Annotated in this window: 53 protein-coding genes, 1 pseudogene and 1 riboswitch (2 of these 55 running past the window's edge); of the genes and pseudogenes, 26 read left to right on the forward strand and 28 right to left on the reverse strand. The window is 69.8% G+C overall.

Going from position 1 to position 55970, the window contains the following annotated elements; all coding sequences use genetic code 11:
* Positions 1 to 911, forward strand: partial view of a CCA tRNA nucleotidyltransferase gene (locus tag DT019_RS22415; RefSeq protein WP_114038670.1) — the 3' portion only. Its footprint begins 532 nt before the window's first position; only the last 911 of its 1443 coding nucleotides appear in the window; the start codon falls outside the window, past its left edge; its stop codon occupies positions 909 to 911.
* A gap of 100 nt (positions 912 to 1011) precedes the next feature.
* On the opposite strand, the gene DT019_RS22420 is transcribed toward DT019_RS22415, so the two are convergent.
* From DT019_RS22420 to DT019_RS22430, 3 genes are all read right to left on the reverse strand, one after another.
* Complete coding sequence (locus tag DT019_RS22420) at positions 1012 to 2280, reverse strand: MFS transporter (protein ID WP_114038786.1); 1269 nt, start codon at positions 2278 to 2280, stop codon at positions 1012 to 1014.
* Positions 2281 to 2362: 82 nt separating this feature from the next.
* Entirely contained in the window at positions 2363 to 3445 is a 1083-nt protein-coding gene (locus tag DT019_RS22425; protein ID WP_114038671.1) for an inositol-3-phosphate synthase, read from the reverse strand.
* Positions 3446 to 3495: 50 nt separating this feature from the next.
* Positions 3496 to 4179, reverse strand: coding sequence for a PadR family transcriptional regulator (locus tag DT019_RS22430; protein ID WP_114038672.1), 684 nt, complete (start codon positions 4177 to 4179; stop codon positions 3496 to 3498).
* 375 nt (positions 4180 to 4554) lie between these two features.
* Here DT019_RS22430 and DT019_RS22435 point away from each other — a divergent pair, with 375 nt between their 5' ends.
* Complete coding sequence (locus DT019_RS22435; protein WP_114038673.1) at positions 4555 to 7236, forward strand: transglycosylase domain-containing protein; 2682 nt, start codon at positions 4555 to 4557, stop codon at positions 7234 to 7236.
* A 137-nt stretch (positions 7237 to 7373) separates the two neighbouring features.
* Positions 7374 to 8882 (forward strand): glycosyltransferase family 87 protein, encoded by a 1509-nt coding sequence (locus tag DT019_RS22440; protein ID WP_114038674.1) that lies wholly within the window; start codon positions 7374 to 7376, stop codon positions 8880 to 8882.
* A 91-nt stretch (positions 8883 to 8973) separates the two neighbouring features.
* On the opposite strand, the gene DT019_RS22445 is transcribed toward DT019_RS22440, so the two are convergent.
* From DT019_RS22445 to DT019_RS22455, 3 genes are all read right to left on the reverse strand, one after another.
* Positions 8974 to 10005, reverse strand: a complete 1032-nt coding sequence (locus tag DT019_RS22445) for an alanine racemase (protein ID WP_114038675.1) — start codon at positions 10003 to 10005, stop codon at positions 8974 to 8976.
* 66 nt (positions 10006 to 10071) lie between these two features.
* Entirely contained in the window at positions 10072 to 11190 is a 1119-nt protein-coding gene (locus tag DT019_RS22450) for a lipid II:glycine glycyltransferase FemX (RefSeq protein WP_114038676.1), read from the reverse strand.
* Between the two features lie 146 nt (positions 11191 to 11336).
* A complete protein-coding gene (locus DT019_RS22455) occupies positions 11337 to 11651 on the reverse strand; it encodes a hypothetical protein (RefSeq protein WP_114038677.1) in 315 nt (104 codons plus the stop codon).
* Positions 11652 to 11916: 265 nt separating this feature from the next.
* On the opposite strand from DT019_RS22455, the gene rpsF reads away from it, so the two are divergent.
* The 4 genes from rpsF to rplI all read left to right on the forward strand — a co-directional run bounded on the left by rpsF (position 11917) and on the right by rplI (position 13612).
* Positions 11917 to 12207: a 30S ribosomal protein S6 gene (gene rpsF, locus DT019_RS22460; protein ID WP_053724701.1), complete on the forward strand. Its 291-nt coding sequence runs from the start codon at positions 11917 to 11919 to the stop codon at positions 12205 to 12207.
* A 74-nt stretch (positions 12208 to 12281) separates the two neighbouring features.
* Positions 12282 to 12866: a single-stranded DNA-binding protein gene (locus DT019_RS22465; protein WP_114038678.1), complete on the forward strand. Its 585-nt coding sequence runs from the start codon at positions 12282 to 12284 to the stop codon at positions 12864 to 12866.
* A gap of 44 nt (positions 12867 to 12910) precedes the next feature.
* The gene (gene rpsR, locus DT019_RS22470; protein ID WP_005315025.1) at positions 12911 to 13147 is read left to right on the forward strand and encodes a 30S ribosomal protein S18; all 237 of its coding nucleotides are present in this window, start codon (positions 12911 to 12913) and stop codon (positions 13145 to 13147) included.
* Between the two features lie 18 nt (positions 13148 to 13165).
* Complete coding sequence (rplI, locus tag DT019_RS22475) at positions 13166 to 13612, forward strand: 50S ribosomal protein L9 (protein WP_114038679.1); 447 nt, start codon at positions 13166 to 13168, stop codon at positions 13610 to 13612.
* Positions 13613 to 13759: 147 nt separating this feature from the next.
* Here rplI and DT019_RS22480 read toward each other — a convergent pair whose 3' ends face one another.
* A complete protein-coding gene (locus DT019_RS22480; protein WP_114038680.1) occupies positions 13760 to 15109 on the reverse strand; it encodes an MATE family efflux transporter in 1350 nt (449 codons plus the stop codon).
* Between the two features lie 423 nt (positions 15110 to 15532).
* On the opposite strand from DT019_RS22480, the gene dnaB reads away from it, so the two are divergent.
* From dnaB to DT019_RS22495, 4 genes are all read left to right on the forward strand, one after another.
* Positions 15533 to 17026: a replicative DNA helicase gene (gene dnaB, locus DT019_RS22485; RefSeq protein WP_114038681.1), complete on the forward strand. Its 1494-nt coding sequence runs from the start codon at positions 15533 to 15535 to the stop codon at positions 17024 to 17026.
* A gap of 147 nt (positions 17027 to 17173) precedes the next feature.
* Entirely contained in the window at positions 17174 to 17386 is a 213-nt protein-coding gene (locus tag DT019_RS40910; RefSeq protein WP_317617791.1) for a hypothetical protein, read from the forward strand.
* On the forward strand, positions 17355 to 17816 hold the full coding sequence (locus DT019_RS22490; protein ID WP_317617792.1) for a class I SAM-dependent methyltransferase: 462 nt from the start codon (positions 17355 to 17357) through the stop codon (positions 17814 to 17816). Before DT019_RS40910 ends, DT019_RS22490 begins: the two co-directional genes overlap by 32 nt.
* A gap of 99 nt (positions 17817 to 17915) precedes the next feature.
* Positions 17916 to 19319, forward strand: coding sequence for a serine hydrolase domain-containing protein (locus DT019_RS22495; RefSeq protein WP_114038682.1), 1404 nt, complete (start codon positions 17916 to 17918; stop codon positions 19317 to 19319).
* A gap of 117 nt (positions 19320 to 19436) precedes the next feature.
* Here DT019_RS22495 and DT019_RS22500 read toward each other — a convergent pair whose 3' ends face one another.
* Positions 19437 to 19889 (reverse strand): GNAT family N-acetyltransferase, encoded by a 453-nt coding sequence (locus DT019_RS22500; RefSeq protein WP_114038683.1) that lies wholly within the window; start codon positions 19887 to 19889, stop codon positions 19437 to 19439.
* A gap of 24 nt (positions 19890 to 19913) precedes the next feature.
* Positions 19914 to 20372, reverse strand: a complete 459-nt coding sequence (locus DT019_RS22505; protein ID WP_114038684.1) for a MarR family winged helix-turn-helix transcriptional regulator — start codon at positions 20370 to 20372, stop codon at positions 19914 to 19916.
* Positions 20373 to 20508: 136 nt separating this feature from the next.
* On the opposite strand from DT019_RS22505, the gene DT019_RS22510 reads away from it, so the two are divergent.
* A complete protein-coding gene (locus tag DT019_RS22510) occupies positions 20509 to 21720 on the forward strand; it encodes an MFS transporter (RefSeq protein WP_114038685.1) in 1212 nt (403 codons plus the stop codon).
* Between the two features lie 35 nt (positions 21721 to 21755).
* Positions 21756 to 22187 carry a GlcG/HbpS family heme-binding protein gene (locus DT019_RS22515; protein ID WP_114038686.1) on the forward strand — a complete coding sequence of 144 codons (432 nt, stop codon included), beginning with the start codon at positions 21756 to 21758 and terminating at the stop codon, positions 22185 to 22187.
* Between the two features lie 84 nt (positions 22188 to 22271).
* Here DT019_RS22515 and DT019_RS22520 read toward each other — a convergent pair whose 3' ends face one another.
* Together DT019_RS22520 and DT019_RS22525 are read right to left on the reverse strand one after the other, a co-directional pair.
* Positions 22272 to 23126 (reverse strand): GNAT family N-acetyltransferase, encoded by an 855-nt coding sequence (locus DT019_RS22520; RefSeq protein WP_114038687.1) that lies wholly within the window; start codon positions 23124 to 23126, stop codon positions 22272 to 22274.
* Between the two features lie 5 nt (positions 23127 to 23131).
* Entirely contained in the window at positions 23132 to 23653 is a 522-nt protein-coding gene (locus tag DT019_RS22525) for a DUF2269 domain-containing protein (RefSeq protein WP_114038688.1), read from the reverse strand.
* A 131-nt stretch (positions 23654 to 23784) separates the two neighbouring features.
* Between DT019_RS22525 and DT019_RS22530 the strand changes: the two are divergent.
* A pseudogene (locus DT019_RS22530) lies at positions 23785 to 24416 on the forward strand (HAD family hydrolase).
* Positions 24417 to 24424: 8 nt separating this feature from the next.
* Here DT019_RS22530 and DT019_RS22535 read toward each other — a convergent pair.
* From DT019_RS22535 to DT019_RS22555, 5 genes are all read right to left on the reverse strand, one after another.
* The gene (locus tag DT019_RS22535) at positions 24425 to 24907 is read right to left on the reverse strand and encodes an NUDIX domain-containing protein (RefSeq protein WP_114038690.1); all 483 of its coding nucleotides are present in this window, start codon (positions 24905 to 24907) and stop codon (positions 24425 to 24427) included.
* 58 nt (positions 24908 to 24965) lie between these two features.
* Entirely contained in the window at positions 24966 to 25862 is an 897-nt protein-coding gene (locus DT019_RS22540) for a LysR family transcriptional regulator (RefSeq protein WP_114038691.1), read from the reverse strand.
* A 217-nt stretch (positions 25863 to 26079) separates the two neighbouring features.
* Positions 26080 to 27276, reverse strand: a complete 1197-nt coding sequence (locus tag DT019_RS22545; RefSeq protein WP_411292723.1) for a cystathionine gamma-lyase — start codon at positions 27274 to 27276, stop codon at positions 26080 to 26082.
* Positions 27201 to 27638 carry a low molecular weight protein-tyrosine-phosphatase gene (locus DT019_RS22550; protein ID WP_114038787.1) on the reverse strand — a complete coding sequence of 146 codons (438 nt, stop codon included), beginning with the start codon at positions 27636 to 27638 and terminating at the stop codon, positions 27201 to 27203. Before DT019_RS22550 ends, DT019_RS22545 begins: the two co-directional genes overlap by 76 nt.
* Before the next feature lie 60 nt (positions 27639 to 27698).
* Positions 27699 to 28079: a phage holin family protein gene (locus DT019_RS22555; protein ID WP_114038693.1), complete on the reverse strand. Its 381-nt coding sequence runs from the start codon at positions 28077 to 28079 to the stop codon at positions 27699 to 27701.
* A 50-nt stretch (positions 28080 to 28129) separates the two neighbouring features.
* Between DT019_RS22555 and DT019_RS22560 the strand changes: the two genes are divergently transcribed.
* The 4 genes from DT019_RS22560 (at position 28130) to DT019_RS22575 (ending at position 30448) form a co-directional block, all read left to right on the forward strand.
* Entirely contained in the window at positions 28130 to 28447 is a 318-nt protein-coding gene (locus tag DT019_RS22560) for a cupin domain-containing protein (protein ID WP_114038694.1), read from the forward strand.
* A 162-nt stretch (positions 28448 to 28609) separates the two neighbouring features.
* Positions 28610 to 28831 (forward strand): DUF5326 family protein, encoded by a 222-nt coding sequence (locus DT019_RS22565; RefSeq protein ID WP_114038695.1) that lies wholly within the window; start codon positions 28610 to 28612, stop codon positions 28829 to 28831.
* Between the two features lie 310 nt (positions 28832 to 29141).
* On the forward strand, positions 29142 to 29912 hold the full coding sequence (locus tag DT019_RS22570; RefSeq protein ID WP_114038696.1) for an IclR family transcriptional regulator: 771 nt from the start codon (positions 29142 to 29144) through the stop codon (positions 29910 to 29912).
* Between the two features lie 101 nt (positions 29913 to 30013).
* The gene (locus DT019_RS22575) at positions 30014 to 30448 is read left to right on the forward strand and encodes an SsgA family sporulation/cell division regulator (protein WP_114038697.1); all 435 of its coding nucleotides are present in this window, start codon (positions 30014 to 30016) and stop codon (positions 30446 to 30448) included.
* A 5-nt stretch (positions 30449 to 30453) separates the two neighbouring features.
* Here the strand turns inward: DT019_RS22575 and DT019_RS22580 are convergent, their stop codons facing one another.
* Positions 30454 to 31800, reverse strand: a complete 1347-nt coding sequence (locus tag DT019_RS22580; protein WP_114038698.1) for a YibE/F family protein — start codon at positions 31798 to 31800, stop codon at positions 30454 to 30456.
* 71 nt (positions 31801 to 31871) lie between these two features.
* Positions 31872 to 32006: riboswitch (TPP riboswitch) on the forward strand.
* Between DT019_RS22580 and thiC the strand changes: the two genes are divergently transcribed.
* Positions 31999 to 33777, forward strand: coding sequence for a phosphomethylpyrimidine synthase ThiC (gene thiC / locus DT019_RS22585; RefSeq protein WP_114038699.1), 1779 nt, complete (start codon positions 31999 to 32001; stop codon positions 33775 to 33777). Its footprint overlaps the riboswitch before it by 8 nt.
* A gap of 68 nt (positions 33778 to 33845) precedes the next feature.
* Here the strand turns inward: thiC and DT019_RS22590 are convergent, their stop codons facing one another.
* From DT019_RS22590 to DT019_RS22600, 3 genes are all read right to left on the reverse strand, one after another.
* Complete coding sequence (locus DT019_RS22590; protein ID WP_114038700.1) at positions 33846 to 34691, reverse strand: hypothetical protein; 846 nt, start codon at positions 34689 to 34691, stop codon at positions 33846 to 33848.
* Between the two features lie 172 nt (positions 34692 to 34863).
* Positions 34864 to 36021, reverse strand: a complete 1158-nt coding sequence (locus DT019_RS22595; protein WP_114038788.1) for a metallophosphoesterase — start codon at positions 36019 to 36021, stop codon at positions 34864 to 34866.
* A gap of 256 nt (positions 36022 to 36277) precedes the next feature.
* Entirely contained in the window at positions 36278 to 37408 is a 1131-nt protein-coding gene (locus DT019_RS22600; protein WP_114038701.1) for a LacI family DNA-binding transcriptional regulator, read from the reverse strand.
* Positions 37409 to 37816: 408 nt separating this feature from the next.
* Here DT019_RS22600 and hisC point away from each other — a divergent pair, with 408 nt between their 5' ends.
* Positions 37817 to 38896: a histidinol-phosphate transaminase gene (gene hisC, locus DT019_RS22605; RefSeq protein WP_114038702.1), complete on the forward strand. Its 1080-nt coding sequence runs from the start codon at positions 37817 to 37819 to the stop codon at positions 38894 to 38896.
* A 30-nt stretch (positions 38897 to 38926) separates the two neighbouring features.
* Here hisC and DT019_RS22610 read toward each other — a convergent pair whose 3' ends face one another.
* The gene (locus DT019_RS22610) at positions 38927 to 39307 is read right to left on the reverse strand and encodes a cyclophilin-like fold protein (protein ID WP_114038703.1); all 381 of its coding nucleotides are present in this window, start codon (positions 39305 to 39307) and stop codon (positions 38927 to 38929) included.
* Between the two features lie 253 nt (positions 39308 to 39560).
* On the opposite strand from DT019_RS22610, the gene DT019_RS22615 reads away from it, so the two are divergent.
* From DT019_RS22615 to DT019_RS22630, 4 genes are all read left to right on the forward strand, one after another.
* Complete coding sequence (locus tag DT019_RS22615; RefSeq protein ID WP_114038704.1) at positions 39561 to 41069, forward strand: cytochrome ubiquinol oxidase subunit I; 1509 nt, start codon at positions 39561 to 39563, stop codon at positions 41067 to 41069.
* 17 nt (positions 41070 to 41086) lie between these two features.
* Positions 41087 to 42088 (forward strand): cytochrome d ubiquinol oxidase subunit II, encoded by a 1002-nt coding sequence (gene cydB / locus DT019_RS22620; protein ID WP_114038705.1) that lies wholly within the window; start codon positions 41087 to 41089, stop codon positions 42086 to 42088.
* A gap of 93 nt (positions 42089 to 42181) precedes the next feature.
* On the forward strand, positions 42182 to 45697 hold the full coding sequence (cydD, locus tag DT019_RS22625) for a thiol reductant ABC exporter subunit CydD (RefSeq protein ID WP_114038706.1): 3516 nt from the start codon (positions 42182 to 42184) through the stop codon (positions 45695 to 45697).
* Between the two features lie 19 nt (positions 45698 to 45716).
* Positions 45717 to 47474, forward strand: coding sequence for a GAF domain-containing protein (locus DT019_RS22630; protein WP_114038707.1), 1758 nt, complete (start codon positions 45717 to 45719; stop codon positions 47472 to 47474).
* Between the two features lie 171 nt (positions 47475 to 47645).
* Here the strand turns inward: DT019_RS22630 and DT019_RS22635 are convergent, their stop codons facing one another.
* Positions 47646 to 48515, reverse strand: coding sequence for a Cof-type HAD-IIB family hydrolase (locus DT019_RS22635; RefSeq protein WP_223279712.1), 870 nt, complete (start codon positions 48513 to 48515; stop codon positions 47646 to 47648).
* A gap of 207 nt (positions 48516 to 48722) precedes the next feature.
* Between DT019_RS22635 and DT019_RS22640 the strand changes: the two genes are divergently transcribed.
* The gene (locus DT019_RS22640) at positions 48723 to 49619 is read left to right on the forward strand and encodes an LLM class flavin-dependent oxidoreductase (RefSeq protein WP_114038709.1); all 897 of its coding nucleotides are present in this window, start codon (positions 48723 to 48725) and stop codon (positions 49617 to 49619) included.
* A 2-nt stretch (positions 49620 to 49621) separates the two neighbouring features.
* Here DT019_RS22640 and DT019_RS22645 read toward each other — a convergent pair whose 3' ends face one another.
* From DT019_RS22645 to DT019_RS22670, 6 genes are all read right to left on the reverse strand, one after another.
* Positions 49622 to 50080 (reverse strand): hypothetical protein, encoded by a 459-nt coding sequence (locus DT019_RS22645; protein WP_114038789.1) that lies wholly within the window; start codon positions 50078 to 50080, stop codon positions 49622 to 49624.
* A 25-nt stretch (positions 50081 to 50105) separates the two neighbouring features.
* Positions 50106 to 50696: an RNA 2'-phosphotransferase gene (locus DT019_RS22650; RefSeq protein WP_114038710.1), complete on the reverse strand. Its 591-nt coding sequence runs from the start codon at positions 50694 to 50696 to the stop codon at positions 50106 to 50108.
* Between the two features lie 307 nt (positions 50697 to 51003).
* Positions 51004 to 51960, reverse strand: coding sequence for a MerR family transcriptional regulator (locus DT019_RS22655; RefSeq protein WP_223279713.1), 957 nt, complete (start codon positions 51958 to 51960; stop codon positions 51004 to 51006).
* 11 nt (positions 51961 to 51971) lie between these two features.
* Positions 51972 to 52904, reverse strand: coding sequence for a metal-dependent hydrolase (locus DT019_RS22660; protein WP_189389828.1), 933 nt, complete (start codon positions 52902 to 52904; stop codon positions 51972 to 51974).
* Complete coding sequence (locus DT019_RS22665) at positions 52901 to 54661, reverse strand: SDR family oxidoreductase (RefSeq protein ID WP_114038790.1); 1761 nt, start codon at positions 54659 to 54661, stop codon at positions 52901 to 52903. The genes DT019_RS22660 and DT019_RS22665 overlap by 4 nt, the downstream gene beginning before the upstream one ends.
* A gap of 11 nt (positions 54662 to 54672) precedes the next feature.
* The gene (locus tag DT019_RS22670; RefSeq protein WP_114038712.1) at positions 54673 to 55521 is read right to left on the reverse strand and encodes a M24 family metallopeptidase; all 849 of its coding nucleotides are present in this window, start codon (positions 55519 to 55521) and stop codon (positions 54673 to 54675) included.
* 256 nt (positions 55522 to 55777) lie between these two features.
* On the opposite strand from DT019_RS22670, the gene DT019_RS22675 reads away from it, so the two are divergent.
* On the forward strand, positions 55778 to 55970 hold the beginning of the coding sequence (locus DT019_RS22675; protein WP_114038713.1) for an ABC transporter ATP-binding protein. 827 nt of this gene lie beyond the right edge of the window; 193 of the gene's 1020 nt are visible here — the first part of the coding sequence; it begins with the start codon at positions 55778 to 55780; the stop codon falls past the right edge of the window.

Here is a 55970-nt window from a genome sequence, read left to right on the forward strand (position 1 = left end):
CCGACGACCCGCTGCGGATGATGCGTGCCGCGCGCTTCGCCGCCCAGCTGGACTTCGAGGTGGCTCCCGAGGTCGTCACCGCCATGACGGACATGTCGGGTCGTATCGAGATCGTCTCCGCCGAGCGGGTGCGGGACGAGCTGAACAAGCTGCTGCTCTCCGCACACCCGAGGAAGGGGCTGCGGCTCCTCGTCGACACCGGGCTCGCCGACCATGTACTGCCGGAACTGCCGGCCCTGCGTCTGGAGAGTGACGAACACCACCGGCACAAGGACGTCTACGAGCACTCGCTGACCGTTCTGGACCAGGCGATCGACCTGGAGCAGGACGGGCCGGACCTGGTGCTGCGGATCGCGGCGCTGCTGCATGACATCGGCAAGCCGAGGACGCGGCGATTCGAGTCGGACGGACGGGTCTCCTTCCACCACCACGAGGTGGTCGGCGCCAAGATGACCAAGAAGCGCATGACCGCGCTGAAGTACTCGAACGAGATGGTCAAGGACGTCTCGAAGCTCGTGGAACTGCATCTGCGCTTCCACGGCTACGGGACCGGGGAGTGGACGGACTCGGCCGTGCGCCGCTATGTCCGTGACGCGGGCCCGCTCCTCGACCGGCTGCACAAGCTGACCCGCTCGGACTGCACCACGCGCAACAAGCGCAAGGCGAGCGCGCTGTCACGGGCCTACGACGGTCTGGAGGAGCGGATCGCGGAGCTCCAGCAGCAGGAGGAACTGGACTCGATCCGGCCCGACCTGGACGGCAACCAGATCATGGAGATCCTGGGCATCGGCCCGGGTCCGGCCATCGGGCAGGCGTACAAGCACCTGCTGGAACTGCGTCTGGAGAACGGGCCCATGGAGCATGACGCGGCGGTCGCGGCGCTGAAGGAATGGTGGGCGACGCAGGGCTGAGGGTCGTGTTTCACGTGAAACACGACCGGTGACGGCATGCGGCGGGGGCGGTGTTTCACGTGAAACACCGCCCCCGCCCCTGTGACCGCGGGGCGGGCGCTCAGGCGCGGGGTGCCCGGATGATGAAGGCTGCCACCGCTGCGTAGATGAGCGACACCGTGATGACGAGGGAGGCCGAGCGGCCGTCCGGGGGGAGCATCAGCGCGGCCACCGCGGCGGCGCCGACGAAGGCCATGTTGAAGAGCACGTCGTAGAGGGAGAAGATCCGGCCGCGGAAGGAGTCGTCCACCGTGGACTGGATCACCGTGTCCGTGGTGATCTTCGCGCCCTGGGTGACGAGACCGAGGACGAAGGCGGCGACCAGCATCGGCGCGGGAGCGAAAGGCAGGCCCAGGGCCGGTTCGAGCACCGCGGCGGTGGCCGAGCACGCCACGATCCAGCGGTACTGGCCGAGCCGGTCCACCGCCCACGGGGTCATCACGGCCGCGGCGAAGAAGCCCGCCCCCGAGACGCCCACGGCGAGTCCGAGCAGCGCGAGGCCGCCGGTCCCGTCGTCGTGCCCCGACCCGTCGGACCAGGCGTAGCGGCAGAGCATCAGCAGCATCACGGTCAGCGCCCCGTAGCAGAACCGCATCAGCGTCATCGCGGTGAGCACGCGAGCGGCCGACCTGCGCTCGTTCAGGTGCCGTACGCCGTCGGCCAGCCCGCGTGCCGTGGAGCGGATCACCGCGGCCAGGCCGGGCTGGACCGCCGTGGGGTCGGGCCCGAGCAGGCCGGGCGGCAGACGCAGGGAGGCCAGCGACGCGCAGAGATAGAGGACGGCGCCCAGAATGACCGTCGCGGCATCCGCGTCGATCACGAGGCGCAACACGAAGGCCAGCCCGCCTCCTGCGGTTGCGGCCAGCGTTCCGGCGGTCGGCGAGAGCGAGTTGGCCATGACGAGCCGATCGGCGTCGACGACCCGGGGCAGGGAGGCGGAGAGCCCGGCCAGGACGAACCGGTTGACGGCCGTGACGGAGAGGGCGGAGGCGTAGAAGAGCCAGTCGGGGGCGGTGCCGAGGACGAGCAGTGCCGTGCAGCCGGCGAGCGCGGACCGCAGAAGGTTCCCGTAGAGGAACACCTGCCGCCGTCGCCAGCGGTCGAGCAGGACGCCCGCGAACGGGCCGACGAGCGAGTAGGGCAGGAGCAGGACCGCCATGGCGGAGGCGATGGCGCCGGGCGAGGCCTGTTTCTCGGGGGAGAAGACGACGTACGTGGCCAGGGCGACCTGGTAGACGCCGTCCGCGGCCTGGGACAGCAGTCGTACGGCCAGCAGGTGCCGGAAGTGCTTCAGGCGCAGGAGCACGCGTAGATCACGTACGACAGGCATGTGGGCAAGCGTCACATACCCGAAGGGTCCCCGGGCGCACATGGCGCACGGGGACCCTCGGCATTCCTCAGGGGTGCGAGCTCTAGCGCTCGACCTCGCCCTTGATGAACTTCTCGACGTTGGCGAAGGCCTCGTCGTCGAAGTACTGGACCGGCGGGGACTTCATGAAGTAGCTCGACGCCGACAGGATCGGGCCACCGATGCCGCGGTCCTTGGCGATCTTCGCGGCGCGCAGGGCGTCGATGATGACACCCGCGGAGTTCGGGGAGTCCCAGACCTCGAGCTTGTACTCGAGGTTCAGCGGAACGTCACCGAAGGCGCGGCCCTCAAGGCGCACGTACGCCCACTTGCGGTCGTCCAGCCAGGCCACGTAGTCCGACGGACCGATGTGGACGTTCTTCTCGCCCAGGTCGCGGTCGGGGATCTGCGAGGTGACGGCCTGCGTCTTCGAGATCTTCTTGGACTCGAGGCGGTCACGCTCGAGCATGTTCTTGAAGTCCATGTTGCCGCCGACGTTGAGCTGCATGGTGCGCTCAAGACGGACACCGCGGTCCTCGAACAGCTTCGCCATCACACGGTGCGTGATGGTGGCGCCGACCTGCGACTTGATGTCGTCGCCGACGATCGGGACGCCCGCCTCGGTGAACTTGTCCGCCCACTCCTTGGTGCCGGCGATGAAGACCGGGAGGGCGTTGACGAACGCGACCTTGGCGTCGATGGCGCACTGCGCATAGAACTTCGCGGCGTCCTCGGAACCCACCGGCAGGTAGCAGACCAGAACGTCGACCTGCTTGTCCTTGAGGACCTGGACGACGTCGACCGGAGCCTCGGCGGACTCCTCGATGGTCATGCGGTAGTACTTGCCGAGACCGTCCAGGGTGTGGCCGCGCTGGACCGTGACGCCCTTGTTGGGGACGTCGCAGATCTTGATGGTGTTGTTCTCGCTGGCGCCGATGGCGTCCGAGAGGTCGAGGCCGACCTTCTTGGCGTCGACGTCGAACGCGGCGACGAACTCCACGTCACCGACGTGGTAGTCGCCGAACTGAACGTGCATCAGACCCGGGACCTTGGTGGCCGGGTCGGCGTCCTTGTAGTACTCGACGCCCTGCACCAGCGAGGCGGCGCAGTTGCCCACGCCGACGATGGCTACGCGAACCGAACCCATTCCGGTTGCTCCCTGTTCGATCTCTTCGAAGGCCTGCGTGCGCAGAGCCTTCAGTTGGCGGTGTCCTCGGACGGATCCGGCCGGGTGCTGTCCCGGTGCCGGGGCAGGCCGCCCGTCTCTCCTGATGTGTTGTCCTGCTGAGCCGAGCCGGTGGCGGGGCCGGACCGCTGGTCCCGTCCCGCCCGCTCGCTCTCGATGAGCTCGTTCAGCCAGCGCACCTCGCGCTCCACGGACTCCATGCCGTGGCGCTGCAGCTCAAGCGTGTAGTCGTCCAGGCGCTCGCGCGTACGGGCCAGGGAAGCGCGCATCTTCTCGAGGCGCTCCTCCAGCCGACTGCGACGACCTTCCAGCACGCGCATCCGCACCTCGCGCTCCGTCTGGCCGAAAAAGGCGAAACGGGCGGCGAAGTGCTCGTCTTCCCAGGTGTCGGGGCCGGTGTGGGAGAGCAGCTCCTCGAAGTGCTCCTTACCTTCCGCCGTCAACCGATAGACGATCTTGGCGCGGCGCCCTGCGAGTGAAGCGGCGAGCGCGTCCTCGGGAGCGCTGCCCGGCTCCTCGATCAACCAGCCGTTGGCGACCAGCGTCTTGAGGCAGGGGTAGAGGGTCCCGTAACTGAAGGCCCGGAAGATCCCCAGCGAGGTGTTGAGCCGCTTGCGCAGCTCGTAACCGTGCATCGGGGCCTCGCGGAGCAGCCCGAGTACGGCGAATTCGAGGATGCCGGAGCGCCTGCTCATCCTTCGCCTCCTCGGTCCTCGGGAACCTTTATGCCGTGCTGATGTATCGACTCGATACATCAGCACGATAGGGCCGAGTCGTAGCTGCGACAAGAGGGGCCATGGTGAACGGCGTCACATCCTCAATTCATAGGCAGCAACTTGCCTGGTTTGGGGTGAACTTCGACCCTAGGGCGGTTTTGAGCGTGCGTAGTCTGTGCGCCATGCAGATCACTGTGTGCCGAGTGACGTCAGGGGGCGTCGGCGCGTCCAGCGCCATCGGTGCACGGGCTGCGGTGCGGCTCGGCCCTTCGTGGGGCCGGCGCGCACACCGGGGGGACAGGAACTCAGCTGCCGTTTCCAGGCGCTCTCGCCTGCCCGAGGAGTAGTCGTTCGATGAGCGAGCACCGTCGCAAACCGCCGCAGCCCCAGGGCGGTGGACGTGCCGCGGCCCGGCGCGCCGCGCAGCAGTCCTCCGGTCGTAGAGCGGCCCGGCCGACGGCCGGGTCCCAGGACGCTCCGGCCGCCTCCCCGTCCGGCTCACACGGATCGCCGTCGGCCCCCCACCCCGAGGAGCCCAGCTACGGCGGGCGCGCCGAGGCCCGCCGGGCCCAGCGCGGGGGCGGCCGCAGGCGCGCCCCTGAGCCTGCGGGGCCTCCGGGCGGGCCGGGGCGCCGGGCGGGCAGAGGTGGCGCGGCCGGTGGTCGGCCCCCCAAGAAGCGGTTCATCGACTATCCGCGCTTCGGCAAACACGGCTGGCGTCGCTGGGTGCCGTCCTGGAAGCTCGTGAGCGCGTGCTGCCTGAGCTGCTTCGGCCTGCTGGTCGCCGTGATCGGCGTGGCGTACTACATGGTGGGCGTCCCAGACGTGGCCCGGGCGGCGACGGCCCAGAACAACGTCTACTACTGGGCCGACGGCTCGCAGATGGTCGCCACCGGCGGGGAGGTCAACCGCCAGATCATCCCGTACGAGCAGATCCCGAAGGCCATGCAGTACGCGGTCATCTCGGCCGAGAACAAGACCTTCGAGACCGACAGCGGAGTCGACCCCCAGGGCATCGCCCGCGCCCTGTTGAACATGGCCAAGGGCGGTCAGACCCAGGGCGGCTCGACCATCACCCAGCAGTACGTGAAGAACGCCCGCCTCGACGACCAGTCGCAGACGATCACCCGTAAGTTCAAAGAGCTCTTCATCTCCATCAAGGTCGGCGCGACCAAGCAGAAGAGCGAAATCATGGCCGGGTACCTGAACACCGCGTACTACGGACGCGGCGCCTACGGCCTGCAGGCCGCGGCCCGCACGTACTACGGCAAGGACGCCAAGGACCTCGACCCCAGCCAGTGCGCCTTCCTCGCCTCGCTCCTCAAGGGCGCCACCTATTTCGACCCGGCCGGTGCCCCGGAGATCGACCCGGCGGCCACCGCGCAGCAGAACACCAAGAACGCCATGGAGCGCTGGGCCTGGATCCTCGACCAGGAGGTCAAGGACAAGCACATGGACGCGTCCGAGCGCGCGAAGTACAAGATGTTCCCGATGCCCGACAAGCCGAAGAAGAACGCGAATCTCGGCGGGCAGATCGGCTACCTCGTGTCCCTCGCTCAGGCGTACGCGAAGAACACCAACCCGGACATCGACCTGGCCAAGGGCGGCTATCAGATCTACACGACCTTCGACAAGAAGAAGGTCCAGGCGATGGAGGGCGTGGTCAAGCAGGTCCGGGACAAGAACATCGATCCGAAGAAGCGCCCCCAGGTGGACACCTTCGTCCAGTTCGGCGCCGCTTCGGTGGATGTGAAGACCGGGGCCATCGTGGCCATCTACGGCGGCGAGGACGCGACCAAGCACTTCACCAACAACGCCGACGAGACCGGTGCCCAGGTCGGCTCGACCTTCAAGCCGTTCGTCCTCGCGGCCGGTATGGAGTACGGAAAGCGCGACCCGAACAAGCCCGCCTCCCAGGCCGACTCCGATCGGACGCCCGTCTCGCCGGACAGCATCTACAGCGGCAAGAACAAGCTGAAGATCAAGAACTATGACGGCACCATCTGGAAGAACCAGGACGGCAACGAGTGGCTGCAGACCAACGACGGTGACGAGTCGTACAACCCGCCGAGCTACGCCATCGACCTCCGCTACGCGATGCAGGAGTCGGTGAATACGCCATACGTACAGCTCGGCATGGACGTGGGCACCGACAAGGTGAAGCAGGTCGCCATGGCGGCGGGGCTGCGCGACAGCAAGACCAGCATGGCCTCCTCCAGCGTGCCGTCGTTCTCCATCGGCACCTCCTCGCCCAGCGCGATCCGGATGGCCGGCGCGTACGCCACCTTCGCCGCCAGCGGCACGCAGCGTGACCCGTTCTCCGTGGCGTCGGTGAAGAAGGACGGGAAGGTGATCTACCAGCACGAGGACCAGACGAAGAGCGCCTTCCCGGCTGCCGTCGCCAACAACGTCACCGACGTCCTGAAGAACGTCGTCGAAAAGGGCACCGGAACGAACGCCAAGCTCAGCGGCCGCCAAGTGGCAGGCAAGACCGGTACCACCGACGGCAACCGGTCGGCGTGGTTCGTCGGCTACACGCCGCAGTACTCGACCGCCGTCAGCATGTACCGCCTCGACGACAACGAGACGAGCAAGAAGCGCGAGTTCCTGGAGATGTTCGGAACAGGCGGCCAGGAGAAGATCCATGGTGCGTCGTTCCCGTCGACCATCTGGCACGACTACATGCAGCAGGCGCTCGGCGACTCTCCCGCCGAATCCTTCCCGGCCCCCGAGAAGATCGGCGACAAGGTCTACGGCGGCGGCATGTCCCCCAGCCCCACCGCGGTTCCGTCTGCGCCTTCCTCCCCCTCGTCGAGCCCGTCCAGCAAGCCCTCCAGCACCCCGACGACGTCCCCGTCTCCGTCGCCCAGCAACTCCTGCAGCAAGTGGGACTGGACCTGCAACAACTCGGGTGGGACCAACCAGGGCCCGACGAACGGCGGAGTGGACGGCGGCACCACCACCAGCCCGTCACCCACCAGATCGAAGCCCGGCAACGGCCCCGGTGGCGGCTGGTTCGGACCGACCGGCGGCTAGGGCGGCCGGTTGAGGAGTGAGGGGCGGTGTTTCACGTGAAACACCGCCCCTTCCGTTTCACGTGAAACGGAGGCCTCGTTTCACGTGAAACACGACCGCTCCCCGTATCCACAGCGGTGTACGGCAGGATGTCGGACATGACGAGCGAGACGAGCCCCCGTGTGTACGAGGACCGGCGCGGAGACTCCGCGGAACCCGTCGTGCGCCCCACGGAGCAGGACGAGGTCGCCGCGGCGGGCAGCCAGCTGATCGGCGGGCCGCTCGGCCGCTGGGCAAGGCCCGGCCACCACTGGCTCACGCCGATCAGAATCGTGGTGCTCGTCGCCATCGGGATGTTCGCCCTGGGGATGGCCCAGAAGCTGCCGTGCTACGACTGGGCCTGGTTCCGGGGCGCCAATTCGCAGTACACACACGCCTGTTACTCGGACATCCCGCACCTGTACTCGCTGCGCGGCTTCGCCGACAACCTCGTGCCGTACTTCGACCGCCTCAACGGCGACATGAACTACCTCGAATACCCGGTACTGACCGGCCTGTTCATGGAGGTCGCCTCCTGGCTGACGCCGGGCAGCGGCGACATGCAGCACCGGGAGCAGATGTACTGGATGGTCAACGCGGGCATGCTGATGGCCTGCACGGCCGTCATCGCCGTCTGCGTCGCGCGCACCCACCGCCGTCGCCCCTGGGACGCCCTCCTGGTCGCGCTCGCCCCCGCCTTCGCCCTCACGGCCACCATCAACTGGGATCTGTTCGCCGTCGCCCTCACCGCCGCCGCGATGCTGATGTGGTCGCGTGGCCGGACGCTCGCGTTCGGCATCCTGATCGGTCTCGCGACCGCCGCGAAGCTGTACCCCGTCCTGCTGCTGGGGCCGCTGCTCGTGCTGTGCTGGCGGGCCGGAAAATGGCGGGAGTTCGGGGCCGCGGCGCTGGGCGCCGCCGGAGCCTGGCTGGTGGTGAACCTGCCGGTGATGATGCTCGCGCCCGAGGGGTGGAAGAAGTTCTACACCTTCAGCCAGGAACGGTCCGTCGACTTCGGCTCGTTCTGGCTGATCATCTCGCAGCGCACGGGCAAGGGCCTGAACACGGACATGGTGAACACGCTGGCCGCGCTCCTCATGGTGCTGGCCTGCGCGGGCATCGCGGTGCTCACGCTCACCGCGCCGCGCCGTCCGCGCTTCGCGCAGCTGGCCTTCCTGGTGGTCGCCGCGTTCATCATCACCAACAAGGTCTACTCTCCGCAGTACGTCCTCTGGCTGATCCCGCTGGCCGCCCTCGCCCGGCCGCGCTGGCGGGACTTCCTGATCTGGCAGGCCGGCGAGGTCGTGTACTTCCTCGGTATCTGGTTGTACCTCGCCTACACGATGAGCGGCGACAAGCACCAGGGTCTGCCGACCGAGGGCTACCAACTGGCCATCGCCGGACACCTGTTGACCACGCTGTATCTGTGCGCCGTCGTGGTGCGCGACATCCTCATGCCGGAGCGGGACGTCGTACGGCGGGACGGCTCGGACGATCCGTCGGGCGGGGTCCTGGACCGGGCCGAGGACGTGTTCGTGCTGGGCCAGGCGGCACATCCCCCGCGCCACGCGGCGACGCTCGAAGAGGGGCCGCGGGTGGAGTGGGGCGCCAGGTCCCCCGCCTCCTAGCGGACTCGTGGAAAGGCTCGGGCCCCTGGCCGACGGCGGCTGTCGTCGGCCAGGGGCCCGATGTTCTGCTTGCCTCGCGGGGCGGTCCTGCCTAGCGATCGACCAGGCGGTCGAACTGCGTGGTGGTGTGGCGCAGGTGGGCCACCAGCTCGTCGCCCACACGCGGTTCCTGCGAGTCCGACGGCACGAACAGGATCGACACCTGCATGTGCGGAGGCTCCGCGAACCAGCGCTGCTTGCCCGCCCAGACGAACGGCGAAAGATTGCGGTTGACGGTGGCGAGTCCGGCACGGGCGACGCCCTTGGCCCGCGGCATCACGCCGTGCAGGGCCTTCGGGGCCTCCAGGCCCACGCCGTGCGAGGTACCGCCGGCGACCACGACCAGCCAGCCGTCGGAGGCGACCTTCTGCTGGCGGTAACCGAACCGGTCGCCCTTGGCGACCCGGGTGACGTCCAGGACGGCGCCCCGGTACTCGGTCGCCTCGTGATCGCCGAGCCACAGCCGCGTACCGATGCGGGCGCGGAAGCGGGTCTGCGGGAACTGCTGCTGCAGCCGGGCCTGCTCCTCGGCACGCAGGTGGCTGACGAACATCGTGTGCAGCGGCAGCCGGGCCGCGCGCAGCCGGTCCATCCACGCGATGACCTCCTCGACGGCGTCCGAGCCGTCGGTGCGGTCGAGCGGAAGGTGCAGCGCAAAGCCTTCGAGCCGTACGTCCTCGATGGCGGAGCGCAGCATGCCGAGCTCCTCCTCCTTGACGCCGTGGCGCTTCATCGAGCTCATGCACTCGATGACCACGCGGGCGCCCACCAGGGCGTGCACGCCGTCGACCGAGGAGACCGAGCGGATCACGCGGTCGGGCAGCGGCACCGGCTCCTCACCGCGCCGGAACGGGGTGAGGACGAGCAGGTCGCCGCTGAACCAGTCCTTGATGCGGGCGGCTTCGTAGGTCGTGCCGACCGCCAGGATGTCCGAGCCGAAGCGGGACACCTCGTCCGCGAGCCGCTCGTGGCCGAAGCCGTAGCCATTGCCCTTGCAGACCGGGACGATGCCCGGGAACTGGTCGATCACGGACTTCTGGTGCGCCCGCCAGCGAGCGGAGTCGACATAGAGGGTGAGCGCCATGGCCGTCCGGACCTTTCTGATGGCTGCGATGAGTCGGAGGTACGAGGAACGAGGTTACGCAACCGCTCAGCGGCGCGACATATACATGTCCAGCGCCTTGTGGAGCAGCTTGTTCAGCGGGAAGTCCCATTCGCCGAGGTACTCGGCCGCCTCGCCGCCGGTGCCCACCTTGAACTGGATGAGGCCGAAGAGGTGGTCGGTCTCGTCCAGGGAGTCCGAGATGCCGCGCAGGTCGTAGACCGTCGCCCCCATCGCGTAGGCGTCGCGGAGCATGCGCCACTGCATCGCGTTGGAGGGCCGCACCTCGCGGCCGATGTTGTCGGAGGCACCGTAGGAGTACCAGACGTGCCCGCCGACGACGAGCATCGTCGCCGCCGAGAGGTTGACCCCGTTGTGGCGCGCGAAGTAGAGCCGCATCCGGTTGGGGTCCTCGGAGTTGAGGACCGTCCACATGCGCTGGAAGTACGAGAGCGGGCGCGGGCGGAAGTGGTCGCGCACCGCGGTGATCTCGTACAGGCGCTGCCACTCGGCGAGGTCCTCGTAGCCGCCCTGGACCACCTCCACGCCGGCCTTCTCGGCCTTCTTGATGTTGCGGCGCCACAGCTGGTTGAAGCCCTTGAGGACGTCGTCCAGGGAGCGGTTGGCCAGCGGCACCTGGAAGACGTAGCGCGGCTGGACGTCGCCGAACCCGGCGCCGCCGTCCTCGCCCTGCTGCCAGCCCATCTTGCGCAGCCGGTCGGCGACTTCGAAGGCACGCGGCTCGATGTGCGTGGCCTCGACGTCGCGCAGGCGCTTCACGTCCGGGTCCTGGATGCCGGACTTGATGGCGGTCGAGTCCCAGCGGCGGATGACGACCGGCGGGCCCATCTTCACCGAGAACGCACCCTGCTGCTTGAGGTGCGCGAGCATCGGCTTCAGCCACTCGTCCAGGTTGGGCGCGTACCAGTTGATGACCGGTCCCTCGGGCAGGTACGCCAAGTAGCGCTTGACCTTGGGGAGCTGGCGGTAGAGGACCAGACCGGCGCCGACGAGCTCGCCGTTCTTGTCGAACCAGCCGAGGCTCTCCGAACGCCATTCCGTCTTGACGTCAGCCCACGCCGGGACCTGGCAGTGGCTCGCCGCGGGCAGGCTCTGGATGTACGCCAGATGCTGCTCACGGCTGATGGTCCTCAGGGTCAGGCTCATGCGGGGCGCTCCTCGGCAGGTGTGTCCCCATGGGTACAGGGGCTCCGGCTCTCGTGCCGAAGCCTACTGGGCCGCGGGAGCGCCCCGGTTGGCCCGTACGGCACAGCGCCGTAGGGGATTCCGGGATGGCGGGGGCGGGGCGGCCGTCAGCCGCCGACGACCCCGCCGAAGAGCCCGCCGTGGGCCATGCCGAGGAAGAACCCGACACCGGAGGCGCCGAGCCCGAGGATCAGCAGGAACCGTTCGCGCGTCGTGGCCGAGATGAGCTGGCCGTACGCGCCCGTGATGATCCCGGCCAGCCCGGCCCACGAGCTGACCAGGTGGAGGTTGTAGAACCACGCGGTGGTGAAGGCCAGCACGCCCAGGACGACCGTGACGGCCGCGAATGTGTCCTGGAGCGGATGGGGCTTGCCGTCGGTGGCGAAGAGGGAGACGGCGTTCGGTCGCACTGCTTGTGCCATGAAGCACCTCCTGGCGAAGGGCGGCGAAGGGTGACGCCGCACACACCCGATCTGTACAGATTGCGTCCCCTGCCCACTGGATTTCAACCGGAAGCGGGTCAACAGGTACTCTGGTCGGTCTGCACCGGTGTCAGCCGTGCCCGCGTACCGTCCCGCTCCTCACGGAGGGGGATTGTCAGTGGGGGCCGATACCGTTGCTTACGCATCACGACCCTCCTGCCACGGAACGACCGTGGCCGCTGAGTCCAAAGGAGGTGGGTTCCACATGCGTCACTACGAGGTGATGGTCATCCTCGACCCCGATCTGGAGGAGCGCGCTGTCTCCCCCCTGATCGAGAACTTCCTCTCCGTCGTCCGCGAGGGCAACGGAAAGGTTGAGAAGGTCGACACCTGGGGCCGTCGTCGTCTCGCCTACGAGATCAAGAAGAAGCCCGAGGGCATCTACACGGTCATCGACCTTCAGGCCGAGCCTGCGGTCGTCAAGGAGCTCGACCGTCAGATGAACCTGAACGAGTCGGTCCTCCGGACCAAGGTCCTCCGTCCCGAGACCCACTGAGCTTCCGCTCAGAGGTAATCGGGTCCGAGTAGCAACACAGCAGCCAGCAGCAATCCCCGCCGAGAGGTTCATCCATGGCAGGCGAGACCGTCATCACGGTCGTCGGCAATCTCGTCGACGACCCCGAGCTGCGCTTCACCCCCTCCGGTGCGGCCGTCGCGAAGTTCCGTGTCGCGTCCACTCCCCGCACCTTCGACCGTCAGACCAATGAGTGGAAGGACGGCGAGAGCCTGTTCCTGACCTGCTCGGTCTGGCGTCAGGCGGCGGAGAACGTCGCGGAGTCGCTTCAGCGAGGCATGCGCGTAGTCGTGCAGGGCCGGCTGAGGCAGCGGTCCTACGAGGACCGCGAGGGTGTCAAGCGCACGGTCTTCGAGCTGGACGTCGAGGAAGTCGGCCCCAGCCTCAAGAACGCCACGGCCAAGGTCACCAAGACCACCGGTCGCGGCGGCCAGGGTGGCTACGGCGGCGGTCAGCAGCAGGGCGGCGGCAACTGGGGCGGAGCCCCCAGCGGTGGTGGCCAGCAGGGCGGCGGCGGTGCTCCCGCCGACGACCCCTGGGCCTCCAGCGCGCCGGCCGGCGGCAGCCAGCCGCAGAGCGGCGGCGGTGGCGGCTGGGGCGGAAGCTCCGGCGGCGGCTACTCGGACGAGCCGCCCTTCTAGGGCAGCTCGTAACCCCCACTTCTTGATCACACAGGAGAAACACCATGGCGAAGCCGCCTGTGCGCAAGCCTAAGAAGAAGGTCTGCGCTTTCTGCAAGGACAAGACCGCTTACGTGGACTACAAGGACACGAACATGCTGCGGAAGTTCATTTCCGACCGCGGCAAGATCCGTGCCCGTCGCGTGACCGGCAACTGCACGCAGCACCAGCGTGACGTCGCCACGGCCGTCAAGAACAGCCGTGAGATGGCGCTGCTGCCCTACACGTCCACCGCGCGATAAGGGAAGGGTGACCGAAAAATGAAGATCATCCTCACCCACGAGGTCTCCGGCCTCGGCACTGCCGGCGACGTCGTTGACGTCAAGGACGGCTACGCTCGCAACTACCTGGTCCCGCGTGGTTTCGCGATCCGCTGGACCAAGGGTGGCGAGAAGGACGTCGCGCAGATCCGTCGTGCGCGCAAGATCCACGAGATCGCGACCATCGAGCAGGCCAACGAGGTCAAGGCCCAGCTCGAGGGCGTGAAGGTGCGTCTGGCTGTTCGCTCCGGCGACGCCGGCCGTCTCTTCGGCTCCGTCACCCAGGCCGACGTCGCTGCGGCGATCAAGGCTGCCGGTGGCCCGGACGTGGACAAGCGCCGCGTCGAGCTCGGTGCGCCGATCAAGACCCTGGGTGCCCACCAGGTGTCCGTGCGTCTGCACGCCGACGTTGTCGCGAAGCTTGGCGTCGAGGTCATCGCCGCCTAAGCACTGCACAGCACAGAGAAAGAGCCGTGCCCCTCGGGGTGCGGCTCTTTCTCTGTGTTTCACGTGAAACACAGGACGGAGACGGTTCGGCCGAGCTGACAGGGGGTCGCTGTTTCACGTGAAACCGTGAGCCGCCCCCCGTCGTCGTCAGCGCGTCGCGCCGGTGACCAGCCAGCGGCCCGACCGCGCCCGCCAGGCGAGAGTCAGCATGCGCACCGTCATCATCAGGGCCATGGCCCACCACAGCGCCGTCAGACCGCCGCCCAGGGGCGCCACGAGCAGGGCGACCGGAGCGAAGACGACCAGCGTCACCAGCATGGCGCGCGCCAGATAGAGGCCGTCCCCTGCCCCCATGAGGACGCCGTCGAGAACGAAGACCACCCCCGCGACGGGCTGGATGAGAGCGACCACCAGCAGAGCGGGCAGCAGGGTGTGCTGGACGCCTTGGTCACTGGTGAAGAGCGGGATGAACAGCGGTCGGGCCGTGACGACGAGCAGGCCGAGCAGAACTCCGAAGGCGACGCCCCACTCCACCATCCGGCGACAGGCCTGCTGGGCGCCCTTTGCGTCGTCGGCGCCGAGGTAGCGGCCGATGATCGCTTGTCCGGCGATGGCGATGGCGTCGAGAGCGAAGGCCATCAGGTTCCACAGGGACAGGATGATCTGGTGAGCGGCGATGTCGACATCGCCGAGGCGGGCCGCCACAGCAGTGGCGATCATCAGGACGGCACGCAGCGAGAGCGTGCGGACCAGGAGCGGTATGCCTGCCTGGGCACTGTTCCTTATACCCGCGATGTCGGGCCGCAGAGAGGCGCCATGGCGGCGTGCTCCCCGCACGACCACCGTGAGATAGACCGCGGCCATCCCGAACTGGGCGATGACGGTGCCCCATGCCGACCCCGCGATGCCGAGCCCGGCCCCGTAGACCAGTCCCAGACTGAGGGCACCGTTGGCGGCGAAACCGCCGATGGCGACGTACAGGGGTGTCCTGGTGTTCTGGAGGCCGCGCAGTACACCGGTCGAGGCGAGCACGACCAGCATGGCGGGGATGCCGAGGGCGGAGATGCGGAGATACGTGGTGGCGTAGGGGGCCGCCGTGTCCGAGGCGCCGAAGAGAGCGACCAGCCACGGGGCGGTGGGGAGAACGGTCGCGACGACCACGGCGCCCAGGAGCAGAGCCAGCCAGATGCCGTCCATGCCCTGGCGGATCGCGGCTCGCAGATCGCCGGCGCCCACCCGGCGGGAGACGGCGGCGGTGGTGGCGTACGCGAGGAAGACGAAGATGCTCACGGCGGTCGTGAGCAGAGGGGCGGCGATACCCAAACCGGCCAGTTGCGGAGTGCCCAGATGGCCCACGATCGCGCTGTCGGCCATCACGAAGAGCGGCTCGGCGACCAGGGCGCCGAAGGCGGGAACGGCGAGGGACACGATCTCGCGATCGTGTCGTCGCTTGGAGGTCCGCCGGTCGTTCTCCGGTGCCGTGGGGGCCTGTGTCATGGCATCAATCTAATCTTCCACAGGTAATGGATGCAATGCATTGGTGATCCTTACCTTGGGAGTCGGGTCCGGTTCGCGTGGGTGCTGTTTGCCATGATCTTGAGCCAGTCGGGAAAGTTTTTCTCCCCCACAGCCGGTGGATGGAGAAAGTCCAGGTCAGGGCCCTTGTCGGCGGGGTGCTATGACTTTGTCCACAGTGCTGTCCCCCGGTCCGTGCACAGGTTCCGGAGACTTCTCCACAGCATCCGGTCGTTCGTCCACATGCCCTGTGGATAACCAGATTGGCTGACGCCGCTCACGGGCCTAACGTGGTCCGGCGCCCGACGCGCCGGAACCGGAGTCGGGCTTCTCGTTTTGTCAGTGTCGTGCCGTAAAAAGAGTGGCACGGCTAGGTCCGCGGAGCGGACGGGAGGAGGTGGCCCGGTGAGCATTCCCGAGCCGTTGGACGAGCCCTGGGCCGACACCGGTCCGAGTGACCGTCTGCCTGTTTCCCGCCAGCGCGGCGACAGCGAGGGCCGCGGCCGTGGTCGTGGCAGGGGCCGTGACGATCAGCACGACCGAGGTCCCGACGACTGGGACGGCGGTTCCTCCGGCTTCGAGCGAGTGCCCCCGCAGGACATCGACGCCGAGCAGTCCGTCCTCGGCGGCATGCTGCTCTCCAAGGACGCCATCGCCGACGTCGTGGAGATCATCAAGGGCCACGACTTCTACAAGCCCGCCCACGAGACCGTCTACACGGCGATCCTCGACCTCTACGCCAAGGGCGAGCCCGCCGACCCCATCACGGTCGCCGCCGAGCTGGTCAAACGCGGCGAGATCACGCGGGTCGGCGGTGCGTCGTATCTCCACACGCTGGTCCAGTCGGTGCCGACCGCGGCCAACGCCTCCTACTACGCGGAGATCGTCCACGAGCGGGCGGTGCTCCGCCGGCTCGTGGAAGCGGGCACCAAGATCACGCAGATGGGATACGCGGCGGACGGCGATGTCGACGACATCGTCAACTCCGCGCAGGCCGAGATCTACGCCGTCACCGAGCAGCGCACCAGCGAGGACTACCTTCCGCTCGGCGACATCATGGAGGGCGCCCTCGACGAGATCGAGGCGATCGGTTCGCGCAGCGGCGAGATGACCGGAGTGCCGACCGGCTTCACCGACTTCGACTCGCTGACCAACGGTCTGCACCCCGGCCAGATGGTCGTCATCGCCGCCCGTCCCGCGATGGGTAAGTCCACGCTGGCGCTGGACTTCGCGCGGGCCTGTTCGATCAAGCACAACCTGCCCAGCGTGATCTTCTCGCTCGAAATGGGCCGCAACGAGATCGCGATGCGTCTGCTGTCCGCCGAGGCCCGGGTCGCGCTGCACCACATGCGCTCCGGCACCATGACCGACGACGACTGGACGAGACTGGCCCGCCGGATGCCGGACGTGTCGCAGGCACCGCTCTACATCGACGATTCCCCCAACCTGTCGATGATGGAGATCCGCGCGAAGTGCCGCCGTCTGAAGCAGCGCAACGACCTCCGCCTAGTCGTCATCGACTACCTGCAGCTGATGCAGTCGGGCGGTTCGAAGCGCGCCGAGAGCCGACAGCAGGAAGTGTCGGACATGTCACGAAACCTGAAGCTGCTCGCCAAGGAGCTCCAGCTCCCGGTGATCGCGCTCTCGCAGCTGAACCGTGGCCCCGAGCAGCGCACGGACAAGAAGCCCATGGTCTCCGACCTGCGTGAATCCGGCTCCATCGAGCAGGACGCGGACATGGTCATCCTGCTGCACCGTGAGGACGCGTACGAGAAGGAGTCGCCCCGAGCGGGCGAGGCGGACCTGATCGTGGCCAAGCACCGTAACGGCCCGACCGCGACCATCACCGTTGCCTTCCAGGGCCACTACTCACGCTTCGTGGACATGGCCCAGACCTGATCGGCCCTGGGCCCGCCCACCAACAGTGAGGGTGCCCCGACCTCCTCCAGGCCGTCGGCCGGGAGGAGGAGTCGGAGCTGCTGGGGCACTGCGCCTCGGCGCAATGCCCCAGCTCGGTGTCAGTGGCCCCCAGTAGGGTCCCCGGCCATGACTGAACCGGACTTCGTGCGGGCGACTCGGAGGGCCTACGACGCCATCGCCGACGACTACGCCCGAGCGTTCTCCTCCGAGCTGGAGGCCAAGCCCCTGGAGCGGGCCATGCTGGGCGCGTTCGCCGAGATGGTGCAGACGGCAGGAGGCGGCCCCGTCGCCGACGTGGCCCGGTCGGGTGACGGCCTTCCTGCACGGCCTGGGACTTGATGTGTTCGGGGTCGATCTGTCGCCGCGCATGGTCGCGGTGGCTCGGGAGACGTATCCGGGCCTGCGGTTCGACGAAGGATCGATGACGGCGCTGGACGTGCCGGACGGGGCTCTGGGCGGCATCGTGGCCATGTACTCCGTCATTCACATCCCGCACGATCAACTGCCGCTGGTCTTCGATGAGTTCCGTCGTGTACTGGCTCCGGGCGGCCGGGCCCTGCTCGTGTTCCAGGTCGGCGACGAGTCAACGCACCGCACGGAGGCCTTGGGACACACGATCGCGCTCGACTACCACTGGCGGCGCCCCGGCCAGGTCGCCCGGTTGCTGGCCGAGGCCGGGCTGACTGTGGAGGCCCAACTCCTGCGTGCGCCCGATGCGTTGGAGAAGGTGGATCGGGCCGCACTCATCGCCTTCAAGCCTCGTGCGTGATTCCTGACCGCGAGGCGGCACGTCATGGCTACGGATCGTCGGGCGCGGCTCGCACGAAAAGCGGTCGACGGGGGACGGGCGCGCGACTAGACCTTGGCCATGACCTCATCCCGTTCATTGTCGTCGCCGTCCCCCTTCGAAGAGCTGCTGCCCGCCACCCGACGTGCCCTCCTCCACCGCATCGCCGTCGCCCAGTCCGCAGGGCGAGCGCCCTCGCTCGTCGCGGCCGTGGCGCGGGACGGCCGGATGGTCTGGTCCGGGTCGCGCACCTCCGTCGACGGCCATGGACCGGACGCCGACGTGCAGTACCGCATCGGCTCCATCACCAAGACCTTCACCGCCGTCCTGGTGATGCGGCTGCGCGACGAGGGGCTGCTGGACCTCGGTGATCCGCTGGAGAAGCACCTCCCGGGCACCGCGGCAGGCGGGGCCACCATCGCTCAACTCCTGTCGCACACGGCCGGTTTGGCCGCCGAGTCACCCGCGCCCTGGTGGGAGCGCACGCCGGGCGGCCTGCGCCCCGAGCTCAGCGATGTGCTGGGGGACCACTCCCAGGTGCATCCGGCAGGGCGGCTGCACCACTACTCCAACCCGGGCTATACGCTGCTCGGCTCTCTGGTGGAGGCGGTGCGAGGAGTGCCCTGGGAGGAGGCGCTGCGCACCGAGATCCTCGAACCGCTGGGGCTCGACCGCACCACCCCTCAGCCCGTGTACCCGCACGCGGGCGGCTGGGCCGTGCATCCGTGGGCCGATGTCCTGCTGCCCGAGCCGTCCGAGGACCTCGGGCTAATGGCCCCCGCCGGGCAGCTCTGGTCGACTGCCGCCGACCTCTGCCGCTTCGCCGTCTTTCTCGCGGAGGGCGACGAGCGGGTGTTGTGCGCCGCATCGGCGGCGGAGATGCGCACCCCCGCCGTCGCACCGGAGCCCGGCGGCTGGGACAGCGGATACGGGCTCGGCCTGCAGCTCGTCCGCAGCGGGGGCCGGGAGCTCGCCGGGCACACCGGCTCCCTGCCCGGGTTCGTCGCGGGGCTGTGGGTGAGCGTGGCGGACGGGGTGGCCGCGGTCGCCCTCTCCAACGCGACCTCCGGCCCGCAGTGCGGCACGCTGGCCGCGGAGCTCGTACGGATCGTGGCGGAGGCCGAACCGGGCTTCCCGGAGCCCTGGCGCCCGCTTCCCGAGGCGGACGAGCAGCTTCTGGCGCTCACCGGCCCGTGGTACTGGGGCACGACGTCCTACGGGTTGCGACTGGCCGCCGACGGTGGCGTGGCCTTGGAACCGCTGCGCGGCACTGGCCGGGCCTCCCGGTTCAAGGCCGTCGGCGAGGGCACCTGGGTCGGACTCGACGGCTACTACCAGGGTGAGACGCTCCGTGCGGTGCGACGGCCGGACGGCTCGGTGAGCCACCTCGACCTCGGTTCGTTCGTGTTCACGCGCGAGCCGTACGGCCCCGACGCCGCGGCGGTGCCGGGCGGGGTGGACCCCGACGGCTGGCGCGGCGCCTGACGTTTCACGTGAAACGGCCCGGCTGCGGCTTCTGGGCGAACTCCGGCACGCCTTGTCGCAGCTGAGCCGTAAGCACACGGAGACCGTGTTTCACGTGAAACACGGTCTCCAAACGGTCTACAGGGCCTTCTTGAACCCCACATGTGAGGCCTCGAAGCCCAGTCGCTCGTAGAAGCGGTGGGCGTCGGTGCGGCTGGCGTCCGAGGTCAGCTGAACCAACTGGCAGCCCTGGTGCTCGGATTCGCCGACGGCCCATTCGATGAGCCGGGTCCCGAGGCCACTGCCGCGCTCCGCGCCATGGACGCGTACGCCTTCGATGATCGAGCGGGTCGACCCGCGCCGGGAGAGCCCGGGGATGACGGTGAGCTGAAGGGTTCCCACGATGTCACCGCCGCGGTCCGCGACCATCAGGTGCTGGTTCGGGTCGCCGGTCAGCCGGTCGAAGGCCGCGCGGTACGGCGACAGATCGTTCGGCGTCTCGCGCTGGGCGCCCAGCGCATCGTCCGCGAGCATCGCAACGATGGCCGGGATGTCCTCGGGCCGCGCAGGCCTGATCTCAAGATCGCTCATGGTCTGGAGCGTACGCCCGGACCCCTAGGCGGGGACTCGGAGTTCCTCGACCGCACGGACCAGGGGGGCCAGCTCCGGGTTCCGTGCCGCCTCGTCCAGCGCCTCGCGCAGGGCCTTGTCGTTGGTGGGCCGGGCCTGGGCGAGCAGGGCGAGGCCGGATTCGGTGACGTCGGTGTAGATGCCGCGCCGGTCGGTGTCGCAGAGGTAGCGGGTGAGGAGGCCACGGTCCTCGAGCCGGGTGACGAGCCGGGTGGTGGCCGACTGACTGAGGACCACCGCGTCGGCGACCTGCTTCATCTGGAGGTGGCCGCCCGGGCCGCTGTGCTGGCGGCTCAGGACATCGAGCAACGAGTACTCGCGCACGCTGAGGTCGTGCCCAGTCTGCAGGGCGCGCTCGATGTGGCTGTCGATCTTGCCGTGCAGCAGGGAGAGCGCGCACCAGCCCTGGGCGAGGGCGGTGAGTGCGGGGTCCGTCGCGGTCATGCGTTTGTCCTCCGTCCGGAGCGGCTTGACCTCAGGATAGTCCACTAACGCAATAGCCCGCGTTTGCAATTAACCAGCGTCTGCAATTATTGTGGACGCTCGTAAGGAGCTCACGCAATCTCTGGAAGGTCATCCCATGCCACTCGCGCTCCTAGCCCTCGCCATCGGGGCGTTCGGTATCGGCACCACAGAATTCGTGATCATGGGGCTGCTCCCCGAGGTCGCCGGAACCTTCGATGTCTCCATCCCCACCGCCGGATACCTGGTCAGCGGATACGCGGTCGGCGTGATGCTCGGTGCCCCGCTGATGACCATCCTGGGCACGAAGATCAGCCGCAAGCGGATGCTGATGCTGCTGATGGGGTTCTTCATCGTGGGCAACGTGCTCTCCGCGGCCGCGCCCGTCTTCGGGCTCATGCTGGCCGGGCGCGTCGTCGCCTCGCTCGCGCACGGCGCGTTCTTCGGTATCGGCTCCGTCGTCGCGGCGGACCTGGTTGCCCCCGAGAAGAAGGCCGGGGCGATCGCCATGATGTTCACCGGTCTCACTGTCGCCAATGTCGTGGGCGTGCCGATCGGTACGCTCGTCGGCCAGCAGGTCGGATGGCGCGCGACGTTCTACGTCGTCGCGGCGCTCGGTGTGGTGGGTCTGCTCGGCGTCGCCAAGCTCGTCCCGGACATGCCCAAGGCCGAGGGCGTGCGGCTGCGGCACGAGATCGCCGCGTTCCGGAACGTCCAGGTGCTGCTTGCCATGGCGATGACCGTGCTCGGCTTCGGCGGAGTGTTCGCCGCGATCACCTACATCACCCCGATGATGACCAACGTCGCCGGCTACGCGGACGCGTCCGTCACCTGGCTGCTCGTCCTCTTCGGTCTCGGCATGGTCGCCGGGAACCTCGTCGGCGGCCGGTTCGCCGACCGGGCACTGATGCCGCTGCTCTACGTGTCGCTGTCCGGACTCGCCCTCGTCCTGGCCCTGTTCACGGTGGCCGCCCACGACAAGGTCACGTCCGCTGTCATGGTCTTCCTCATCGGCGCCCTGGGTTTCGCGACCGTGCCCCCGCTGCAGAAGCGCGTGCTCGACCAGGCCTCCGGCGCTCCCACCCTGGCATCCGCCGTCAACATCGGTGCCTTCAACCTGGGCAACGCCCTCTCCGCCTGGCTCGGCGGCATCGTCATCGCGGCCGGTCTCGGTTACACCGCGCCCAACTGGGTCGGCGCGGCACTCGCCGCGTCGGCCGTGGCGCTCGCCTTCGTCTCCAGTGCGCTGGAGCGGCGCACGCGTGCGGGTGGCCGCGTCGTCGCGGGCGCCGCTCCCGAGCCGGTCCGTGTCACCGCCGCCCACCGCTGAATCAACTGTCCGGCACCATCAAGGAGTTACCTCTCATGAGCACCCCAGCCCTCGCCGTGTCCCCGCTCACCACCCAGGATGCGGAGACCCTCGTCGACGCGGCCCGCGCGGCCGCCGAGGCGGCCGGAGTCACCGTCGCGATCACGGTCCTCGACGCGGGAGGCCACCTGCTCGCCTTCCGCCGGGACGACCGGGCCGTACTGATAGCGGGAGAGACCAGCACCCGCAAGGCGTACACGGCGCTTCAGCTGAACGCCCCCACCGCCGACCTGGTGGACGCGGTCCAGCCAGGTGGGCTGTTCCACACCCTGCCGACCGCCCTCGACCGGCCGCTGCTGTTCATCGCGGGCGGCGTCCCCGTCCAAAGCGACGGCCGGCTGATCGGTGCGATCGGAGTCGGCGGGGGTGCCCCCGAGCAGGACCACGGTTTCGCGAGCGCGGCGGTGGAGGCCCTGGCCCGGCGTTGATCGCTTCTGGGGGCCGCCCTCACGTGCCTGCGGAATTAGGGCACATGGGGGCGGCCCAGGCCGTTCCTGCGGTAGGTGGCTCGGTCAGCCCGCTGCCACCGTCAGGGGCGCGAAGCGGCGGGTCCAGTCGCCGGGGAGCGCCGGGATGCCACGGGTCATCACCGCGTTGAAGCCGACCGGATCCATGCCGGAGGCCTTCAGCCAGTCCAGCAGCTCCTCGTGGCGTACATCCACATCCGTACGCAGCGGGCGGTCCGTGCCTGCCGCCAGCGAGGCCACCAGGGCCTTGGCTGTCTCCGTGTCGCGAGCGATCAGCGGGCCCACCACGTGCGTGTTCATATTGGGCCAGGCGGCCGCGAACCCGATCAGTCCGGTGGAGTCCTCCGCGACCCGGAGCTGGTCGCAGAAGGCCGGCAGGCGGGCGATCATGTGCGTGCGGTCCTGCCCGAAGACCTCGGTGTCCAGCCGCAGGATCCGGGACAGGTCGTCGGCGGTCGCCGGGCGGGTCGCCACCGTGGGGGCCGGGCCCGACGGCCGGAAGTGGCCCCTGACCATCTCGGCGCGGCCGGTCGTCTCGAAGCCCAGCTCCTCGTACAGCGGGCGCCCGTTCGGCGTCGCGTGGAGGGTGAGCGGAGTGCCCTCCAGCTCGCGCAGGACGTGCTTCATCAGACGGCGTCCGACACCCTGGCGCGCGAAGCGCTCGGCCACCAGAACCATGCCGATGGCCGCGAGACCGGGTCCGTACGAGGTGACGACGCAGGCGGTGACCAGGCCCTTGTCGTCCGGGGCGTCGATCCCGTAGCCGGTTCCCGCCGCGAGCAGAAGTCCCCACTTGTGCTCCTCGCGTGGCCAGCCCCGGTCCTCGGAGAGGTCGGCACACGCGATGAGGTCTTCGGTGGTCAGTCGGCGCAGGGGGAGCTCGGCGAGCGGTGAGGGCATGAGGGTCAGGTTGTCTGACGCACCTGCGCGGCGTCCACCACTTTCCGGTTCTCGGCACGGTGCTTCCGGCCACGCCGCGTCAGCCCCCAGGGCTTGAGCACGGAGATCGCCGTCATGAAGAAGTACGCACTGGAGGAGACGACCGGGGCGGCCACCAGGCTGGTGTCGGGCACTCCGGCCGCGACCGCGCTGTTGATCCCGGGCCGCAGCAAGAAGGCGGACAGGCAGAGCGTGATCAAGGTCAGCCAGAACTTGGTCCACACCCAGCGATGCCGGGCGAGCCCCCACCGGGTGCCCAGCGACAGCACCAGACCGGTGCTCAGCGTCAGTACGGCGATGGGCACCACGATCCAGTCGCCGAAGACCTTCATGGCGCGGTAGGCGGCCTCGGTCATGGCAGTGGAGTCCGTGGTGCAGGCGGTGATGCCCAGCGCGAGCAACCCGATGGTGAGGCCGAGCCAGCTCACCGACACCGCGACATGGGCCACGAGCCAGCCCCGACGGACGGGCCGCCGGAGATGTTTCACGTGAAACGGCGTGCGGCTCGTGCGGCCGAAAGCGGGGCGAGGGTCATGTTTCACGTGAAACAGACTGCCGAGGAGCACCGGGGCAGCGCGTCCGACAGGGGGAGTAACCCCGCGTACTAGCCTCGGCGTACATGGCGAGACTTCATCTCTTCGACCTCGACGGAACCCTCATACGGGGATCCGCCGCGCCGGTCGAGATATCCAGACAGCTCGGACTGCTCGACGAGATCGGCGAACTGGAGCGGGAGCTGTCCACGGCCGCATCGGGCCGCCCGAATACGCGGTGCGTGTGCACGGCCTGTGGTCCGGGTTGACCCCGGCGCATGTGGTGACCGCCTTCGACGCCGCCCCCTGGCTCACCGGCATCCAGGACGTCTGGCGGGACATCCGCGAGCGGGGTGACTACTGCGCCGTCATCTCGCTGTCCCCGTCCTTCTTCGTGGAGCGGCTGCTCGGCTGGGGCGTCCACGCCGCCCACGGCTCGCTCTTCCCCGACGTGCCGTTCACCCGGCCCGTTGACCTGACGGGAATCCTCACCCCGGCCGCCAAGGTCAGCGTCATGAACCGGCTGTGCGCCCAGTTCGGCGTAGCCGCCGACAGCTGTGTGGCGTACGGGGACTCGATGTCCGACGTGGACCTCTTCGGCGCGGTGCCCGTGTCGGTCGCGGTCAACGCGGACCACCACCTCGGGGGCCTGGCCACGCACACGTACACGGGCGGCGACCTGCGTGAGGCCTACGCGCTGGTGAGCGGCGGGGCCTGAGGGCCCGGCTACCCCAGGTCGGGAGCGTGCATGGCCCGCACGCCCTCGATGTTGCCGTCGAGGTAGTGCCGGAGGGACAGCGGCACGAGGTGCACCGCGGCGATTCCGACGCGGGTGAACGGGATGCGGACGATCTCGTACTCCCCGCACGGCTCCTCGATCTCGGGGCCGTGCCGCAGGGAGGGGTCCATGGATTCGAGGCGGCAGACGAAGAAGTGCTGCACCTTCACCCCGGTCGCGCCGCCGTCGGCGCCGATGTGCTCGACGGTGTCGACGAAGCAGGGCACCACATCGGTGATCTTCGCGCCGAGTTCCTCGTCCACCTCGCGGTGGAGGGCTTCGACGACGGTGGAGTCCTCGGGTTCGACGCCGCCACCGGGGGTGATCCAGTACGGATCCATGCCGGGCTTGGTGCGCTTGATCAGAATCAGGTCGTCACCGTCGAGCAGAACGGCTCGTGCGGTGCGCTTGACCACGGGACGTACGGTCATGGGAGAAATGTGGCCCGATGGAACCCCTGCGAAACGCCCGGGGCCTCCCCGCCGTTCCTCAGCCCCAGTCGACGGCGGCGCGCAGCAGCCATTCCTGCGCCCGCGCGATGTGCGCGATGCCGAGTGTGCCGGTGCGCACCGCCAGGAAGTAGGTGCGCAGCGGCGGCACGGGAGGGTCGAGGAGCGTCACCACCTCACCCTGCTCCAGGGCCGTCTCGCACAGGTAGCGCGGCAGCACCGCGAGGCCCGCACCAGCCGTCACCGCGGCGAGGACCGCCCGCAGGTCGGGGGCGATGACCGTGCCCGCAACGGCCGGTTTGGCGTCGAACACCGAGGCCCAGTAGCGCGTGACCAGGGGGAGCGACTCATGGACCTCCACCACCGGGATCGGCTCCAGGACGTGCGGACCGGCGTGCCGCAGGGCGCCCGGTCCGAGCCGTGCCGCCCAGCGCACCCCGGCGACCAGGACGTGTTCCTCGTCGCACAGCGGAGTCGAGCTCAGCAGCCGACCCCGCGGCCGGGCGGTGGCGATGGCCAGATCGTGGTGGCCGGCGGCCAGGCCCTCCAGGGTCTCCTCGGCACTGCCGAAGGTGGCCCGCAGCGCGAGGCCCTGCGGGACGAGCCGGGTGAGGGCGGGCAGAGCGCGCAGCGAGGTGAACTCGGGCGGCCCGGCCAGATGCAGGGTCCGCGGACCCTGCTCCTCGCGGAGACCGGAGTCGGTGATCTCGACGAGCGCGTCCAGGTGGGGCGCGGCCCGCTGGGCCAGCTCGTCGCCGATGGTCGTCGGGGTCACGCCGCGCGCCTGGCGCAGGAAGAGCGGGCGGCCCAACTGCCGCTCCAGGGTGCGTATCTGGCTGGTCACCGCGGGCTGCGAGAGCCCGAGCAGCGCGGCGGCCCGGGTGAAGGAGCCGGCCCGGTGCACGGTGACGAACGTACGCAGCAGGGCAAGGTTCATGCTGCCCTCCCGTCCTGAACTGCCTCACAACGTCCCCGGCCGGACACAACTATAAATATGTCGATAGGTCTCTGTCGCTACCGTGATTGGACACTGACGCAGAGTCAACTAGCCTTGTCCGAGCGGTTGTCCGTGCACGGAAACCGGGGCGGTCCGAGCCATGAGGGGGGAGGCTCGGACCGTCCGTCTTACGTAGTGGATGTGCTCCACACCGAAATCATCCGGCGGAAGCCGCCCGGTCCAGGGCGCGCTCCACATCGGCGATCAGATCCGGGGCGTCCTCCGCGCCGACCGAGAAGCGGATGAAGCCTTCCGCCACCGCGTCGCCTCCCCAGCGGCCGCGCCGCTCCGCCGTGGACCGCACCCCGCCGAAGCTGGTGGCGTCGTCGACGAGCCGCAGCGACTGAAGGAACCGCTCGGCGAAGGCACGGTCGGGCAGGTCGAAGGAGACCACACAGCCGAACCGCCGCATCTGCGCCGAGGCCAGGGCGTACGACGGGTCCGACGGCAGCCCCGGGTAGCGCAGCGCGGTCACCTCGGAGCGCTCGGCCAGCGCCTCGGCGAGCGCGAGGGCGGTCGCCGCCTGCCGGTCGACGCGCAACTGCAGCGTGGCCAGCGAGCGGTGGGCCAGCCACGCCTCCATGGGCCCCGGGATCGCCCCGACGACCTTGCGCCACGTGCGTACGCGTGCGGCGAGGCTTGGATCACGGCACACGACATAGCCGAGCAGAACATCGCCGTGCCCGGTCAGGCCCTTGGTGCCGCTGGCGACCGCGAAGTCCGCGCCGAGTTCCAGAGGACGCTGCCCGAGCGGTGTGGCCAGCGTGTTGTCGACCGCCACCAGCGCGCCCGCGTCGTGGGCGGCCCGCGTCAGCCGGCGTACGTCGCACACGTCGAGCCCCGGGTTGGAGGGCGTCTCGATCCACAGCAGCTTCGCGCCGTCCAGGTGCGCCAGTTGGGCATCACCGGCGGTCGGGGCGGTGCGCACCTCGATGCCGTACGCCTCCAGTTGCTCGCGGACCAGCGGCAGGGCCTGATAGCCGTCGTCCGGCAGGACCACCGTGTCTCCGGCGCGGGCCTGGGAGAGCAGCACGGCCGAGATCGCCGCCATCCCGGAGGCGAAGACGATCGCCTCGGCACTCTCGTCGGGGGACTCCAGCTCGGCGACGGCCCGCTCCAGATGGGTCCATGTCGGATTGGTGTCGCGACCGTAGGTGTAGGGACCGGTCGCCTCGCCGGGGAGGTGGAAGTGGGCGGCGAACACCGGCCCGGGCAGGGTGGGTTCGTAGGCCACCGGCTCGGGAAGCCCGGCGCGTACCGAACGAGTGCCGTCACCTGTCATGCCGCACGCTCCCTTTCGTCGCGGATGGCGTCGAGCAGCCCCTCGCTCGCCGCCTCCACCATCTCCAGGCATTCCTCGAAGCCTTCGCGCCCGCCGTAGTACGGATCGGGCACCTCCAGGTCTGCCACGGCACGGGGGTCGTAGGAGCGCAGCAGTCTCACCTTGGCGGCCTCGGCCGGGGTCGGTGCGAGGCGGCGCAGTTCCCGCAGGTGGCCCTCGTCCAGGGCGATCACGAGATCGAGCCGGGCGAACCAGGAAGCGCGGAACTGCCGTGCCGTGTGGGACGTTTCATAACCGTGCTCGTCCAGCACCGAGACGGTGCGCGGGTCGGCCGGGTCGCCTTCGTGCCAGCCTCCGGTCCCCGCGCTCTCCGCCTCGACCAGGCCCGCGAGCCCGGCCTCGGCAACCCGGGCCCGGAAGACGGATTCGGCCATCGGCGAGCGGCAGATGTTGCCCGTGCAGACGAAGCAGACGTAATAGGGGGTGGCCAACGCTCAGTCCTTGCCGTCGGGGAGTACGACGTGCATCGCCCAGGACACGATCGAGATGATCAGGGCGCCGAGCACGGCGGTCCAGAATCCCTCGACGTGGAAGCTGAGGTCGAGCTTGTCGGCGAGCCAGGAGGTCAGCAGCAGCATCAACGCATTGATCACCAGGGTGATCAGGCCGAGCGTGAGGATGAAGAGGGGGAACGACAGGAACTTCACCACGGGCTTCACGACGAAATTCACCACGCCGAAGACCAGGGCGACGAGTATCAGCGTCAGCGCCTTCTTGCCGGTGTTGTCCCCGGTGAGGGTGATGTTCTTCACCAGCCAGATGGCCACCGCGAGGGCGGCCGCGTTGGCGATCGTCTTGACTACGAAATTCTTCATGGGTCTGATCGTGGCAGACCTGATCGACACGAGCGCAGGGGCAGAGAGCGATGAAACATTTCCGGCTCGACGAGTTGGAGGCGGAACGGGCCGCCAACGACGGTGCGTATCTCCAGTTCCTGCGGGAGCGGAACATGTCGGCGGGGCTGTATGCCCTCGACGCGGGCGCGCACGACTCGCAGTCGCCGCACGCACAGGACGAGATCTACTTCGTGGTGAGCGGCCGCGCCTCGATCACCGTGGGCCTGGAGACGACGCAGATCGCGCGCGGCAGCGTGGTCTACGTGCCGGCCGGGGTGGCGCACAAGTTCCACCACATCACGGAGGATCTGAGGGTTCTGGTCGTCTTCTCTCCGCCTGAGAGCTGAGGGTCGTCCCCGATTCTCCCTAGGGGTGCGGTCAGGGGAGTTCAAGGGCTGCGAGGGCCCCGCCCGGTGCCCCCTCGCCCCTAGCATCGAGAGTGTCGAGAGCACGGAACTCGCGAACTGACGGAAACCCGCCAGGAAAACTGACAGAAAGAGGTAAGGACGATGGCCGCACGGGAGATATTCGCGGGGATGCCCTGGTGGGTGAAGTGGGTCGCCGTGCCCGTCATCGCCCTGGTCGTGTTCGGCGGTCTGATCGCCAGCGTGGTCGGCTTCCTGTTCGGGCTGCTCTTCAAGGTCCTGGTCTTCGTGGCCCTGGTCGGCGGTCTGATCTACGTCGTGCGGAGGTTCATGTCCTCCTCGTCCTCCTCGCACAGCGACTGGTAGCGGGGCCCGGGCGGAACATGTGATTCCGCCCGGAGCCCGCACCGGGCCCGGACAAGGGACCGGGCCGACGCGGCGCGCCGCGTCCAGGGCGTACGGGGATTAGCCCGGCCGGGGGAACGGACCTGGCTGAACCCCCTTCCTCCACGAGGGCGGCCATTAGAGTGGCAAGCCTCTGCCGCCCCTTGGGAACCACGGGTCCTGACCGGACCCGGCCACCGGCCCGTGACGCCGACCCCGGGTCCGCGGCGGCCGCGCGGGGGTGGCCCCCGCGGGCGGGCGGGTTGCCCGTCAGCACGCCTGGGGGTGACCTGTGGCCACGGCTTCGAACACCGCCGTCCCTACCCTGATCGGCTCGGTCCAGCGCGCCCTGCGCCTGCTTGAGGCCGTGGGCTCCCACCGGGACGGTGCGCCCGCCAAACAGCTGGCGCGCGAGGCGGGACTGCCGCTCCCCACCGCCTACCACCTGCTGCGGACCCTGACCCATGAGGGTTATCTGCGGCGCGAGAACGGGGTGTTCGTCCTCGGCGCGGCGGCCGAGCGGCTGGCGGACGGCGGAGCTCTGCAGAATCGTCGCAGCAAGATCACTGATGCGCTCGTCCGCTGGCGGGACTCCATCGGGGTGCCCGTCTACTTCGCCGTCTACCGTGAGGGTGAGATCGAGATCGCCGGGGTTGCCGACACCCCGGCCGCGCCCGCCGTCGAGGAGTGGGCCGACTTCCGCGAGACCGGCCACGCCCACGCGATCGGCCAGTGCCTGCTCAGCCAGCTCGACGAGCGCACCCGCGAGGACTACCTGGACCGGCATCCGGTCGAGGCGATCACCCCCTACACCGTGCGGGACCGACGGGCCCTCGCGGAACGGCTGGCCGCTACGGAGCGTATGCAACCCGTGATCGAACGGCAGGAGTACGCCCTGGGCACCGTCTGCGCCGCCATCCCCATCACGGCCGGCTCCAGCGCCGCGACCATGGCCATTTCCGTCCCCCTCCACCAGGAAGAACGGTTGCTGCCCGCGATCGAGCAACTGCGTGGTGAAGTGGGCGGCCTGCTCCGTTCGGTCGCGTTCTCTATCAGTATCTGAAATATCACTCCTTGTGATCTGCTAGCGCTTCCAGCACGATGGTGTCAAGAGGGCCATGGGGGATCATTCCTGGCCAGTTCAGCTACAGCGGGGTACGTGCGATGCGTGAAGCGGTTCAGGCAGAAGTGATGATGAACTTCCTCGTCTCCGAGGAGCTTTCCTTCCGGATCCCGGTGGAGCTGACGTATGAGGCGACGGATCCGTACGCGGTGCGCATGACCTTCCATCTTCCCGGGGACGCGCCCGTCACCTGGGCCTTCGGCCGCGAGCTGCTGCTCGACGGCATCAACAGGCCCGCCGGGGACGGGGATGTGCGGGTCGAGCCCGCCGACCCCGAGATGCTCTCCGACGTGCACATCCGCCTCCAGGTGGGCGGCGACCGGGCCCTCTTCCGAGCCGGCGCGGCCCCCCTGGTGGCCTTCCTCGACCGCACCGACAAGCTCGTTCCGCTCGGCCAGGAGTGGACGCTCGGCGAGTTCGGCGAGCACCTGGAGGACGCGCTCGGGCGCATCCTCGCGGAGGAGAACGCCGGCTGACCCGCCTACTTCTTGCGGCGGCGGCCGCCCCCGCCGCGCACCAGGCCGGGTCGCGGCGCCGGGCGGGCCCCGGAGGCGGGCCGGTCCGCGGAGACCACCAGGGCGGCCAGTGCGGTCGTGAGCGGAACGGAGGCGACCAGTCCGATCGATCCGACCAGCGTGCGGACGATCTCCTCGGCGACCAGCTCGCTGTTGGCCACCGTGCCCACGCTGCTCTGCGCGATCGAGAACAGCAGCAACAGCGGGAGGGCCGCGCCCGCGTAGGCGAGCACCAGGGTGTTCACCACCGACGCGATGTGGTCGCGGCCGATCCGGATGCCCGCCCGGTACAGGCCGCGCGGGCCCATCGTCGGGTTCGCGTCGTGCAGCTCCCAGACCGCCGAGGTCTGGGTGACCGTCACGTCGTCGAGGACGCCGAGCGAGCCGATGATGACGCCGGCCAGCAGCAGCCCGGACATGTCGATGTTCGGGTAGAGGCCGTGGATCAGACCGGTGTTGTCGTCGGTGTTGCCGGTGAGCGAGGCCCAGCCGATGAACAGCGAGCCGAGCAGCCCGATCAGCATCAGCGAGGCGAGGGTGCCGAGGACGGCGACCGAGGTGCGCGCCGAGAGACCGTGACACATGTAGAGCGCGATCAGCATGATCGCGCTCGCCCCGACCACCGCCACGAGCAGCGGGTTGGAGCCCTGCAGGACCGCCGGGAGGATGAACAGGGTCAGCACGGCGAACGAGACCACCAGGGCGATCAGCGCCATCACCCCGCGCAGCCGGCCGACGACCACGACGGCGAGCGCGAAGATCCCGGCGAGCAGCGCCATGGGGAACCGGCGGTTCACATCGCTCACCGAATACTGCAGGTCATGGGGTGCGTCGGGGGCGTACGCGACGATCACACCCTGGCCCGCGTGGAGCTGGCGCGGGGAGTCGGGCTGGACGATCTCGGTGAAGGTGCGGCCCTTCTCCTTGCCCGAGGTGACCTCGACGGTGGCCTTGCCGCACAGGCCCCGCTGGGCGTTCCTGGCCTGCTGGCCCTCGGCCGTGGACGTGTCGCCGTTCGACGGAGTCTGACCGGCGTTGACCGTCTTGCAGTCGACCTTGTCCACACTGAGGACCTTGGCCTGCTGGGTCTGGCGGTCGAAGCCGACGCCGGTGCGCTGGTGGGGCGGGGCGCCGCCCGGCCACAGCACCACGAGCCCCACAAGTACCGCTGTGGAGAAAGGAATCAGCACAGCGGCGATGACTTTGCGCAGGTGCTTCGACACCGGTGCGGCGGGGCCGTGGCCGTGCGAGTGGCCATGCCCGTGGCCGTGTCCACCGTGCTGGTGCGGAGGGTGCGGTTCTGGTGAGGTCACCGCCCGATCATCGCAAGAACGGAGGGGGCCCTCTGTTCAGCGCGCCAGTGATGACGCTAGCGTGGTGACACCTTTGCACACGCGGGAGCTCGGAGCACCGGGCTGAGAGGGCGCTGAAATCCGTACGAACCGTACGGAAGAGGCTGCGCCGACCGCCGAACCTGTTACCGGGTAATGCCGGCGTAGGGAGTAGGTCTCATGACCGTTCAGGACGCACGCACGCCTGCCTCCAGCACTGAGGAGAGCGGGAAGTCCATCGGCTGGCACAAGGGGTACGTGGAGGGTTCGCGCCCCGACCTCAAGGTGCCGGTCCGCCAGGTGCACCTCACCAACGGCACGTCCGTGACGCTGTACGACACCTCGGGTCCGTACACCGATCCGCACGTCGAGACCGACGTCCGCCGTGGCCTCGCCCCCCTCCGGGAGAACTGGATCATCGGGCGCGGCGACACCGAGGAGTACGCGGGCCGTCCGGTCCGCCCCGAGGACGACGGCATCAAGCACACCTCGCCGCGCGGGGGCCTCAAGAACCTCGACGCCGTCTTCCCGGGCCGCCCGCGCCAGCCCCGCCGGGGCCGCGGCGGCCAGGCCGTCACCCAGCTCGCGTACGCGCGGCGCGGCGAGATCACACCGGAGATGGAGTACGTCGCGATCCGCGAGAACGTCTCCCCCGAGGTGGTCCGCGAGGAGATCGCGGCGGGCCGCGCGGTGCTGCCCGCCAACATCAACCACCCCGAGATCGAGCCGATGATCATCGGCAAGCGGTTCCTGGTGAAGGTCAACGCCAACATCGGGAACAGCGCGGTCACCTCCTCCATCGAGGAGGAGGTGGACAAGATGACGTGGGCCACGCAGTGGGGCGCGGACACGGTCATGGACCTCTCCACCGGCCGCAACATCCACACCACCCGCGAGTGGGTGCTGCGCAACTCCCCCGTGCCCATCGGCACCGTCCCGCTCTACCAGGCCCTGGAGAAGGTCGACGGCCGCGCCGAGGAACTGACCTGGGACATCTACAAGGACACGGTCATCGAGCAGGCCGAGCAGGGCGTCGACTACATGACGGTCCACGCCGGCGTGCTGCTGCGCTACGTGCCGCTGACCGCCCGCCGCAAGACCGGCATCGTCTCGCGCGGCGGCTCGATCATGGCCGCCTGGTGCCTGGCGCACCACAAGGAGTCGTTCCTGTACGAGAACTTCGAGGAGCTCTGCGAGATCCTCGCGGCGTACGACGTGACGTACTCGCTCGGCGACGGCCTGCGTCCCGGCTCCATCGCGGACGCCAACGACGAGGCGCAGTTCGCCGAGTTGCGCACGCTCGGGGAACTCAACACGATCGCCAAGCGTCACAACGTACAGACGATGATCGAGGGCCCGGGACACGTCCCGATGCACAAGATCAAGGAGAACATCGACCTCCAGCAGGAGATCTGCGAGGAGGCCCCGTTCTACACCCTGGGGCCGCTGACCACCGATGTGGCGCCCGCCTACGACCACATCACCTCCGGCATCGGCGCGGCGATGATCGCCTGGTGGGGCACCGCGATGCTCTGCTACGTCACGCCCAAGGAGCACCTCGGCCTGCCCAACCGTGACGACGTGAAGACCGGCGTCATCACCTACAAGATCGCCGCCCACGCGGCGGACCTGGCCAAGGGGCACCCGGGCGCGCAGGAGTGGGACGACGCGCTCTCGGACGCCCGGTTCGAGTTCCGCTGGGAGGACCAGTTCAACCTGGCCCTCGACCCGGACACCGCCCGGGAGTTCCACGACGAGACGCTGCCCGCGGAGCCGGCCAAGACCGCGCACTTCTGCTCGATGTGCGGTCCGAAGTTCTGCTCGATGAAGATCTCCCAGGACATCCGGCGCGAGCACGGCGGCGACCTGAAGTCCGAGGAGATCGAGGCCGGGATGGCGGAGAAGTCCCGGGAGTTCGCGGACGCGGGCAACCGGGTCTATCTGCCGATCGCGGACTGAGACGGTGCGGTACGCGCGCTGTTCCGGGCGCCCGGGGCTTCCGGGACAGCGCACGGCCTGCTGCCCGCTCAGTCCGGCTGGTGCTCGGGTCCGCCGAAGTCGGGGCTGGTGAAGTCCGGGCTGGTGAAGCTCGGGTGGCTGGTGGGGGAGGCGCCCTCGTCGGGGCTGTCGAAGCCGGGCCGGTCATAGCCGAGGGTGGGGATGCGGCCGATCGGGCGGCGCGGGGCCGGTGCGCCGGGGTCCACGCTCGGGTCGGCCAGCGCGTCGCGCAGGAACGGGTAGATGCCGCGTTCCAGCAGGGCGTGGCGCCAGGCCTCGCGGGCGCGGGCGAACTCCTGGGTGCGCTCGTCCGGGGCGTCCGCCTCGCTGTCCTCGTCGATGGCCACCACCTGGGTCGCGCCGTTGCGCACCGCGGTGATCAGCAGTCCGACGGCGGCGGCCAGGATCGCGGCGGCGGTCAGCGCGCCGAAGAACCAGCCCGCCGTCAGCATCGTGTCGGCGAAGGCCGGCACCGGGTTGAGCATCTTCAGGATGTAGCCGACCAGCAGGAAGATCGCGGCGGCGGTTCCCGCGAGCACCGGGGCGAGCACGGCGACGACCGCGCCGACGCCCGCGCCCGAGGGCTCCAGCGGTACGCCCTCGGCGGGTGCCAGGACGGAGTCGTGCGCGGTGCCGGTGCTGGGCGCGCGCAGCTCTTCGCGCGCCTTGACGTAGTTCTCGTACTCGGCGGCCGCCCGCTCGGTGACGAACGTGCCGGCGGCGAGCACCATGGTGCGCAGCTGCACGGCGTTGAGGCGGTCGCCGATACCGGACAGCTCGGGCCGTTCATGCGCGGTGCGCAGTGCCTCGTCGAGGATCCGCTCGAACTCCGGGCGGTCCTCGGTGAGCAGGTGCGGAGCGCTGTTCATGTGCATCCCCCGATGCTCCGTAGGGCCGGGAAGCCCGCCTGGTGAACGGGCAGTTGGCGGAAACGGAGGAGAGCCTGCTACGGATAACCCGATGGTAGAGCCGCTACGGCACGGGGTGACAGGGTGTTTCCGGAAATGGCATACCCGGCGCTTTGCAGAAGGCCTTCCCGGTCAACCGTCACCCATGCAGCGGCAGTTGCTGGACCAGCAGCTTTCCGGCCATGGTCACGCCGCCGTCCATGGCGATGGCAAGACCGTCGGCGTAGACGTGGGGTCCCTCGACCACCGGTCGCGAGTCCTCCTCGCCGTCCTCGGTGCCGACCTCGCCGAGCAGATACGGAATGGGGCTGTGCCCGTGCACCACGCGCTGCCCGCCGTACGCCGCGAGCAGCTCGCGGGCGGCCTGCGGGCCGGAGTCGTCCCGGAACGCGAAGCGCTTGGTGAACTTGCGGAACAGGTCCCAGCACTCGTCGGCGTCGTTGCGGTTGAGGATGGCGTGGACGGTGTCGTTGACGGCCTCGATGGAGTCGCCGTACTCCAGATAGGCGGTCGTGTCGGAGTGCATCAGGAGGTGGTCGTCCTCCTGCTCGATCGCGTCGAGCCGGGACATCCACTGCAGGTGTACGTCCTGGAGCCGGTCCATGTCGGCCTTCTGGCCGCCGTTGAGCAGCCAGGCGGCCTGGAAGGTGGCCGTGCCCGCCCCGGAGTTGACCGGGGTGTCGGCGAACCGCTTGGCGCCGATGAGCAGCAGCTCGTGGTTGCCCATGAGGGCCTTGCAGTACCCGCCGGCGGCCGCGGCCTCGGCGGAGAGTCGCATGACCAGGTCGATGACGCCGATGCCGTCGGGGCCCCGGTCGGTGAAGTCGCCGAGGAACCAGAGGCGGGCGGTGCCCGCGGCCCAGTGGCCGGACTCGTCGATGAGCCCCTGGGCGCGCAGGGCGGCCAGGAGTTCGTCGAGATAGCCGTGGACGTCGCCGACGACGTACAGCGGGCCGGGCCCCTCGGACACCTCGGACGCGGCGAGGGGCTCGACCGTCGGCAGCTGGACGGTGTCCCCCCGGTGGATCACCGGGAGGTCGCGGGCGGTCGGCGTGTAGCCCTCGGGGGGCTCGTCATCCGAATAGGTGGTCACGCCGGGCGCCGGAGCGGACGCGAGGGGCATGGGCGCCTCCGGGTGACCGACGGGCGGCTCCTGGCGGAAGACGTGCACCGCGGGATCCGGATGCGCGACCGGTTCCTCCGGCGGTGGCACGGGGGTCTGTTGCGCGTACGGCGGCACCCGGAAGTCACGCAACGTCTCCGTCCGCACGGGTCCCTGACCGGCCCCCTGAGTCATCGACCCCTCCACCACCGTCGCGCCGCCGTACACCGTGGGAGCCGCCAGGTCGGGCGGGGCTCCGTGGTGTCGTGCGCCCATCATAGGAATGCGCCTCATGGTGTGTGACGCACCAGGGGTGGTCAATCCGGGTGCGAGGGACCTTCTCGGGGGCTTATGTCCTCTATGTGATGGTCCAGTCCAGGCCGAAGTCCGCCGTTCGGGCCGTTGTGGAGTCATCCGTGTCCCGGCCGGGGGTCAGTGCCCGGCCGGGAGTTCACTCCTTGTTGGGGCCTGCCTGGTCCTTGGCCGGGGAGCGGGGCGGGCTGACCGTGGTGCGTGCCGGGCGCCGCTGGGACGACGTCCGCACGATCAGTTCGGTCGGTATCACCTGCTCGATCGGGTGACCGTTGTCGATCCCCTCGATCGCGTCGATGAGGAGCTGGACCACCGCCGTGCCGATGCGCCGCGGTTTGAGCGAGAGGGTGGTGATGGGCGGTTCGGTGGTGGCGTACACCGTCGACTCGCTGCAGCACACGAGGAGCAGGTCCTCGGGCACCCGCAGGCCGTAGCGCCGGGCGGCCGCGAGCAGGTCGGTGCCGTTGGGGTCGAAGAGTCCGTAGACGGCGTCTGGCCGGTCCGGGCGGGCGAGCAGCCGGTCGGCTGCGACGGCACCCGCACAGGGGTCGTGGGCCGGGTAGGACTCGTACACCGGATCCTGGCCGACGCGTTCGCACCAGCTCAGATAGGCCTCGGTGGAGAGCCGGGTGTAGGTGTCGGTGGTGGTTCCGGTGAGCAGGCCGATCCGGCGGGCGCCGGCGGCGGCGAGATGGTCGAGGAGGTCGAGTACGGCGGCCTCGTGGTCGTTGTCCACCCAGGCCGTGACGGGCAGGGAGCCCGCCGGGCGGCCGTCGGAGACGACCGGAAGGCCCTGGCGCACGAGTTCGCTGACGACGGGGTCCTGGTCGGAGGGGTCGATGACGACGGTGCCGTCGAGGGCGACGTTCGACCAGACGTCCGCCGGGCTGCGGCGTGAGGTGGCGGGCAGGATGACGAGGGCGTAGCCGCGGGCCAGCGCGGCGGAGGTCGCGGCTCTGGCCATCTCGGCGAAGTACGCGAATTCGGTGAAGGTGAAAGGTTCATCCCCGTAGGTCGTCACGGTCAGGCCGATGAGGCCCGACTTTCCGGTACGGAGCGTGCGGGCCGCTGCGGATGGGCGGTAGCCCAGCCGGTCTGCGACCTCGCGGACGTGGCGGCGGGTGGCGTCGGGGAGCCGGCCCTTGCCGTTGAGCGCGTCGGAGACGGTCGTGATGGAGACACCGGCGGCGGCGGCCACGTCCCGAATGCCCGCCCGCCCCAGCCGGCGACCGGTCGACCGGCTCACCTGGTGCTTCCCTGCTGCTGTCATGGCGAGCCGATAGTAGGGCGATGACGGGCGGTTGGCCCGGGTGCATATGCACGCGTTGACAGGCACGATTCTGCATGATCGTTAATGGTCAATGGCCTTGATATGCAAGGAAGTTGGGCGTCATGGCGTTGTGGTGACGCTTGTCGACCCATGGGCGGCTGACAACTGTCCGATGTTTCGAAGAGGTCTCAACTCACCTTCACGGGTGATGCGCGCCACGGCGCGAGCCACCGGCGCGTGGGCGCCCGAGGAGCGCTCCCCCCTTCTCGTACGCCCGCCGGGAACCGGTTCCCGTCCCCTATTCGCAGGGAGGCCGAATCCTCATAAGGTGAGGAGTATTGGATGTGTACGGAGCTGTCCGCGGCGGCGGGCACGGCCCCTGCACGGAACGGTCGAGGAGGACCCGCGGTGAGCGAGACGAGCCCCAAGCTGCGCGCCGAGCTGGACAGCATCCCCACCTACAAGCCCGGCAAGCCCGCGGCGTCGGATGGTCCGGCCGCCTACAAGCTCTCCTCGAACGAGAACCCCTACCCGCCGCTCCCGGGCGTGCTGGAGAGCGCGATGGCGGCCGCGGGGAACTTCAACCGGTACCCGGACATGGCGTGCACCGGATTGATGAACGAGCTCGCCGAGCGTTTCGGGGTCCCGCTGTCGCACCTGGCCACCGGCACCGGCTCGGTGGGCGTGGCCCAGTCGCTGATCCAGTCCACCTCCGGCCCCGGTGACGAGGTCATCTACGCCTGGCGCTCCTTCGAGGCGTACCCGATCATCACCCAGATCAGTGGAGCGACGTCCGTCCAGGTGCCGCTGACCCCCGGCGAGGTGCACGACCTCGACGCGATGGCCGACGCGATCACCGACCGGACGCGGCTGATCTTCGTCTGCAACCCGAACAACCCGACGGGCACGGTGGTGCGCCGGGCCGAGCTGGAGCGGTTCCTGGACCGGGTGCCCTCGGACGTCCTGGTGGTGCTCGACGAGGCGTACCGGGAGTTCATCCGCGACGTCGAGGTGCCGGACGGCCTCGAGATCTACCGCGACCGGCCGAACGTGGCGGTCCTGCGCACCTTCTCCAAGGCGTACGGGCTCGCGGGGCTGCGGGTCGGCTTCGCCGTGGCGCACGAGCGGGTCGCCGCGGCGCTGCGCAAGACCGCCGTGCCCTTCGGTGTCAGCCAGCTGGCCCAGGAGGCGGCGATCGCCTCGCTGCGTGCCGAGGACGAACTGATGGGCCGCGTCGGCACGTTGGTGTGCGAGCGGCAGCGGGTGTCCGAGGGCCTGGCGCAGCAGGGCTGGACCGTGCCCGAGACGCAGGCGAACTTCGTCTGGCTGCGCCTCGGGGAGCGCACGGTCGACTTCGCCGCGGCGTGCGAGGCGGCGGGCGTGGTGGTCCGCCCGTTCGCGGGTGAGGGCGTGCGCGTCACGATCGGCGAGAGCGAGGCCAACGACCTGTTCCTCAAGGTCGCCGAGGGCTTCCGCAAGCAGGCCTGACGCGCCTCCACGGGCATCCGGGGCGGCGTCTCAGAGCGCGTCGACCCGGATCGGGTCGCCGGAGCGGACCGTGGCGAGCAGCCGGGGGTCGCCGTCGATCCGGCCGAGGACGTTGCACGGGCTCGCGAGCCGGCACTCCTCGCCGCGGGAGATGGGCGTGGGGCCGTAGGGCAGCGCGAGCGCGTCGCCGTCGGTCCAGAACGCCACTGTGCCCGGCTCCACGACCTGCCGGGCGTCCGCCTCCCTGGCGGGGGAGACGGGGGTGTCGAAGTAGACCTCCTCGCCCCAGGTGTGGGCGGTGGAGGTGATCGGGAGGGCCTCCGCGAGCGCCTGGCTCGTGGAGGTCTCTTCGAGCGTCGCGGTGAGGCTGCCCGCGGGCCATGAGATGCGTATGCGCAGCTGGTTCTCCATGGCGCCGAATTCAACAATATGTTGAAAGCCTTGGGAAGAGGCTGTTCATGTTCGCCCGTGGGTCGCCCGTGGGTCGCCCGTGGTTCGCCCGCACCCGCAAAAGGGACCCCCCTGAACGCCCTCGACAGTCAGTGCGACATAATGCTTGTGAATGTGAACGCGTTCACAAGCGTGGCCCGCTTCGTCCCATGATCGGGGGGATTGAGGGGGCAAGCTGCGGCTGTGACCACGGCGATGTAAGGAGAGTGCCGACGTGGACCTGGCTCTGGCGCCGGAGACCCTGGCGCGATGGCAGTTCGGTATCACCACCGTCTACCACTTCCTCTTCGTCCCCCTGACGATCTCGCTGGCCGCGCTCGTCGCGGGCCTGGAGACCGCCTGGGTGCGAACGGGGAAGGACAAGTACCTCAAGGCGACCAAGTTCTGGGGCAAGCTCTTTCTGATCAACATCGCGATGGGTGTGGTCACGGGCATCGTCCAGGAATTCCAGTTCGGCATGAACTGGTCCGACTACTCCAGGTTCGTCGGTGACGTCTTCGGCGCCCCGCTCGCCTTCGAGGCGCTCATCGCCTTCTTCTTCGAGTCCACCTTCATCGGGCTCTGGATCTTCGGCTGGGACAAGCTGCCGAAGAAGATCCACTGCGCCTGCATCTGGCTGGTCTCGATCGGCACCATCCTGTCCGCCTACTTCATCCTGGCGGCCAACTCCTGGATGCAGCACCCGGTCGGCTACAAGCTCAACAAGGCCACCGGGCGCGCGGAGCTCACCGACTTCTGGCACGTCCTGACCCAGGACACCACCCTGGTCGTCGTCTTCCACACGCTGACCGCGGCCTTCCTCACCGGCGGCGCGTTCATGGTCGGCGTGGCCGCCATCCACCTGCGCCGCAAGAAGCACATCCCGGTGATGCGTACGTCGCTGCGGCTCGGCCTGGTCACGCTGGTGATCGGCGGGCTGCTCACGGCCGTCAGCGGCGACTCGCTCGGCAAGGTCATGTTCAAGCAGCAGCCGATGAAGATGGCCGCCGCTGAGGCGCTGTGGGACGGCCAGAACTCCGCGCCCTTCTCGATCTTCGCCGTCGGCGACGTGGCCAAGGGCCACAACGACGTCGAGATCTCGGTGCCCGGAATACTGTCCTTCCTCGCCGACAACGACTTCTCCTCCTACGTCCCCGGCATCAACGACGTGAACAAGGCGGAGCAGCAGAAGTTCGGGCCCGGCGACTACCGGCCGAACATCCCGGTCACGTTCTGGGGCTTCCGCTGGATGATCGGCTTCGGCATGACGTCCTTCGTCATCGGCCTGGTGGGCCTGTGGCTCACCCGGAAGAAGTTCATGCTGGCTCCGGGGATGCGGACCGGTGAGGACGAGGTGCCGAATCTGGTGCTCTTCAAGAGCACGGCACTCGGCACCCGACTGACCAAGTGGTACTGGTTCTTCGCCGTCTGGACGCTCGGCTTCCCGCTGATCGCCAACTCGTGGGGCTGGATCTTCACCGAGATGGGCCGTCAGCCGTGGGTCGTGTACGGCGTCCTGCGCACCAAGGACGCGGTCTCCCCCACGGTCTCGCAGGGCGAGGTCCTCACCTCGATGATCGTCTTCACGCTGCTGTACGCCGTGCTCGCCGTGGTCGAGGTCAAGCTGCTGGTCAAGTACGTCAAGGCCGGGCCGCCCGAGCTCACCGAAGCCGACCTCAACCCGCCCACCAAGATCGGCGGGGACGACCACGACCCCGACCGGCCGATGGCCTTCTCGTACTGAGCTGAGGAGATCGAGGCATGGAACTCCACGACGTCTGGTTCGTACTCATCGCCGTCCTGTGGATCGGCTACTTCTTCCTGGAGGGATTCGACTTCGGAATCGGCATCCTGACGAAGTTGCTGGCCCGGGACCGCACCGAGAAGCGCGTCCTGATCAACACCATCGGCCCCGTCTGGGACGGCAACGAGGTGTGGTTGCTCACCGCCGGCGGAGCGACCTTCGCCGCCTTCCCCGAGTGGTACGCGACGCTCTTCTCCGGCTTCTACCTGCCGCTGTTGATCATCCTGGTCTGCCTGATCGTCCGCGGTGTCGCCTTCGAGTACCGGGCGAAGCGGCCGGAGGAGAAGTGGCAGCGCAACTGGGAGCAGGCCATCTTCTGGACCTCGCTCATCCCGGCGTTCCTCTGGGGCGTGGCCTTCGCCAACATCACGCGCGGCGTGAAGATCGACGCGCACATGGAGTACGTGGGCACCTTCTGGGATCTGCTCAACCCGTTCTCGATCCTGGGCGGCCTGGTCACGCTCTTCCTGTTCACCTTCCACGGCGCGGTGTTCGCCTCGCTCAAGACGCTCGGGGACATCCGCGAGCGGGCCCGGGCGCTGGCGCTCAAGCTGGGTCTGGCGACGGCCGTGCTCGCGCTCGGCTTCCTGATCTGGACGCAGGCCTCGCGCGGGGACACGAAGAGCCTGGTCGCGATGGCCGTTGCCGTACTCGCGCTGGTCGGGGCGATCGCGGCCATCAAGATCGGGCGGGAGGGCTGGTCGTTCGCGCTGTCGGGCGTCACGATCGCGGCCGCGGTGGCGATGCTCTTCCTGACGCTCTTCCCGAACGTCATGCCGTCCTCGCTGAACGACGCCTGGAACCTCACGGTCTCCAACGCCTCGTCCAGCCCGTACACACTGAAGATCATGACCTGGTGTGCGGGGATCGCGACCCCGGTCGTGCTCCTCTACCAGGGCTGGACCTACTGGGTGTTCCGCAAGCGGATCGGCACGAAGAACATCGCCGACGCGCACTGACCCTCCGGGTCCCCACGCTCCAGGGGGGTGTGTTTCACGTGAAACACACCCCTCCGGGCCCGCTCTGATCCTTCCGGTTGGGGGATGTTTCACGTGAAACCGATCGACCCGCGTCTGCTCCGGTACGCCCGCGCCACCCGGTTCTTCCTCGCCGTGGTGGTGGCCCTCGGTCTGGTCGGGGCCGGGCTGATCGTCGCCCAGGCCATGCTCATCGCCGACATCGTCGTGGGCGCGTTCCAGCACGGCTACGACGCGGCCGGTCTGCGGGCGCCGCTCCTGTACCTGGCGGCGGTCGCGGTCGGGCGGGGCCTGGTCTCCTGGCTGACCGAGCTCGCCGCGCACCGGGCGAGCGCGGCGGTCAAGTCGGAACTGCGGGGCAGGCTCCTGGAGCGGGCGGCCGGACTCGGCCCCGAGTGGCTGAGCGGCCGGCGCACGGGGTCGCTGGTCGCACTCGCCACCCGCGGTGTCGACGCGCTCGACGACTACTTCGCGCGCTACCTCCCGCAACTGGGCCTCGCCATCGTGGTGCCGGTGGCGGTGCTCGCGCGCATCGTCACCGAGGACTGGGTGTCCGCGGCCACGATCGTCATCACTCTGCCGCTCATCCCGCTGTTCATGATCCTCATCGGCTGGGCCACCCAGTCGCAGATGGACCGCCAGTGGCGGCTGTTGTCCCGACTGTCGGGGCACTTCCTCGACGTGGTCGCCGGGCTGCCCACGCTCAAGGTGTTCGGGCGGGCCAAGGCCCAGGCCGAGTCGATCAGGACGATCACCGCCGAATACCGCCGGGCGACCCTGAAGACCCTGCGGATCGCCTTCATCTCGTCCTTCGCACTGGAACTGCTCGCGACGATCTCGGTGGCGCTGGTCGCGGTCGGCATCGGTATGCGCCTGGTCCACGGCGACCTCGACCTCTACACCGGACTGGTGATCCTGATCCTGGCCCCGGAGGCCTACCTGCCGCTGCGCCAGGTCGGGGCGCAGTACCACGCGGCGGCGGAGGGGCTCTCGGCCGCGGAGGAGATCTTCGAGGTCCTGGAGACCCCGCTGCCCGAGACCGGCACGGGCGAGGTGCCCGCCGGTCCCGTCCGCATCGAGATCGATGCCGTGACCGTGCGCCACCCCGGACGTACGGAGCCCTCCCTGGCCGCCGCCTCCCTCGTGGTGGAGCCGGGCGAGACGGTGGCGCTGACCGGGCCCAGCGGCGCCGGGAAGTCCACGCTCCTCAACGCGGTGCTCGGCTTCGTGGCCCCCGAGGACGGCGGCCGGGTCCTCGTCTCGGGGGCGGACCTCTCCACGCTCTCCCTCGCTCACTGGCGCGAGCGGATCGCCTGGGTGCCGCAACGTCCGCACCTCTTCGCGGGATCCGTCGCGGAGAACGTCCGCCTCGCCCGCCCGGACGCTTCCGACGCGGCCGTGCTCGACGCGCTGCGCGCCGCGGGCGCGGACGACTTCGTGGGCGCGCTGCCGGACGGCGCGGCCACGCTCCTGGGCGAGGACGGCGCCGGCCTCTCGGCCGGGCAGCGCCAACGTCTCGCCCTGGCCCGGGCCTTCCTGGCGGACCGTCCGGTGCTGCTGCTCGACGAACCGACGGCCGCCCTCGACGGTGAGACCGAGGCGGGCATCGTCGACGCGGTGCGCAGGCTGGCGGTCGGCCGTACGGTCCTGCTCGTCGTGCACCGCCCCGCGCTGCTGGCGGTCGCGGACCGGGTGATGGAGCTGCGGCCCGCCGAGGCGCCGACCCGAGGCCCGGCGCGAGAAGCACTCTCCCCCGCACCAAGTACCAAGGAAATGCCGCCGGTTGAGGGTCCCGTCGTGGTCACGGCCGGGGCGGGCCTCCCGGCCGCCCGCAAGCCGCTCGCCCGGGTCCGTGCCGCGGCCCGTGGACTGCGCGGCCGCCTCGCCCTCGCCCTGCTGCTCGGCGCGCTGGCGCTCGGCTCGGCCGTGGGGCTCATGGCCACCTCCGGCTGGCTCATCTCACGCGCGTCCCAGCAGCCGCCGGTGCTCTATCTGATGGTGGCCGTCACCGCGACCCGGGCCTTCGGCATCGGCCGCGCCGTGTTCCGCTACGCCGAACGCCTCGTCTCGCACGATGCCGTGCTGCGGATGCTGGCCGAACTGCGGGTCGCGGTCTACCGGAGGCTCGAGCGCATCGCGCCCGCCGGCCTGCGCACGACCCGGCGCGGCGACCTGCTCTCCCGCCTCGTCGCCGATGTGGACGAACTCCAGGACTACTGGCTGCGCTGGGCCCTGCCGGCCGGGGTCGCCGTCGTCGTCTCCGTCCTCAGCGCCGCGTTCACCGCGTGGCTGCTGCCCGAGGCCGGTGCCGTCCTCGCCGCGGGACTCCTCGTCGCCGGGGTCGTGGTGCCGTTCGTCAGCGGAGCCCTGGCACGACGGGCCGAGCAGCAGCTGGCCCCGGCCCGCGGGACGCTCGCCACCCGGGTGGCCGATCTGCTCACCGGAACCGGCGAGCTGACGGTGGCAGGTGCCCTCGGCCGCCGTACCCGTGACGTGAGCGACGCCGACTCGTGGCTGACCCGGATCGCCTCGCGGGGCGCCGCCGCCACCGCGCTCGGCGGCGGGCTCTCCGCGCTGGTCTGCGGTCTCACCGTGGCCGCCGCCGCGCTGGTCGGCGCGCAGGCGGTCGCGGCCGGCCGACTCGACGGGGTGCAGCTGGCGGTGGTCGTGCTGGTTCCGCTCGCGGCCTTCGAGGCCGTCACCGGGCTGCCGCTCGCCGTGCAGTCCCGTCAGCGGGTCCGGCGCAGCGCGGAACGCGTCTACGAGGTGCTCGACGCCCCCGCCCCCGTACAGGAGCCGGACGCGCCGCTCACCGCGCCCGCCTCGCCGTTCCCGCTGGAGCTGCGAGGTCTCAGCGCCCGGTACGCCGGGCAGCGGCGGGACGCGCTGCACGACTTCGGGCTGCGCCTCACCGAGGGAACGCGGGTCGCCGTCGTCGGGACCTCGGGATCCGGCAAGACCACGCTCGCCCAGGTGCTGCTCCGCTTCCTGGACGCCAAGGAGGGCACGTACGAGATCGGCGGGAGCGACGCGAGCCGGCTCGACGGCGACGACGTGCGGCGGCTCGTCGGGCTGTGCGCCCAGGACGCCCACCTCTTCGACAGCTCCGTACGGGAGAACCTGCGGCTGGCCCGCACCGACGCGACCGACGAGGAACTGCGCGCCGCCCTGCGGCGGGCCCGGCTCCTGGACTGGGTGGACGGGCTGCCCGAGGGACTCGGCACCCTCGTCGGCGAGCACGGCGCCCGGCTCTCCGGTGGCCAGCGCCAGCGGCTCGCGCTGGCCCGCGCCCTGCTCGCCGACTTCCCGGTAATGGTCCTCGACGAGCCCGCCGAGCATCTGGATCTCGCGACCGCCGACGCGCTCACCGCCGACCTCCTGGAAGCCACCGAAGGCCGTACGACCGTGCTGATCACCCACCGGCTGCGCGGCCTTGAAGCCGTCGACGAGGTGGTGGTGCTCGACGAGGGCCGGACCGTGCAGCGCGGCGCCTACGACGATCTCGCACTGGTCGACGGGCCGCTGCGGCGCATGCTGGAGAGGGAGCGGGAGACCGAGGCCGCGCAGTACCCGACTTTCCTCGCCAAATAGGACTAACTAGTCTCAAGACATGCCAGTGCCGCCAGACCCGAAGAGGCCGACGGGCCACCAGGACGTCACGGACCTGGACCGCCAGGACCAGGATCCGCTCGAAGCGGCGACCCGGGCCACCCGCAGCCTGCAAGGGCTCTCGACGGAGCTCACCGCTCGTGTGCCGCAATTGCTGGAGGCGATGCGCTCGGTGGGGACCGGCCTTGAGCTGCACTCCACGCTGGACCGGATCTGTGAGACGGCCGCCGAGCTCGCCTCCGCCCGCTACGCGGCCATCGGGGTCGTCGACGAGGAGGGCCGGGGGCTCTCCGACTTCGTGACGTACGGCGTGAGCGACGAGGAGGCCCGAGCGATCGGACACCGGCCCGATGGGCACCGCGGGCTGCTCGGCTGGCTGATCCACCACCCCGAACCGCTGCGGCTCGCCGAGATCTCGGCCGATCCCCGCTCCGCCGGAGTCCCCCCGAACCACCCCCCGATGCGCACCTTCCTCGGCGTTCCCATCCGCGTGCAGGGCGAGATCTTCGGCAATCTCTATCTGACCGAGAAGCACGAGGGGGCGCAGTTCAACGACTACGACCTGCACATGGTGCGGGTGCTGGCCACCGAGGCCGGGATCGCCATCGGCAACGCACGGCTCTACGAGGCGGCCCGCCAGCGCGAGCGGTGGATCGACGGCTCGGTCGCCGTCACCACGGCCCTGCTGTCGGGGGGTGACGCGGACGACGCCCTGGAGGTCGTCGCCGAACAGGCCCGCCACCTCGCCGTCTCCGACGCCGGAATAGTGCTGCTGCCCGCGGCAGAAGGCGGACTGGAGATCGTCGCGGTCTCCGCCGACAACCCGCGCGTCTCGCTCGGCATGGTGATCCCGCCGGAGAGCCCGGTCGTCTCGACCCTGCTGGAGGGCGAGGCGGTCTTCGTCGACGACGCCGCCACCGACCCGCGCATGATCACCAAGCTCTCGGAGCGGTACGGGCCGAGCATGCTGCTGCCGTTGCAGAGCGGTGGCCGGGTCCTGGGCGCGCTCGCCACGCCCCGGGTGCGCGGCGGGCGCCCCTTCACCGAGGCGGAGCGGACGCTGGCCAGCCAGTTCGCCTCGCAGGCCGCGCTCGCCCTGATGATGGCCGAGGCCCAGCGGGACCGGGAGCGGCTCGCGGTGTACGAGGACCGCGACCGGATCGCCCGCGACCTGCATGACCTGGTCATCCAGCGCCTCTTCGCCACCGGGATGATGCTGGAGGGCGCCCAGCGCAAGTCGGTCGTGCCCGAGGTGCAGGGGGGCATCGGCAAGGCGGTCGACGAACTCGACGTCACCATCCAGGAGATCCGCACCGCGATCTTCGCGCTCCAGCAGGGCCCGGCCGAGGCTCCCTCAGGGCTCCGGACCCGCGTCCTGCGGGAGATCAACATGGCGGCGGTGCCGCTCGGCTTCAAACCGGCCCACCGCTTCCTCGGAGCCATCGACACCCTGGTCGGCGAGCTGACCGGCAAGAACCTGATCGCGGCGCTGCGCGAGGCGCTCTCGAACGCGTTCCGGCACGCCGAGGCGTCCCGGATCGAGGTCGTCGTCGATGCCACGGCGCAGCTGCCGGACGGCAGCGCGGGCGTGCGGCTGACCGTCGCGGACAACGGGGTCGGGATCCCGCCGGGCGGCCGCCGCAGCGGACTGCGCAACCTCCAGCGGCGTGCCGAGGCGCTGGGCGGATCGAGCTCGTACGGACCGGGCCTGGGGGACGGCGGAGGCGGCACGACCGTCGTCTGGGAGGCGCCGCTCTGAGCGGATGAGACGGTCGGCCCCGGGCTCAGATACGCCAGGTGGGCGGAGCCGCATGACCGCGGAAGGTGTGTTTCACGTGAAACACACTCCGGCCGCGCGACGATCCCCTGGCGGGCCCGCCCGCTCTTCTTGTGGCGCGGACCATCACAGAGCGGGCCTCGCGCGGCTCGCTCAGAGCGCCTTGAGGATCTGCTCGATCACGACCGCCACGCCGTCCTCGTTGTTGGCGGCGGTGCGTCCGGAGGCGGTGGCCAGGACGTCGGGGTGGGCGTTGCCCATGGCGTACGACGTGCCCGCCCAGCTCAGCATCTCCATGTCGTTCGGCATGTCGCCGAAGGCCACCACCTCGGTGGGCGAGATGCCGCGCTCCGCGCAGCACAGCGCCAGTGTGGAGGCCTTGGAGACGCCAGCGCCGCTGATCTCCAGGAGCGCCGTCGGGCTGGACCGGGTGACCTCCGCCCGCGCTCCGACCGCCGTGCGGGCGAGCGCGAGGAAGTCGTCGGGGGTCAGTTCCGGGTGGAACGCGAGAACCTTGAGCACCGGCTGGTCCGCCGTGTCCGCGTCCTCGGCCAGCAGCTTCTCGGCCGACGCGACGCTCGCCGCGGGGTCCATGTGCAGGGGTGGGTAGGCGAGTTCGTGGTGGAAGCCGCCGGTGCGCTCGACCGCGAAGGACGTGCCGGGCACGGCCGCCCGCAGCAGGGTCACGACATCGAGGGCGGCGGCCCGCTCCAGCGGCCGCACCTTCACGAAGAGGTGCCCGTCGCTCCCGCCGTGCAGGTCGACGACGGCCGCGCCGTTCCCACAGATGGCCAGGCCGTGGCCGTGGACATGGGCGCTGACGACGTCCATCCAGCGGGCCGGGCGGCCGGTGACGAAGAAGACCTCGATGCCCGCCTCCTCGGCGGCGGCCAGTGCCGCGACCGTACGGTCCGACACGGACTTGTCATCACGCAGCAGAGTGCCGTCCAGGTCGGTCGCGATGAGCCGCGGTGCGGTGGGCACGGGGCGGATGGCCGGGGCGGGGTCCGTAGCTGAGGTCACCGCCCCATTCTCCCGTATCCACGCGCACGGGCGTGCGAGCGGACGCACATCTGAGAGCGTTGAGCGGTGCGCCCGGGGCACGAGGGGGCGTACGGGACGCAGGGGGCGCTTGGGTCGGAAGGGGCTGGGGAAGCGCCGTGCTCAGGTCCGTCGCGCAAGGGGCCCGGGTGTCCGTCGGGGCACCGGTGGACGACGTAGGGTCGGAGTATGCGTCTGAGCACTGTGATTCTTCCGGTCCGCCGCTGGCACGAAGGCGGTCGCGACGAGTGGCTGCGCGCCGAGGAGCTGGGCTTCCACACGGCGTACACCTACGACCACCTGTCCTGGCGGACGTTCCGCGACGGCCCGTGGTTCGGGGCGGTGCCGACGCTCACGGCCGCGGCGGCCGCGACCAGCCGGATGCGCCTCGGCACCCTGGTCACCTCGCCGAACTTCCGGCACCCGGTGACCCTCGCCAAGGACCTGATCACGCTCGACGACGTGTCGAACGGCCGGATCACCCTCGGGATCGGCGCGGGCGGCAACGGCTTCGACGCCACCGCGCTCGGCCAGGACACCTGGACGCCGCGCGAGCGGGCCGACCGGTTCGGCGAGTTCGTGCCCCTGCTCGACCGCCTGCTCACCGAGGACTCGGTGACGTACGAGGGCACCTTCTACTCGGCGGTCGAGGCACGGAACCTGCCGGGCTGCGTCCAGCGGCCCAGGATCCCCTTCGCGGTGGCCGCGACCGGCCCGCGCGGGCTGCGGCTCGCGGCGAAGCACGGGCAGGCGTGGGTGACCACGGGCGATCCGAAGCTGTTCGAGACGGGGACGCCCGAGCAGTCGATCGAGGCCATCCGCGGGCAGATCAAGAAGCTGGGCGAGGCCTGCGACGAGATCGGGCGCGACGTGGACGAGCTGGACAAGATCCTTCTCACCGGCTTCACCCCGCACCCCGGCCGTCCGCTGGAATCGCTCGACGCGTTCGTCGACTTCGCGGGGCGGCACTTCGAACTCGGCTTCACCGAGATCGTTCTGCACGCGCCGATCCCGGACTCCGACTTCGCGGCCGACCCGAAGGTTTTCGAGCGGATCGCGACCGAGGGACTCGCGCAGCTGCGCTAGCCCTATTTGCCGCGGACGTGCGCGCTCAGCCACGGGGTGAGCGCGCCGAGCAGCACCAGTTCCTTGTACGTCTCGTCGCCGGGCAGGGGCACGACCAGCCACCAGCCCGGTGGGAAGAACCGGCCGCGCACGTGGGCGAGCCCGCCGTAGACGGACCGCAGGAAGGCCGGCACGGCATCGCGCGGCACGTCGTCGAACCGCACGCCGTCGACGGTGACTTGGGCGTCGTCCTCGGGATAGACCCGTACGGACACCGAGGGCGAGCCGCCGAGTTCGACGTACGCCTCGTGCGGCAGCGAGCCGTCCGGGTCGAGCACCGCGAAGACCCCCGCCGACGTGCGGCGGGAGGTCCGGTCGGCGCCGATGTCGTCGGTGACCTCGACCGTCAGCCGGTGTTCGTCGGCGATCGCGCGGATCGCGGTGACCACGGACTCGGTGGTGGGCAGATGCGGATGGGGCATGGGGCCGATCATGCCAAGCACCGGCTCAGCCCGGCAGCCGCAGGTACCGCGGCGGTACGGAGTCGGTGAGCCAAACACCGTTGGCGCTGACATGGAAGACATGGCCGGCCCGGTGCATGGCGCCGGCGTCGACACTCAGCACCACCGGGCGGCCGCGACGGGCGCCGACCCGGGTCGCGGTCTCCCGGTCGGGCGAGAGGTGGACGTGGTGGCGGGCCATGGGGCGCAGGCCCTCGGCGCGGATCGCGTCCAGATTGCGGGCCACGGTGCCGTGATAGAGGTACGCGGGCGGTTCGGCGACCGGCAGGTCGAGGTCGACGGTCACGGTGTGCCCCTGGCTGGCCCGGATCCGGTCGCCCTCCACCGCGAAGCGCCGCTTGTCGTTGGTGGCCACCACGTGGTCGAGCTCGGCGCGGGTGATGGGGAAGTGATGCGCGGCCGCGGCCCGCAGCAGCACATCGATCTCCACCCAGCCCTGGGGGTCCAGCGTGAGGCCGATGCGTTCGGGTTGATGGCGCAGGTGCTTGGCCAGGTATTTCGACACCTTGACGGTGCGCCGGTCGTCCGGGAGTCGCCGCGTACCGTCGCGGCGCGGCTCCGGCGGGGTTCGTGTCATGCCGTCAGGGTGCCGGGGCGGGCACGCTCCCGGCACCCCGATTTTCTCCGTCCCGGATGGGCGACGATCCATCTTCCCCAGCGAGTGCCCTTCGGCTTCCACGGCAACTGGCTCGGCGCTCCGGACGGAGCCCATGAAAAGGGTTGGTTGTGACGCCAATCACCCTGTAAAAAACCGCAGTTGGGTTTGTTCCACAGTGAAGTCACTTTATCCACAGGGAATTTGACCTGACTGTGGACAACGTGCGCCCGATAAAAGGAGTTTAGGCAACTCTGCTAAAAGCGTGCCCATTTGGGATGAAGTGCACCTAGGTGCTACTGCGCGTTGGGAGTGAGAGGGCGTCCAAGGTGCGTGCCTGGACCTCGCGTTCGGTGGCCGCGGCGATGAACGCCGACACGTTGTCCTGGCCCACCAGGTCCCGAACCGCTCGCAGGGTGGCCGCGGGCAGGGTGACCGGGCCGGGGTCCGGGGTGGCGGGGGGCACGGCGGGGGTGCCCAGGTGCTTCTGGAGGTGGCGAGTCGCGAAGAGGCGCATGGCGCGGGCCAGTTCGGCGTCGACGGTCTGCTGGGCCAGGGGGCGCAGTCGGCGTACCAGGTCGGCCGCTTCCGCTGCCTCGGCGTCGGTCGGGGGGTGATGGCCCAGGTAGCGGGCGAAGACGTGTTCCGCGGTGAAGTCGAGGAAGCGGGCCGCTATGTGCTCGACCTGCCCGCGCAGCTCACGCAGGTGTCCGGAGATGGCGTCGAGCGGCACACCCGCCGCGTGCAACTCGGCGGCCACCGCCAGCTCTTGGGGGCTGGGTACGAGGAACTCGGCGTCGTTGTCCGGGATGCGCTCCAGGATGCCGAGCTCCACCGCCTCGGCGACGGCCTTGTCGTCGGGGACGCCGCCGAAGGTCTCGTCGAGATCGGCGCGGGAGATCCGGGCGGCCTCCTCGTCCGTCCAGGGGCCGTTGACCTCGGCGACCAGACCGAGCACGCCGCCGAGCCCCCGTCCGGCGTCCCAGGCCTCCAGGAGTTCCTTGATGGAGGCCAGGGTGTAGCCCCGGTCCAGGAGATCGGCGATCTGGTGGAGCCGTGCGAGGTGGGCGTCGCCGTACACATTGGAGCGGCCGCGCCGTTCGGGCCGGGGAAGCAGGCCGCGGTCCTGGTAGGCGCGGATGGTGCGGACCGTGGCGCCGCTGGCGTGCGCCAGGTCCTCGATCCGGTACTCGGCCGGTGCCGTCGCCGGCGGGGCCACCTGCTGAAGTGCTGACTGCCCGGACAAACCCACTCCCTCTACCCCAAGGCGGCACGGCCCACGGCGCCCGCCGCCGCTCGGGCCGCCGGCGAGGTCGCGAGGTATTCGACGGCCTTGCGCAGGGAGCCCTCCTGCGAGGGATGGTACGACCGGCGGAAGTAGCGGGGTATGGCCGAGCCCAGCTCCTTCCAGGTCGGCAGCAGGCCCCGGCGTACGGCCCGGTTGTGCTCGCGCAGCGAGTAGCGCGGGCGCCCGGCCAGTTGGGGGTCGTGCCGGATCAGATAGGAGGCGCCCCACACCCACAGCCACAACAGGACCGGGGCGACCACGGCCATGCCCTCCACCCGGCGGGCGTACCGGGGCAGGCCCGTGCCGCCGCAGTGCTGGTACATGTCGAAGGCCACCGCGCGGTGTTCGACCTCCTCCGCACCGTGCCAGCGCAGCAGGTCCAGCATGACCGCGTCGGAGCCTGCCCGGTCCAGGCCCTCGGCGTGCAGCACCCAGTCGCCGAGCACCGCCGTGAACTGCTCGATGGCGGCGATCAGCGAGAGGCGGAAACGCAGCCACTCCTGGGTCGGTATCGGAGCCCCGAACGGTGGCGCCTCGCCGAGGAGCTTCTCGAAGAGGAAGTCGACGTGCCGCGTGTAGGCGCCGGTGTCGAGCCGCTGGTGCGCCAAGTGGTCGAGAACGTAGGCGTGTTGGACGCTGTGGGTGGCTTCCTGACCCATGAAGCCCTTGACGTCCTTGAGCAGCGCCGGGTCGTCGACCAGTGGCAGGGCCTCCTTGAAGACCTTCACGAACCAGCGCTCGCCCGCCGGGAGCAGCAGATGGAGCACATTGATCACATGGGTGGCGGTGGGCTCGTCCGGTATCCAGTGCAGCGGCGTCCGGTCCCAGTCGAACGAGACGCGGCGCGGGGCGATCCGGTAGTGCTCCTCGCTCGCGGTGCCTTCTCGGCGCTCCCTGCTCACAGCGGCGGCTCCAATCGGGCGATCGCGCGCAGCGTCCTCGGGGCGAACCGGGACAGGAGGTGGGCGCCGCGCGCCTCGGGTGTCACCGGCACCACGGCCTGGTTCTTCACCACGGCGCGCAGGATGGCCGAAGCGACCTTCTCCGGCGGGAAGTTGCGCAGCCCGTACAGACGCGAGGTCTTCTTCTGGAGGCGCTTCTCCTCCTGGGCGTCCGCCCCGGCGAAGTGCGTGGTCGAGGTGATGTTGGTGTTGACGAGGCCGGGGCAGATCGCCGAGACGCCGATGCCCCGACCTGCCAGCTCGGCGCGCAGGCACTCGCTGAGCATCAGCACCGCGGCCTTCGACGTGCTGTAGGCGGGCAGCGCCCGGGAGGGCTGGTAGGCGGCGGCGGACGCGGTGTTGACGATGTGGCCGCCCTGGCCGCGCTCGGCCATCTGCCGGCCGAAGATGCGGCAGCCATGGATGACGCCCCACAGATTGACGTCGAGGACCTTCTTCCAGTCCTCGGCCGTGGTGTCGAAGAAGGAGCCCGACAGTCCGATCCCCGCGTTGTTGACCAGGACGTCGACGACGCCGTACTCGGTGGCGACCTTCTCGGCGAGCTTCTCCATCGCCTGCTCGTCGCTGACGTCGACGGCCTCTCCCCAGGCCTCGGGCGCGCCGATCAGGCGGGACATCTCCGCGGTCCGGGTCGCTCCCTCCGCGTCCCGGTCCACGGCGACGATCCGCGCCCCCGCCTCGGCGAACGCGAAGGCGGTGGCCCGGCCGATGCCGCTCGCCGCACCCGTCACCAGGACGAGCTGGCCGCCGAACCGGTCGGCGTACGGGCCGGTGGCGACGGTGTCCCGCGCGGGCGTGCCGTCCTCGTTGGTGCGGACGAACTCGCTGATCCAGGCCGCCAGTTGATCGGGCCGGGTACGCGGGACCCAGTGCTTGGCCGGAAGGGTCCGGCGGATCAGCTGCGGAGCCCACTGCTCCAGTTCGGCATACAGCTGGGGCGAGAGGAACGCGTCGTCGAGCGGCGTGATCAGCTGGACGGGCACATGGGCGAAGGCGTCCGGGCGCGGGCGGCGCAGGCGGGCGCGGACGTTGTCCCGGTAGAGCCAGGCGCCGTGCGCCGCGTCCTGCGGAAGGGAGCCCGTGGGATAGCCGTCGGCCGGCACCTTCTCCAGGCGCTGGAGCATGCTGGGCCACCGCTTGCCGAGCGGCCCGCGCCAGGCCAGCTCGGGCAGGACCGGGGTGTGCAGCATGTACACGTACCAGGACTTGGCGCCCTGGCCGATGAGCTGGGCGGCCCTGCGCGGCGTCGGGCGGCTCATCCGGTTCTTGATCCAGTGCCCGAAGTGGTCGAGGGAAGGGCCCGACATGGAGGTGAAGGAGGCTATCCGGCCCTGGGTGCGCTGGACGGTCGCGAACTCCCAGCCCTGGACCGAACCCCAGTCGTGGCCGACCAGGTGCACCGGCCGGTCCGGACTGACCGCGTCCGCCACGGCGAGGAAGTCGTCCGTCAGCTTCTCCAGCGTGAACCCGCCGCGCAGCGGGGCCGGTGCCGTGGAGCGGCCGTGCCCGCGGACGTCGTAGAGCACCACGTGGAACCGTTCGGCCAGCCGCTTGGCGACCTCGGACCACACCTCCTTGCTGTCCGGGTAGCCGTGCACCAGGAGCACGGTGGGCTGGGACGCGTCGCCCAGTTCGGCGACGCACAGCTCCACGCCGCCGGTCCGCACCCAGCGCTCGCGGGCTCCTTCGATGGTCACGCTCTCCACGCTCACGCCGCCTTCTCCTCGGCCCAGCGCCGCACATGCGGCAGATCGTCGTCCAGCCAGAACGCGCTCTGTTCGGGGTCCCGGGAGTCGGTGACGACCAGGATCTCCTCGAACTTCGCGCCCGTACCCCGGAAGCCGAGGTGCGGCTCGACCGCCCACAGCCCCGGCCGGGGCGGGTGGTCGGAGAACCGGTACGGCGACCAGAGCGGCGACCAGCCGTCCCGGTGGCCGTGCACCGCGTCGCTCGCCAGGCCCTTCAGCGCCTGGGTGCCGAACCCGAACACATTCGGCGACCAACGGCGCTCCTTCACCTGGTCGATCTTGTGGGCGATGACGCCGAACGGATAGGCGCGATGCCGGTTGGCGTATCCCTGGCGGACCATGAGCCGGTCCACGTCCTCGTAGATCTCGCGCAGCGGCCGTTTCTCCCGCACCTCGCGCAGGATGAGCGCGCGGTGCGCCTCCAGGTCGGCGAGCAGCCGGTCGTGCACCGGGTTGAGCCCCAGGCAGCCCGAGTAGCCGATGTCCGCGGTGAAGCCCTGGTAAACCGGGGCCATGTCGAGGATGAACGGCATCCCCGCCTCAAGGCGCCGGTTGGTGGGGAAGAACTGGAGCGGGATGCGGAAGTTCACGAACGCCGTGCGGTCGCCGAACCAGGCGAAGGGCAGATGGAACCAGTCCCGCACGCCGCGCTCGCGCAGCCACTCCCGCTGCATGCGCGCGGCCTCGCGCTCGGTCACTCCCGGCTTGAGCTGGGCCGCGACGGCCTCGGCGCACGCGTACGCGAGGCTCTGTACTTCCCTGAACCCGCGCAGCCGTGCGTCGGGTTCAGCCTGCAGTGCCGATGGCATCCGTCCACCCCTGTCGCCCTACGCGTGCGTAACTTGACACTGATGAATGTGACAATGCCCGGCGGCTGCGTCAAGGGTGCTGCACCAGGCTGTGGACAACGGGCCGGTTGTGGACAACTCCGTGCCCCGGGAAGGTGAGCCCATCAGCCTCTCGTACGGGTCCCCTACGGGTTCGTACCTCTGGAGTCGGACATGGATCCAACCTCCTGGGCTGACGATTCGTGTGGCCTGCGCCACTACCGTCGATGACGTGACTGTGATCGCGACCGAAAGCCTGAGCAAGCGGTTCCCCCGGGTGACCGCGCTTGACCGGCTCTCGTTGGACATCGGCCCCGGTGTGACCGGGCTGGTGGGCGCCAACGGAGCCGGCAAGTCCACGTTGATCAAGATCCTTCTTGGTCTCTCGCCCGCCACGGAGGGCACCGCCGCCGTGCTCGGCCTGGACGTTG

The organism is Streptomyces sp. SDr-06, from assembly GCF_003324565.1.
In the GTDB taxonomy this organism is placed as follows: domain Bacteria; phylum Actinomycetota; class Actinomycetes; order Streptomycetales; family Streptomycetaceae; genus Streptomyces.

What these genes read in the sequence shown, in the direction of transcription:
- DT019_RS22595 (WP_114038788.1), bottom strand. Translation starts at nt 36,021, where the DNA reads ATGACTCAGGGGGCCGGTCAGGGACCCGTGCGGACGGAGACGTTGCGT.
- DT019_RS22610 (WP_114038703.1), bottom strand. Translation starts at nt 39,307, where the DNA reads ATGGAGAACCAGCTGCGCATACGCATCTCATGGCCCGCGGGCAGCCTC.
- DT019_RS22670 (WP_114038712.1), bottom strand. Translation starts at nt 55,521, where the DNA reads ATGCCATCGGCACTGCAGGCTGAACCCGACGCACGGCTGCGCGGGTTC.
- DT019_RS22545 (WP_411292723.1), bottom strand. Translation starts at nt 27,276, where the DNA reads ATGCCTGGAGATGGTGGAGGCGGCGAGCGAGGGGCTGCTCGACGCCAT.
- DT019_RS22555 (WP_114038693.1), bottom strand. Translation starts at nt 28,079, where the DNA reads ATGAAGAATTTCGTAGTCAAGACGATCGCCAACGCGGCCGCCCTCGCG.
- DT019_RS22550 (WP_114038787.1), bottom strand. Translation starts at nt 27,638, where the DNA reads ATGGCCGAATCCGTCTTCCGGGCCCGGGTTGCCGAGGCCGGGCTCGCG.
- DT019_RS22445 (WP_114038675.1), bottom strand. Translation starts at nt 10,005, where the DNA reads ATGGCGCTCACCCTCTATGTCGACTCCGCTCGCTGGCGGGCGCACCAG.
- DT019_RS22560 (WP_114038694.1), top strand. Translation starts at nt 28,130, where the DNA reads ATGAAACATTTCCGGCTCGACGAGTTGGAGGCGGAACGGGCCGCCAAC.
- DT019_RS22565 (WP_114038695.1), top strand. Translation starts at nt 28,610, where the DNA reads ATGGCCGCACGGGAGATATTCGCGGGGATGCCCTGGTGGGTGAAGTGG.
- DT019_RS22575 (WP_114038697.1), top strand. Translation starts at nt 30,014, where the DNA reads ATGCGTGAAGCGGTTCAGGCAGAAGTGATGATGAACTTCCTCGTCTCC.
- cydB (WP_114038705.1), top strand. Translation starts at nt 41,087, where the DNA reads ATGGAACTCCACGACGTCTGGTTCGTACTCATCGCCGTCCTGTGGATC.
- DT019_RS40910 (WP_317617791.1), top strand. Translation starts at nt 17,174, where the DNA reads ATGACTGAACCGGACTTCGTGCGGGCGACTCGGAGGGCCTACGACGCC.
- DT019_RS22540 (WP_114038691.1), bottom strand. Translation starts at nt 25,862, where the DNA reads ATGAACCTTGCCCTGCTGCGTACGTTCGTCACCGTGCACCGGGCCGGC.
- rplI (WP_114038679.1), top strand. Translation starts at nt 13,166, where the DNA reads ATGAAGATCATCCTCACCCACGAGGTCTCCGGCCTCGGCACTGCCGGC.
- DT019_RS22600 (WP_114038701.1), bottom strand. Translation starts at nt 37,408, where the DNA reads ATGACAGCAGCAGGGAAGCACCAGGTGAGCCGGTCGACCGGTCGCCGG.
- DT019_RS22510 (WP_114038685.1), top strand. Translation starts at nt 20,509, where the DNA reads ATGCCACTCGCGCTCCTAGCCCTCGCCATCGGGGCGTTCGGTATCGGC.
- DT019_RS22480 (WP_114038680.1), bottom strand. Translation starts at nt 15,109, where the DNA reads ATGACACAGGCCCCCACGGCACCGGAGAACGACCGGCGGACCTCCAAG.
- DT019_RS22520 (WP_114038687.1), bottom strand. Translation starts at nt 23,126, where the DNA reads ATGCCCTCACCGCTCGCCGAGCTCCCCCTGCGCCGACTGACCACCGAA.
- DT019_RS22430 (WP_114038672.1), bottom strand. Translation starts at nt 4,179, where the DNA reads ATGAGCAGGCGCTCCGGCATCCTCGAATTCGCCGTACTCGGGCTGCTC.
- DT019_RS22645 (WP_114038789.1), bottom strand. Translation starts at nt 50,080, where the DNA reads ATGCCCCATCCGCATCTGCCCACCACCGAGTCCGTGGTCACCGCGATC.
- DT019_RS22505 (WP_114038684.1), bottom strand. Translation starts at nt 20,372, where the DNA reads ATGACCGCGACGGACCCCGCACTCACCGCCCTCGCCCAGGGCTGGTGC.
- DT019_RS22630 (WP_114038707.1), top strand. Translation starts at nt 45,717, where the DNA reads ATGCCAGTGCCGCCAGACCCGAAGAGGCCGACGGGCCACCAGGACGTC.
- DT019_RS22515 (WP_114038686.1), top strand. Translation starts at nt 21,756, where the DNA reads ATGAGCACCCCAGCCCTCGCCGTGTCCCCGCTCACCACCCAGGATGCG.
- DT019_RS22650 (WP_114038710.1), bottom strand. Translation starts at nt 50,696, where the DNA reads ATGACACGAACCCCGCCGGAGCCGCGCCGCGACGGTACGCGGCGACTC.
- DT019_RS22495 (WP_114038682.1), top strand. Translation starts at nt 17,916, where the DNA reads ATGACCTCATCCCGTTCATTGTCGTCGCCGTCCCCCTTCGAAGAGCTG.
- DT019_RS22640 (WP_114038709.1), top strand. Translation starts at nt 48,723, where the DNA reads ATGCGTCTGAGCACTGTGATTCTTCCGGTCCGCCGCTGGCACGAAGGC.
- thiC (WP_114038699.1), top strand. Translation starts at nt 31,999, where the DNA reads ATGACCGTTCAGGACGCACGCACGCCTGCCTCCAGCACTGAGGAGAGC.
- DT019_RS22425 (WP_114038671.1), bottom strand. Translation starts at nt 3,445, where the DNA reads ATGGGTTCGGTTCGCGTAGCCATCGTCGGCGTGGGCAACTGCGCCGCC.
- DT019_RS22420 (WP_114038786.1), bottom strand. Translation starts at nt 2,280, where the DNA reads ATGCCTGTCGTACGTGATCTACGCGTGCTCCTGCGCCTGAAGCACTTC.
- DT019_RS22435 (WP_114038673.1), top strand. Translation starts at nt 4,555, where the DNA reads ATGAGCGAGCACCGTCGCAAACCGCCGCAGCCCCAGGGCGGTGGACGT.
- DT019_RS22590 (WP_114038700.1), bottom strand. Translation starts at nt 34,691, where the DNA reads ATGCACATGAACAGCGCTCCGCACCTGCTCACCGAGGACCGCCCGGAG.
- rpsR (WP_005315025.1), top strand. Translation starts at nt 12,911, where the DNA reads ATGGCGAAGCCGCCTGTGCGCAAGCCTAAGAAGAAGGTCTGCGCTTTC.
- rpsF (WP_053724701.1), top strand. Translation starts at nt 11,917, where the DNA reads ATGCGTCACTACGAGGTGATGGTCATCCTCGACCCCGATCTGGAGGAG.
- DT019_RS22500 (WP_114038683.1), bottom strand. Translation starts at nt 19,889, where the DNA reads ATGAGCGATCTTGAGATCAGGCCTGCGCGGCCCGAGGACATCCCGGCC.
- DT019_RS22465 (WP_114038678.1), top strand. Translation starts at nt 12,282, where the DNA reads ATGGCAGGCGAGACCGTCATCACGGTCGTCGGCAATCTCGTCGACGAC.
- DT019_RS22440 (WP_114038674.1), top strand. Translation starts at nt 7,374, where the DNA reads ATGACGAGCGAGACGAGCCCCCGTGTGTACGAGGACCGGCGCGGAGAC.
- DT019_RS22450 (WP_114038676.1), bottom strand. Translation starts at nt 11,190, where the DNA reads ATGAGCCTGACCCTGAGGACCATCAGCCGTGAGCAGCATCTGGCGTAC.
- DT019_RS22455 (WP_114038677.1), bottom strand. Translation starts at nt 11,651, where the DNA reads ATGGCACAAGCAGTGCGACCGAACGCCGTCTCCCTCTTCGCCACCGAC.
- DT019_RS22535 (WP_114038690.1), bottom strand. Translation starts at nt 24,907, where the DNA reads ATGACCGTACGTCCCGTGGTCAAGCGCACCGCACGAGCCGTTCTGCTC.